The 56,400-nt window shown below is 72.0% G+C and carries 49 protein-coding genes and 1 pseudogene (2 of these 50 only partly in view); 18 read left to right on the top strand and 32 right to left on the bottom strand.

The genetic code is table 11. The features are described 5' to 3' along the window. Positions 1–642 carry the 3' portion of a glycerol kinase GlpK gene (glpK, locus tag F7R91_RS02365; protein WP_150943870.1) on the top strand. The gene continues 867 nt to the left of window position 1, outside the view, so the window shows 642 of its 1,509 coding nt (coding positions 868–1,509); its start codon lies beyond the left edge, outside the window; the stop codon is at positions 640–642. A 74-nt stretch (positions 643–716) separates the two neighbouring features. Here the strand turns inward: glpK and F7R91_RS02360 are convergent, their stop codons facing one another. From F7R91_RS02360 to F7R91_RS02340, 5 genes are read right to left on the bottom strand one after another with little or no spacing between them, the layout of a single operon-like run. Next, positions 717–1,322 carry a GTP-binding protein gene (locus tag F7R91_RS02360; protein ID WP_150943868.1) on the bottom strand — a complete coding sequence of 202 codons (606 nt, stop codon included), beginning with the start codon at positions 1,320–1,322 and terminating at the stop codon, positions 717–719. Then, positions 1,303–4,953 carry a hydantoinase B/oxoprolinase family protein gene (locus tag F7R91_RS02355; protein ID WP_150943866.1) on the bottom strand — a complete coding sequence of 1,217 codons (3,651 nt, stop codon included), beginning with the start codon at positions 4,951–4,953 and terminating at the stop codon, positions 1,303–1,305. Before F7R91_RS02355 ends, F7R91_RS02360 begins: the two co-directional genes overlap by 20 nt. A gap of 24 nt (positions 4,954–4,977) precedes the next feature. Next, complete coding sequence (locus F7R91_RS02350; protein ID WP_150943864.1) at positions 4,978–5,373, bottom strand: DUF742 domain-containing protein; 396 nt, start codon at positions 5,371–5,373, stop codon at positions 4,978–4,980. 9 nt (positions 5,374–5,382) lie between these two features. Continuing rightward, positions 5,383–5,817: a roadblock/LC7 domain-containing protein gene (locus tag F7R91_RS02345; protein ID WP_150943862.1), complete on the bottom strand. Its 435-nt coding sequence runs from the start codon at positions 5,815–5,817 to the stop codon at positions 5,383–5,385. Further along, complete coding sequence (locus tag F7R91_RS02340) at positions 5,814–8,663, bottom strand: nitrate- and nitrite sensing domain-containing protein (protein ID WP_150943860.1); 2,850 nt, start codon at positions 8,661–8,663, stop codon at positions 5,814–5,816. The genes F7R91_RS02345 and F7R91_RS02340 overlap by 4 nt, the downstream gene beginning before the upstream one ends. Positions 8,664–9,081: 418 nt before the next feature. Here F7R91_RS02340 and F7R91_RS02335 point away from each other — a divergent pair, with 418 nt between their 5' ends. Then, a complete protein-coding gene (locus tag F7R91_RS02335; protein WP_150943858.1) occupies positions 9,082–9,615 on the top strand; it encodes a hypothetical protein in 534 nt (177 codons plus the stop codon). Between the two features lie 27 nt (positions 9,616–9,642). On the opposite strand, the gene F7R91_RS02330 is transcribed toward F7R91_RS02335, so the two are convergent. From F7R91_RS02330 to F7R91_RS02315, 4 genes are all read right to left on the bottom strand, one after another. Next, positions 9,643–14,307: a hypothetical protein gene (locus F7R91_RS02330; protein ID WP_150943856.1), complete on the bottom strand. Its 4,665-nt coding sequence runs from the start codon at positions 14,305–14,307 to the stop codon at positions 9,643–9,645. A 91-nt stretch (positions 14,308–14,398) separates the two neighbouring features. Beyond that, entirely contained in the window at positions 14,399–15,280 is an 882-nt protein-coding gene (locus F7R91_RS02325; RefSeq protein ID WP_150943854.1) for a hypothetical protein, read from the bottom strand. A 109-nt stretch (positions 15,281–15,389) separates the two neighbouring features. Further along, on the bottom strand, positions 15,390–16,916 hold the full coding sequence (locus tag F7R91_RS02320; protein WP_150943852.1) for a hypothetical protein: 1,527 nt from the start codon (positions 16,914–16,916) through the stop codon (positions 15,390–15,392). A gap of 98 nt (positions 16,917–17,014) precedes the next feature. Next, positions 17,015–17,710 (bottom strand): GntR family transcriptional regulator, encoded by a 696-nt coding sequence (locus F7R91_RS02315; RefSeq protein ID WP_150943850.1) that lies wholly within the window; start codon positions 17,708–17,710, stop codon positions 17,015–17,017. A 132-nt stretch (positions 17,711–17,842) separates the two neighbouring features. Between F7R91_RS02315 and F7R91_RS02310 the strand changes: the two genes are divergently transcribed. The 5 genes from F7R91_RS02310 to F7R91_RS02290 are packed head-to-tail and all read left to right on the top strand — an operon-like array spanning position 17,843 to position 22,251. Next, a complete protein-coding gene (locus F7R91_RS02310; RefSeq protein ID WP_150943848.1) occupies positions 17,843–19,150 on the top strand; it encodes an MFS transporter in 1,308 nt (435 codons plus the stop codon). Further along, a complete protein-coding gene (locus tag F7R91_RS02305; RefSeq protein ID WP_150943846.1) occupies positions 19,147–19,992 on the top strand; it encodes a putative hydro-lyase in 846 nt (281 codons plus the stop codon). The genes F7R91_RS02310 and F7R91_RS02305 overlap by 4 nt, the downstream gene beginning before the upstream one ends. 20 nt (positions 19,993–20,012) lie before the next feature. Beyond that, entirely contained in the window at positions 20,013–20,771 is a 759-nt protein-coding gene (locus tag F7R91_RS02300) for a LamB/YcsF family protein (protein WP_150943844.1), read from the top strand. Next, positions 20,768–21,385 (top strand): 5-oxoprolinase subunit B family protein, encoded by a 618-nt coding sequence (locus F7R91_RS02295; RefSeq protein WP_150943842.1) that lies wholly within the window; start codon positions 20,768–20,770, stop codon positions 21,383–21,385. The genes F7R91_RS02300 and F7R91_RS02295 overlap by 4 nt, the downstream gene beginning before the upstream one ends. Further along, entirely contained in the window at positions 21,382–22,251 is an 870-nt protein-coding gene (locus tag F7R91_RS02290) for a 5-oxoprolinase subunit C family protein (RefSeq protein ID WP_150943840.1), read from the top strand. Before F7R91_RS02295 ends, F7R91_RS02290 begins: the two co-directional genes overlap by 4 nt. Before the next feature lie 68 nt (positions 22,252–22,319). Here the strand turns inward: F7R91_RS02290 and F7R91_RS02285 are convergent, their stop codons facing one another. From F7R91_RS02285 to F7R91_RS02265, 5 genes are all read right to left on the bottom strand, one after another. Then, complete coding sequence (locus tag F7R91_RS02285) at positions 22,320–23,171, bottom strand: SGNH/GDSL hydrolase family protein (protein ID WP_150943838.1); 852 nt, start codon at positions 23,169–23,171, stop codon at positions 22,320–22,322. Continuing rightward, complete coding sequence (locus F7R91_RS02280) at positions 23,168–24,325, bottom strand: glycosyltransferase (protein WP_150943835.1); 1,158 nt, start codon at positions 24,323–24,325, stop codon at positions 23,168–23,170. The genes F7R91_RS02285 and F7R91_RS02280 overlap by 4 nt, the downstream gene beginning before the upstream one ends. Then, a complete protein-coding gene (locus F7R91_RS02275) occupies positions 24,322–25,449 on the bottom strand; it encodes a glycosyltransferase family 4 protein (protein WP_150943833.1) in 1,128 nt (375 codons plus the stop codon). The genes F7R91_RS02280 and F7R91_RS02275 overlap by 4 nt, the downstream gene beginning before the upstream one ends. A 139-nt stretch (positions 25,450–25,588) precedes the next feature. Further along, positions 25,589–27,007, bottom strand: a complete 1,419-nt coding sequence (locus F7R91_RS02270; RefSeq protein WP_150943831.1) for a HEAT repeat domain-containing protein — start codon at positions 27,005–27,007, stop codon at positions 25,589–25,591. A 299-nt stretch (positions 27,008–27,306) separates the two neighbouring features. Next, the gene (locus F7R91_RS02265) at positions 27,307–27,699 is read right to left on the bottom strand and encodes an ankyrin repeat domain-containing protein (RefSeq protein ID WP_150943829.1); all 393 of its coding nucleotides are present in this window, start codon (positions 27,697–27,699) and stop codon (positions 27,307–27,309) included. A gap of 259 nt (positions 27,700–27,958) precedes the next feature. Between F7R91_RS02265 and F7R91_RS02260 the strand changes: the two genes are divergently transcribed. Both F7R91_RS02260 and F7R91_RS02255 read left to right on the top strand, forming a co-directional pair. Next, positions 27,959–28,153, top strand: a complete 195-nt coding sequence (locus F7R91_RS02260; protein ID WP_150943828.1) for a hypothetical protein — start codon at positions 27,959–27,961, stop codon at positions 28,151–28,153. Between the two features lie 37 nt (positions 28,154–28,190). Continuing rightward, positions 28,191–29,786: a hypothetical protein gene (locus tag F7R91_RS02255; protein ID WP_150943825.1), complete on the top strand. Its 1,596-nt coding sequence runs from the start codon at positions 28,191–28,193 to the stop codon at positions 29,784–29,786. Between the two features lie 36 nt (positions 29,787–29,822). Here F7R91_RS02255 and F7R91_RS02250 read toward each other — a convergent pair whose 3' ends face one another. Next, on the bottom strand, positions 29,823–31,331 hold the full coding sequence (locus F7R91_RS02250) for an SCO1417 family PLP biosynthesis transcription factor (protein ID WP_150943823.1): 1,509 nt from the start codon (positions 31,329–31,331) through the stop codon (positions 29,823–29,825). Positions 31,332–31,430: 99 nt separating this feature from the next. Between F7R91_RS02250 and yczE the strand changes: the two genes are divergently transcribed. The 4 genes from yczE to F7R91_RS02230 all read left to right on the top strand — a co-directional run bounded on the left by yczE (position 31,431) and on the right by F7R91_RS02230 (position 34,883). Continuing rightward, positions 31,431–32,084, top strand: coding sequence for a membrane protein YczE (gene yczE, locus F7R91_RS02245; protein WP_150943821.1), 654 nt, complete (start codon positions 31,431–31,433; stop codon positions 32,082–32,084). Then, positions 32,081–32,848 carry a glycerophosphodiester phosphodiesterase gene (locus F7R91_RS02240; RefSeq protein ID WP_150943819.1) on the top strand — a complete coding sequence of 256 codons (768 nt, stop codon included), beginning with the start codon at positions 32,081–32,083 and terminating at the stop codon, positions 32,846–32,848. Before yczE ends, F7R91_RS02240 begins: the two co-directional genes overlap by 4 nt. 52 nt (positions 32,849–32,900) lie before the next feature. Next, entirely contained in the window at positions 32,901–34,253 is a 1,353-nt protein-coding gene (locus tag F7R91_RS02235; protein WP_150943817.1) for an MFS transporter, read from the top strand. Positions 34,254–34,508: 255 nt separating this feature from the next. Beyond that, on the top strand, positions 34,509–34,883 hold the full coding sequence (locus F7R91_RS02230; RefSeq protein ID WP_150943815.1) for an RNA polymerase-binding protein RbpA: 375 nt from the start codon (positions 34,509–34,511) through the stop codon (positions 34,881–34,883). A gap of 119 nt (positions 34,884–35,002) precedes the next feature. Here the strand turns inward: F7R91_RS02230 and fxsA are convergent, their stop codons facing one another. The 4 genes from fxsA to F7R91_RS02210 all read right to left on the bottom strand — a co-directional run bounded on the left by fxsA (position 35,003) and on the right by F7R91_RS02210 (position 39,128). Continuing rightward, positions 35,003–35,563 (bottom strand): FxsA family membrane protein, encoded by a 561-nt coding sequence (gene fxsA / locus F7R91_RS02225; protein WP_150943813.1) that lies wholly within the window; start codon positions 35,561–35,563, stop codon positions 35,003–35,005. A gap of 122 nt (positions 35,564–35,685) precedes the next feature. Next, complete coding sequence (locus F7R91_RS02220; protein WP_150943811.1) at positions 35,686–36,489, bottom strand: polyprenol monophosphomannose synthase; 804 nt, start codon at positions 36,487–36,489, stop codon at positions 35,686–35,688. Positions 36,490–37,026: 537 nt separating this feature from the next. Continuing rightward, complete coding sequence (locus F7R91_RS02215; protein WP_150943810.1) at positions 37,027–38,640, bottom strand: amidohydrolase; 1,614 nt, start codon at positions 38,638–38,640, stop codon at positions 37,027–37,029. A gap of 47 nt (positions 38,641–38,687) precedes the next feature. Continuing rightward, positions 38,688–39,128 (bottom strand): Lrp/AsnC family transcriptional regulator, encoded by a 441-nt coding sequence (locus F7R91_RS02210; protein ID WP_150943808.1) that lies wholly within the window; start codon positions 39,126–39,128, stop codon positions 38,688–38,690. A gap of 268 nt (positions 39,129–39,396) precedes the next feature. Between F7R91_RS02210 and F7R91_RS02205 the strand changes: the two genes are divergently transcribed. After that, entirely contained in the window at positions 39,397–39,831 is a 435-nt protein-coding gene (locus tag F7R91_RS02205; protein WP_150943806.1) for a hypothetical protein, read from the top strand. Here the strand turns inward: F7R91_RS02205 and F7R91_RS43975 are convergent. From F7R91_RS43975 to F7R91_RS02195, 3 genes and pseudogenes are all read right to left on the bottom strand, one after another. Beyond that, on the bottom strand, positions 39,735–40,211 hold the full coding sequence (locus F7R91_RS43975) for a protein kinase family protein (protein WP_331000523.1): 477 nt from the start codon (positions 40,209–40,211) through the stop codon (positions 39,735–39,737). The two genes, F7R91_RS02205 and F7R91_RS43975, sit on opposite strands and share 97 nt — an antisense overlap. A gap of 33 nt (positions 40,212–40,244) precedes the next feature. After that, complete coding sequence (locus F7R91_RS43970; RefSeq protein ID WP_331000522.1) at positions 40,245–40,430, bottom strand: protein kinase family protein; 186 nt, start codon at positions 40,428–40,430, stop codon at positions 40,245–40,247. A 215-nt stretch (positions 40,431–40,645) separates the two neighbouring features. Then, positions 40,646–40,933, bottom strand: a pseudogene (locus F7R91_RS02195) (hypothetical protein); the annotation flags it as partial. 157 nt (positions 40,934–41,090) lie between these two features. Between F7R91_RS02195 and F7R91_RS44190 the strand changes: the two are divergent. Continuing rightward, positions 41,091–41,342: a hypothetical protein gene (locus F7R91_RS44190; protein ID WP_150943804.1), complete on the top strand. Its 252-nt coding sequence runs from the start codon at positions 41,091–41,093 to the stop codon at positions 41,340–41,342. On the opposite strand, the gene F7R91_RS02185 is transcribed toward F7R91_RS44190, so the two are convergent. Continuing rightward, positions 41,305–42,477 (bottom strand): acyl-CoA dehydrogenase family protein, encoded by a 1,173-nt coding sequence (locus F7R91_RS02185; protein WP_150943802.1) that lies wholly within the window; start codon positions 42,475–42,477, stop codon positions 41,305–41,307. The genes F7R91_RS44190 and F7R91_RS02185 overlap by 38 nt on opposite strands. Positions 42,478–42,809: 332 nt before the next feature. On the opposite strand from F7R91_RS02185, the gene F7R91_RS02180 reads away from it, so the two are divergent. Continuing rightward, positions 42,810–44,084: a glycoside hydrolase family 18 protein gene (locus F7R91_RS02180; protein WP_150943800.1), complete on the top strand. Its 1,275-nt coding sequence runs from the start codon at positions 42,810–42,812 to the stop codon at positions 44,082–44,084. Between the two features lie 100 nt (positions 44,085–44,184). On the opposite strand, the gene F7R91_RS02175 is transcribed toward F7R91_RS02180, so the two are convergent. The 5 genes from F7R91_RS02175 to F7R91_RS02155 all read right to left on the bottom strand — a co-directional run bounded on the left by F7R91_RS02175 (position 44,185) and on the right by F7R91_RS02155 (position 49,327). Further along, positions 44,185–44,844 (bottom strand): TetR/AcrR family transcriptional regulator, encoded by a 660-nt coding sequence (locus tag F7R91_RS02175; RefSeq protein ID WP_150943798.1) that lies wholly within the window; start codon positions 44,842–44,844, stop codon positions 44,185–44,187. Between the two features lie 64 nt (positions 44,845–44,908). Further along, positions 44,909–45,049, bottom strand: a complete 141-nt coding sequence (locus F7R91_RS02170; protein WP_150943796.1) for an SCO1431 family membrane protein — start codon at positions 45,047–45,049, stop codon at positions 44,909–44,911. 118 nt (positions 45,050–45,167) lie between these two features. Beyond that, positions 45,168–46,529 (bottom strand): peptidase C39 family protein, encoded by a 1,362-nt coding sequence (locus F7R91_RS02165; RefSeq protein ID WP_150943794.1) that lies wholly within the window; start codon positions 46,527–46,529, stop codon positions 45,168–45,170. A gap of 262 nt (positions 46,530–46,791) precedes the next feature. Further along, positions 46,792–48,333: an amino acid permease gene (locus F7R91_RS02160; protein WP_150943792.1), complete on the bottom strand. Its 1,542-nt coding sequence runs from the start codon at positions 48,331–48,333 to the stop codon at positions 46,792–46,794. A gap of 37 nt (positions 48,334–48,370) precedes the next feature. Then, complete coding sequence (locus tag F7R91_RS02155) at positions 48,371–49,327, bottom strand: hypothetical protein (protein ID WP_191971309.1); 957 nt, start codon at positions 49,325–49,327, stop codon at positions 48,371–48,373. Positions 49,328–49,536: 209 nt separating this feature from the next. On the opposite strand from F7R91_RS02155, the gene F7R91_RS02150 reads away from it, so the two are divergent. Together F7R91_RS02150 and F7R91_RS02145 are read left to right on the top strand one after the other, a co-directional pair. After that, a complete protein-coding gene (locus tag F7R91_RS02150; RefSeq protein ID WP_150943790.1) occupies positions 49,537–50,187 on the top strand; it encodes a uridine kinase family protein in 651 nt (216 codons plus the stop codon). Between the two features lie 432 nt (positions 50,188–50,619). Then, on the top strand, positions 50,620–52,482 hold the full coding sequence (locus F7R91_RS02145) for an AAA family ATPase (RefSeq protein WP_150943788.1): 1,863 nt from the start codon (positions 50,620–50,622) through the stop codon (positions 52,480–52,482). A gap of 32 nt (positions 52,483–52,514) precedes the next feature. Here the strand turns inward: F7R91_RS02145 and F7R91_RS02140 are convergent, their stop codons facing one another. From F7R91_RS02140 to hisG, 4 genes are all read right to left on the bottom strand, one after another. After that, complete coding sequence (locus tag F7R91_RS02140; RefSeq protein ID WP_150943786.1) at positions 52,515–53,603, bottom strand: hemolysin family protein; 1,089 nt, start codon at positions 53,601–53,603, stop codon at positions 52,515–52,517. Next, the gene (locus F7R91_RS02135; protein ID WP_150943784.1) at positions 53,600–54,925 is read right to left on the bottom strand and encodes a hemolysin family protein; all 1,326 of its coding nucleotides are present in this window, start codon (positions 54,923–54,925) and stop codon (positions 53,600–53,602) included. Before F7R91_RS02135 ends, F7R91_RS02140 begins: the two co-directional genes overlap by 4 nt. Positions 54,926–55,192: 267 nt before the next feature. Continuing rightward, a complete protein-coding gene (locus tag F7R91_RS02130; RefSeq protein WP_150943782.1) occupies positions 55,193–55,648 on the bottom strand; it encodes a PH domain-containing protein in 456 nt (151 codons plus the stop codon). A gap of 14 nt (positions 55,649–55,662) precedes the next feature. Further along, positions 55,663–56,400: the 3' portion of an ATP phosphoribosyltransferase gene (gene hisG / locus F7R91_RS02125; RefSeq protein WP_150943779.1), read on the bottom strand. 111 nt of this gene lie beyond the right edge of the window; only the last 738 of its 849 coding nucleotides appear in the window; its start codon lies off the right edge, out of view — the gene reads right to left on this strand; it ends in the stop codon at positions 55,663–55,665.

Genomic DNA, 56,400 nt, shown 5'->3' with positions numbered 1-56,400 from the left:
ATGGGCTACAAGATCGGCAGTGAGGCGCCGGTCTACTGCCTGGAGGGTGCGATCGCCATCACGGGCGCGCTGGTGCAGTGGTTCCGCGACCAGCTCGGCATCATCGGTACCGCCGACGAGATCGAGCCCCTGGCGGCGAGTGTGGAGGACAACGGCGGCGCGTACATCGTGCCCGCCTTCTCGGGTCTGTTCGCACCGTACTGGCGCTCCGACGCCCGCGGCGTGGTCACCGGACTCACCCGGTACGTCACGAAGGCCCACCTCGCGCGTGCCGTGCTCGAAGCGACCAGCTGGCAGACGCGCGAGGTCGTGGACGCCATGTACCAGGACTCCGGGGTGCACATCACCACCCTGAAGGTGGACGGCGGCATGACCAAGAACAACCTGCTCATGCAGCACCAGGCCGACGTGCTCGACGTCCCGGTGGTCCGGCCGAAGGTCTCCGAGACGACCTGCCTCGGCGCCGCCTACGCGGCGGGGCTCGCCACTGGCGTGTGGAACGACCTCGACGAGCTGAAGGCGCACTGGCAGAAGGACGTCGAGTGGACGCCCGCCATGGACTCCGCGGTGCGCGACCGCGAGTACCACAACTGGCGCAAGGCCGTGGAGCGGACGTTCGGCTGGCTGGAGGACGAGCACTAGACCGCCGCACGCGCGCGTAGTGCCCCGGGCCACGGCCCGTGCCCCGGTCGGCGGGGGTACGGGCCGTGCGCGCGTCAGGTGGTGACGGCCTGACGGCGGTTCGCCGCGTACGCCATCGCGTGCTGGACGACACCCACGAGGACTTCCTTGACGGACTCCCGGTCGCGGGCGTCGCACAGAACGAGCGGTACGTCCTGGTCGAGGTCGAGGGCCTGGCGGACGTCCTGGGCCGGGTAGTGGTCGGCTCCCTCGAAGCAGTTGACGCCGACCAGGAAGGGTATGGAGCGCCGCTCGAAGTAGTCCACGGCGGCGAAGCAGTCCTCCAGGCGCCGGGTGTCGGCGAGCACGACGGCGCCGAGCGCGCCCTCGGAGAGTTCGTCCCACATGAACCAGAACCGCTCCTGCCCGGGCGTGCCGAAGAGGTACAGCACCAGGTCCTCGCGGAGCGTGATACGGCCGAAGTCCATCGCCACGGTGGTCGTGTGCTTGGCCTCCACCCCGCTCGTGTCGTCGACCGGGCGTCCGGCCTCGGTGAGGAACTCCTCGGTGCGCAGCGGCCTGATCTCGCTGACCGCGCCGACCAGCGTGGTCTTGCCCACGCCGAAGCCGCCGGCCACCAGGATCTTGAGCGTGACGGGCTCGACCGGGGGCTTGCCGCGCTCAGAACGCCCGAAGATCATCGATCTCTTCTCCTGCTCGATGGGGGTCGGGCGACGGCGGGCCGTAGCCTCCGCCGCCGGGGGTTTCGATGACGAGTACGTCGCCGGGGCCGACGTCCGCGGAGTCGCTTCCGCCGAGTCGGGTGACCGTCCCGTCGGCGTGCTCCACACGGTTGGCGCCCAGTGCGCCGCAGTCGCCGCCGGCCATGCCGTACGGCGGGACCCTGCGGTGCTGGGACAGCGTGGAGACGGTCATGGGTTCGTGGAACCGGATCCGGCGCACGGCTCCGTCCCCGCCGCGCCACTGTCCGGCCCCGCCGCTGCCCCGCCGGACCGCGAACTCGTCGAGCTGCACGGGCAGCCGCCACTCCAGGACCTCGGGGTCGGTGAGCCGCGAGTTGGTCATGTGGGTCTGTACGACGGACGCGCCGGGGAAGCCGTCGCCCGCGCCGGATCCGGAGGCGACGGTCTCGTAGTACTGATGGCGGTCGTTGCCGAAGGTGACGTTGTTCATGGTGCCGGAGCCCTCGGCCTGGACGCCCAGCGCCGCGTAGAGGGCTCCGGTGATGGCCTGCGAGGTCTCGACGTTGCCCGCGACGACAGCCGCCGGGGGCTCGGGCGCGAGCATCGAGCCGGGCGGAACGATGATGTCGAGCGGGCGCAGACAGCCGTCGTTGAGCGGGATGTCGTCGGCGACCAGGGTGCGGAAGACGTACAGGACGGCCGCGTTGACGACCGCGAAGGGCGCGTTGAAGTTGGTGGTCAGCTGGGGTGATGTGCCCGTGAAGTCGACGGTCGCGGAGCGGTTGTCGCGGTCCACGCGCACGCGTACCCGGATGACGGCGCCCGAGTCGGTCTCATAGGCGTACGCGCCGTCGTCCAGGGCGTCGATGACCCGGCGGACCGCCTCCTCGGCGTTGTCCTGGACGTGCTTCATGTACGCCTGGACCACATCCCGGCCGAAGTTCTGGATCATGCGGGCGACTTCGTCGACGCCCTTCTGGTTGGCCGCGATCTGGGCGCGCAGATCGGCCAGGTTGGTCCTGGGGTTGCGGGAGGGGTGGGGCGCCTCGGTGAGCAGGCGGAGAGTCTCCTCCTCGCGGAAGCGGCCCTTCTCGGCGAGCAGCCAGTTGTCGAAGAGGACGCCCTCCTCCTCGATCGTGCGGCTTGAGGCGGGCATGGATCCGGGGGCGATCCCGCCGATCTCGGCGTGATGGCCCCGGGAGGCGACGTAGAAGAGGATCTCGTCGTCACCGTCCGTGCTTGGTGCGGTCCTCGTTCCGAAGACCGGGGTGATCACGGTGACGTCGGGGAGATGCGTGCCGCCGTGGTACGGATCGTTGACGGCGTAGGTGTCCCCGGGCCGCATCCCGGACCCGCGACGCCGGATCACCTCTTTGACGCTCGTGCCCATCGAGCCCAGGTGGACGGGGATGTGCGGGGCGTTCGCCACCAGGTTTCCGTCCGGGTCGAACAGGGCGCAGGAGAAGTCGAGGCGCTCCTTGATGTTGACGGACTGGGCCGTCGACTCCAGTCGGGCGCCCATCTGTTCGGCGATCGACATGAACAGGTTGTTGAAGACCTCGAGGAGAACCGGATCAGCTTTCGTGTCCAGGCCGGAACTCTCCGTAATCGCTGCGCGTTCCATGACCAGATGCCCGCCGTCGGTCGTCGCGGCCAGCCAGCCGTCGTCGACGACGGTCGTGGCGCTGGGCTCGGTGATGATCGCGGGGCCGGTCACGGTCTCGCCGGGAGGAAGGTCCTCGCGGCGATGGAGGGGGACGTCACGCCAGGTGCCGCCCGTGTGGAGCCGGACGGTCTCCGGCGCGGCAGCGCCGTTTCGGCAGGTGGGTTCGTAAGGGGCGAGAGCGGAGAGATCGGGGGGTTCGGTGATGCCGGTGGCTTCCACGGAGAGGGCTTCGACGACGATCGGACGGTCGAGGACGAAGGAGTACGTGGCGCGATGACGTTCTTCGAAGGCGTGCCTCATCGCGCCGGGCTCGGCCAGTTCGACGGTGAGGGTGGTGTCGGTGCCGTCGTAACGGAGCTGGGCGCGCCGGGTGACCCGGATGTGGTCCTCGAGGACGTCCTCGGCGAGGAGTTCGGCGCGGGCCGCTGCCTCCAGGTCGTCGGCCGTCTTGAGGACTCCGGGCAGGGAGGCGAGCCCCAGGGGCGCCTCCACGGACTGCTCGCGCATGGCGGTGGTGTCCGCGAGACCGATGCCGAGTGCGGACAGGACACCGGCCATGGGGGGCACGAGGACGGTACGGATGCCGAGCGAGTCGGCGACCATGCAGGCGTGCTGCCCGCCCGCGCCACCGAAGGTGGTGAGGGCGTAGCGGGTGACGTCATGACCCTTCTGCACCGAGATCCGCTTCACGGCGTTGGCGATGTTGGCGACGGCGATCTGCAGGTAGCCCTCGGCGACCTGCTCCGGGGTGCGGTCGTCGCCGGTCTTCTCGTGGATCTCGCGCGCGAGGGCGGTGAAGCGGTCGCGGACGAGCGTGTCGTCGAGGGGTTGGTCGCCGTCGGGTCCGAACACCGTGGGGAAGTGGGCGGGTTGGATGCGGCCGAGCATGACGTTGGCGTCGGTGACGGCGAGCGGCCCGCCGCCCCGGTAGCAGGCGGGTCCGGGCTCGGCGCCCGCCGAGTCCGGTCCGACGCGGTAGCGGGTGCCGTCGAAGTGCAGCACCGAGCCGCCGCCGGCGGCGACGGTGTGGATGTCCAGCATCGGCGCGCGCAGCCGGACGCCCGCGATCTGCGTGGTGAAGACCCGCTCGTACTCCCCCGCGAAGTGCGAGACGTCGGTGGAGGTGCCGCCCATGTCGAAGCCGATCACGCGGTCGAAGCCGGCCAGCTGCGACATCCGGGCCATGCCGACGATGCCGCCCGCGGGGCCGGACAGAATGGCGTCCTTGCCGCGGAACTGCCCGGCTTCGGCAAGGCCCCCGTTGGACTGCATGAACATCAGCCGTACGCCCGCGAGTTCATCGGCGACGTGCTGGACGTAGCGGCGCAGTACGGGCGAGAGGTAGGCGTCGACGACGGCGGTGTCCCCGCGTGGGACGAGCTTCATCAGCGGGCTGACCTCGCTGGACAGCGAGATCTGCGGAAAGCCCGTGCGGGCGGCGAGTTCCCCGACGGCCCGTTCGTGGGCGGGGTGGAGGTGGCTGTGCATGCAGACCACGGCGACGGCCCGGATGCCGTCGTCGTACGCCTCCCGGAGGGGACCGGAAAGGGCCTTCAAGTCGGGGGCGCGCAGGACTGTGCCGTCGGCGGCGATGCGCTCGTCGACCTCCAGGACCCGCTCGTACAGCAGCTCGGGGAGTTCGATGCGGCGGGCGAAGATGCGGGGGCGGTTCTGGTAGGCGATGCGCAGGGCGTCGCTGAAGCCGCGGGTGACGATCAGCAGGGTGCGCTCGCCCTTGCGTTCCAGGAGGGCGTTGGTGGCGACCGTCGTTCCCATGCGGACGGCTTCCACCGACTGCTGGGAGCCGTCCAGCAGCCGGCGTACGCCCTCGACCGCCGCGTCGGAGTAGCGCGCGGGGTTGTCCGAGAGCAGCTTGCGCGTCAGCAGCCGGCCGTCCGGGTGCCGCGCGACGATGTCCGTGAACGTGCCGCCCCGGTCGACCCAGAACTGCCAGCCTGTCACGTCAGTACCCCGCTTCCGCGCCGCTCACAGCGCCCGGAGGCCGTTGATCACGTCGCGCAGAATACTCTCGTCCGGCAGTTCGGCCGGGGGTACGGGCCGGTTCACATGGACGAATTCCCCGTGCACCAGGTCGCCGACGAGGACCCGGACCACGCCGACGGGCAGATCGAGCCCGGCGGCGAGCTCGGCGACCGACTGCGGGCTGTCACGGCACAGCTCGACGATGTCCACGTGCTCCGGTGCCAGCGAGTGGTCCGCCTCCGGATCGTCCGCGTGGGGCTCCGTGACGACGACCGCGATCAGGTCGAGGCGGTGCTGGGCCGCACTGGTCGTGCGGCCGCGCGTCATGGCGTACGGACGGACGACCGGTCCGGCTTCGTCGTCGAACCAGTGGCTTCTTCCCTGACCGTCTGCGCTCATGTCATCCCACTACCCGCCAGAAGGCAGATCGGTGCGTGGAACGGCACCCAGATGCACACCGACCCGCTTGACGAGAAGCGTCATCTCGTAGGCGACCTGGCCGACGTCCGAGTCGGCGTCCGAGAGGACGGCGAGGCAGCTGCCGTCGCCCGCGGCGGTCACGAACAGGAAGGCGTCGTCCAGCTCGACGACGGTCTGGCGGACGCTGCCCGCCTCGAAGTGGCGGCCCACCCCCTTGGCCAGGCTGTGGAACCCGGACGCGACGGCGGCCAGGTGCTCGCCGTCCTCCCGCGTCAGGTCTTTCGACACCCCGGTGGCCAGGCCGTCGCCGGAGAGTACGACGGCCTTGCGAATGCTCGCGACGCGGTCCACCAGGTCGTCGAGGAGCCAGTTGAGCTCGCCGGACCTGGTCGTGGTCTGGCCGGTCGGCTTCGGTGCGGTCATCGACCGTCCCCCTTAGTCGTTCCTTGTGCTGTGCCGCTGTGGGCGTCGTCGCCCTCGGTGTTCTCCTGGCGGCCCCGCTGCCAGCCGCGCTGGAGCGAGGCCATGCGGCTGCGTACCTCGTCGGCGTCCCGCTCCATGGGCTCCGTCGCCTGCTGCGGGGGGCTCTGCTCGGTGATGTCCTGCCTCAGCTGCGGAGCCAGGTTGGCCTGGCGTACCCGCCGGGGCAGGGGCGCAGTGCCGGAGTCGGCGGTCTGCGGCGGGGTGCCGGGAGTCCGGATGCGGTCGCCGGAGCCGCTCGACGCGATCTCGGCGCGGCGGGTGCGCCTCGGGAGCGCGGGGGGCTCGCTGCCGACGAGGTCACGCTCCGGGGATTCCGGGGAGGATGCCGTGAGCTCGTCCGTGCGGTCGGCCACGCCGGTGCCCCGGCGGAGCGGAGCCGCACCGCGCAGGCGGGACGGCAGCGGGGCCAGCGCCCGCGACCGGGCCGGGTCCGCCGACGGCTCCTCCTGCGCGTCCTCGCGTCGGGGCCTCGGCTCGGTGACGGGGCGGCCGTGGGAGCTGACCAGTTTGGGGGTCCTGTGGCGGGGCAGCGGGACCGGACCGCCGAAGGGGGCGTCCGCGTCGGCCGGATCCGGTCCGCCGTGGGTGCCGTGGACCTCGTGGAGCTGCTCGCCGGGGCGGGGCTGGTCGTCCGCGCGGGCGAGGGAGCGGCGGGGCCGGAAGAGTCCGCCGCGTTCGCTGTCCTCGTCGCCGAGCGCACCCGGGAAGTCCTCGATGGCGTCCAGATCGACGGGAGCCTCCAGCTCGACCGGCCCGTCCAGGAGCGTGGCCGGCAGGCCGGGCCGGTGTGCGGGCACCTGGGAGAGCGAGGCCAGGCGTGCCTCCTCCAGCTCCGCCTCCCTGGAGGGCGCGGGCCGGTCGAGGCGGAAGCCGATGCCGTTCGTGTCGGGCACGTCGTCGGTCAGCAGCGCGTCGGGGATGAAGACGACGGCTGTCGTACCGCCGTACGGGGAGGGCTGCAGTGAGACGCGGACGTTCTGTCGCTGGGCGAGCCGGCTCACCACGAACAGACCGAGCCGGTCGGTGTCGGACAGCTCGAACTCAGGTGTCTCGGCGAGCCGGAGATTGGCGTCCAGCAGCGCGTCGGCCGCCATGCCGAGGCCGCGGTCGTGAATCTCCAGGGTGAAGCCGTTGGCGACCCGCTCGCCGAGCACCTGGACGGCGGTGTGCGGAGGGGAGAACACGGTGGCGTTCTCCAGGAGTTCGGCCACCAGGTGGGTGACGTCGGCGACCGCCGGCCCGGTGACGGCGACCCTCGGCAGTCGGCGGACCTCGATGCGTTCGTAGTCCTCGACCTCGGCCACGGCGGCCCGGACGACGTCCATGAGCTGGACGGGCTTGCGCCACTGCCGCGAGGGCGCGGCCCCGGAGAGGATGACCAGACCCTCGGCGTGCCGGCGCATACGGGTGGTCAGGTGGTCGAGGCGGAACAGGTCGGAGAGTTCGTCGGCGTCCTCGGTCCGTCGCTCCATGGTGTCGAGCAGGGTGAGCTGCTTGTGCAGGAGGACCTGGCTGCGGCGGGCGAGGTTCACGAAGACCTCGGAGACTCCGGCGCGGAGCTCGGCCTGTTTGACGGCGGCTTCGACCGCGGCGCGCTGCAGGGTGTTGAGGGCCTGGCCGACCTCGCCCATCTCGTTCTTGTCGTACTCCAGACGCGGTACCTCGGTCTCCACGTCGACCTCTTCGCCCACGGACAGGCGGCGCATCACGCTCGGCAGCCGCACGCCCGACGCCTCGTGGGCGTCCAGGCGCAGCTGTCGCAGATCACGGATGAGGCCGCGGCCGACGCGCACGGAGAGGAAGAGCGAGAAGAGGATGGCGATCAGTCCGAGCACGCCGACGACGGCCGCCTTGACGATGACCTCCATCGCGGCGGGGCGGACCCGGTCCTGATAGCGGTCGCCCGCCTGGTCGTTGAGCGTGGCGAGCTCGTCGAGCGCGCTTCCGGCGGCGGCGTCCCAGTTCTTGGCGCTCACGGCGCCACTCGTGATGCCGGGCCGGGCGGAGATGACGATCTGTTCGGCCGACCGCAGAGGCGCGGTGGAGGCGTTCTTCCAGAAGCGCTCGTACCGTTCGCGCTCCGCAGTCGGAAGGACCGGCAGGCTGGTGTCGTACATCAGGGTGCGCTGGGCGACCAGGTCGGCGACGTCGCGGATCTCGTCACGGGAGAGTTTCCCGACCACCAGGGCGGAACCGAGCAGGGCGTCCTCGCGGGAGAGCAGTTCGCGGGCGCGGATGATGTTGACCAGTGCGCGGGCCTGCTTGTCCAGCTCCACGCTGTCGATGCCGTCGAGCGAGGCCAGCAGGGTGTAGCAGGGGTCGACGAGACGGTTGTACTGGTCGAGGGCCTCTGCCCGGCTGACCGTGCCCTCCTCGACGGTGCGACGCAGCGAGTCGATCCCCTCGAAGGCGTCGAGGACGGCGGTGAGGCGTTCGGTGTCGTCCCCGTCGAGTCCGTCACGGAGGTCGGGATTCCGCGCGTTCTCGCGGAACTCGGCGACGGCACGGTCGGTGGCGGTCCGGGTGGTGCGCAGAGCGGACAGCGCGTCCGAGGCCCGGGGATCGGCGAGGTAGACGAGGGTCTGGCGGCGTTCCTGCTGCAGTCCGCGGACGGTGTCCTCGGCGGGGTATCCGATCTCCTCCACGACCGACGACACATGGAACAGCTGGGCGACTTCCCGACCCGTGAGTACCGTGGCGAAGCCCCAGACCGCGATCAGGGACACCAGCGGCACGAGAAGCAGCGCCACGATCTTCCGGCGGATCGACTTCCCGCGAAAGCGCATGGCCTCCCCCAGCTCGACCCCCCGTGTCAGGGGGTGGTCATGTACGTCAACAAACGGCGTGAGCCTACTACCGACGCACAGTTAACTCGAAGACCCGTCCGGAAGCCGAACCTCCGCACCGGCTGAGAGAGATGAGGAGGTGTCCGCGCATTGCGGGTGATTACCTCCCTCAATCCCACGACGCCATCCGGAACGGAGCCGAACGGTCCTCATGGTCAGTTGGCCGAAATTTTTCGATTCGAGGGAATCTTGAGGACGTTTTGTTCGTCCTCTCTATGGGAGTTGGAGGCGGAATCGGCCGCATGAGCCGAATCCCGCAACCTGGCGGCGTAAAACAGCGCAAGCCGGGCAGTCACTGTGGAACCGGTCTACCTGAGACCGGGACGGGGGTCTGCCGGCGGTGGGGAGTGACACGTTGATGGGCACGGCGGAGCGGCGTGAGGCGCCCGAGGGCGGCGTGACGGCACAGTTGACCGCGCAGCGCGACCCAGAGGCGCCGGATCGCGACATTCCGCGGCACGAGGACACGGCGAAGGCACCGGACGGGGAACAGCCGCCGTCCCGGCCGCCGTTGTGGGTCGAGGAGCCCGCGCGGCACCGCCGGATGCCCGATCCGGTGCGTGCGGCGGCGGTGCGGGCGGTGCTCATCATCGCCGTGACGCTGATCCAGGCGATGGTGGCCTTCCTGTGCACCCTCGCCGGTTCATGGCTGGCCTTCCCGATGGTGCTGAGCAGCGTGGCCGGCACGGTGGTGGCCACCTGGGGGGCGCTGGACGTGTGGGTGACGCGTCAGGTCTGGAACCAGCGCAACGGCGTGGTGTCCGTGCCGAGCAGCACCGCGCGTGCCCTGCGCCGTGAGAAGCGCAGGGCACGGCGGCAGAGCCGGGCGGCCGAGCGCGCGCAGGAGCGGATACGCCGGCGGGGCGGCACGGGGCAGCTGTCGCACCCCTGACCCGGCCGACGGACCCCTCGCTGACATCTACGGGGTGATCGGCGCCGCCGGCCGCTTGAACATCCGCGTCGCCGTGATCTCGCTGTGGACGGCCTCCCCGGCGGGAGTCTCACGCGGCAGTCCGGGCCGGAGGTGTTCCTCCACGCTGATGTACTTCAGGCCGGCCCGCAGGTCGGCGTCGTTGCGCAGCCGGATGACGAGGGGGAACTCGGCGAGCGCGGTCGTGTCGAACAGGCCGGTGGTGTAAAGCAGTTGGACGCCGAGGGCGTCGGACACGGCTCGCTGGAGCTCCAGCAGATAGGTGGCGTTGGCGCGACCGATGGGGTTGTCGAGGAACAGGGTTCCTGCGTGCCGCTGCTTGTCCCGGCCCCGGTCGTTGCTTCTGAGGGCGGCCATGGTGCAGTACAGGGCGATGGCCGCGGTGAGCAGCTGGCCGCCGGAGAACACGTCGCCCATCTGCCCCACGGGGACGCGCTCGGCGCGCAGCACCGCGTCGGGCTTGAGGATCTCGACGGCGACGCCCTTGGGCTGGAGGGCCGCGCCCACCCCGCGCAGCAGCAGGGACATGCCGTCGCGCCGCAGATCGGAGTTCTTCTTCACGGCGGCCCGGGTGGCCTCGTCGATGACCTCGCCGAGCCGCTCGGTGAGCGTGGCCTGATCGGGCTCCTCGAAGCGGATGCGCAGGAACTCCTGTCCGGACCACTCACCGAGGCCCTCGGGCAGCCGGGACAGCCGCTGCGCGGACCGCAGCGTCGCCAGCGCCGACTCGACCAGGCCGCGCAGCCGGTCCACGATCGAGTCCCGGTTCCGCTCCAGCTGCGCCAGTTCATCGGTGAGCACGCGCAGTCGGGGTGCGAAGGCCTGCGCCCACTTCTGGGCGTGCTCGGGCAGCGCGGATGCCGGCAGCTCGCGGATCTGCTGGCGTGCGGGAGTGCGGACCTGCTCGTAGCGGGTGGAGTTGGCGTGCCGGACCAGGACGTCGCTCGCCTCGCGCACGGCGGCCTCGGCGGTGGACAGGTCGGCGGCACAGCCGCGCAGGGAGCGGCGGGTCTCGGCCGCGGACTGCCGGGCCTCCTCCGGGCTGCCGGGGTACGGCTCCGGCTCGTCCTGCTCCTCCTCCGCGGCGTGCTCGCGCAGCAGGTCGCGGAGCATCGCGGCGATCTCGTCGAAGCCGCCGGCCGCGTCCTGAGCGGCACGGTGGGCGTCGAGCAGTTCGGCGTGGGCCTCCCGCGCCTGGCTCAGCGCCTCCGTGCGCGAGGCGAGTTCGGCCGTCGCCGTGCGCAGCAGCGCAGTTGCGTGCTCGGCGTCGCGCGGGAGCAGTTCCTCGGGCAGCTCGGTGTGCGCCTCGCCGTCCTCGGGCGCGTGCCGCTCGGCCTCGCCGCGCAGCCGGCCGAGCTGCTCGCTGGCGCTGGACATCCGCGTCTCCAGGAGCTGCACGAGTTCCTCGGCGCGGGCGGCGGCGGCCTGCCGGGACGGTCCGTCGGAGCCGTGGGGTGACTGGAGCAGCTGCTCCGCGCGCGTGCGGACCTTGTTGCTCAGCCGGTCCAGCTCCGCGTGTGCCGCGCTCTCGTCGCTCTCCGCGCGGGCCTGCTCGGCGCGCAGATCGGCACCGACACCCACCTTCTCGTACACCTGGGAGGCGGCCCGGTAGGCCTCGCGGAGGGCGGGCAGGGACGTCCTGGGTGCGCCCGCGTCGTCCTCGGGCAGATCGTCCGGGGCGCCCGCGATCTCCGAGCGCTCGGCGCGCAGCGCACGGGCGGTGCGGCGGGCGTCGTCGGCGGCGCGCTGGGCGGCCCGCCGGTCCTCGTCAGCGGCTCTGGCGCGTTCCAGACAGCTCTGGGCGCCGGCCTCCGACTCGGCCGCCTCGTCGGCGAGTTCACGCAGTTTGACCTGCCAGCCGGCCCGCTCACGCAGCCGGAAGGCGAGCCCGGCGAGAGCGTCGGCGGCACGCCGGGCCTTCTGCGCGCCCTCCTGCCGCTCGTCGCGCACCTGGGCCGCCTCGGCTGCGGCCTCGTCGGCCTCGGCCCGCACGGTCCGCGCCTCGGCCAGCTCGGCCTCGGCCTCCTCGGTGAACGCGTGCGCGTCCCGGGCGGCCTGCGCGAGCTCGACGAGCCGCCCCGCAGGACAGCCGGTGCGCCAGGAGGCGAGCCGTGCCGCAAGCTCCCGGTCCTTGCCCAGCCGGGCCGCGAGCGATCGGATCTCCTCGTCCCGCTCGGCCGCTCGCGCGCGCAGCGCCTGCCGTTCCTCGTCGGCGGCGTGCTCGTCGTGCATGGCCGGGTTCGGCGGTACGAGGAAGATGTCCGCGTTCTGCGCTCCGGGCGCCGGCGTCGGGGCGAGCAGGGCAGCGGCGGTGCCGACCGCCACGGCGGACCGCGGCAGCAGCGCCGCGTCGTTCAGCGCGTCACGGGCACGTGCGTGGGTACCGGGATCGGTGATGATCACACCGTCGACCAGCTCCGGTCGCGCGGCCAGTACGCGTGCGTGGTCGGCGGGGTCGACGGCCTGTGCGAGATAGCGCCAGCCGGGCAGCGCGGGGATGCCGTGCTCGCCGAGGAACTCCACGGTGGCCAGCACGTCCGGGCCCGGCGGCAGCAGCCCGCCGTCGCCGAGCGCGCCGAGGATCCGGGAGTCGTCGGCGGCCGCGGTGCGCAGCTCGAAGAGCTGCCGCTCGGCGGAGGAGACGGCGTCGTCGAAGAGCTCGCGCAGTTCGTCCGCAAAGCGGTCCAGTTCCTCGGGGGTGAGGAGGCCCTCTCGGTGGCCGGTGGGTTCGGCGGACCCGCTCCCGTCGTCCGCGGCATCCGCGCCCGCGCGGGGCAGCGGCACCCCGACGCGTCCGCTGCGCGCCACACCGGGCAGGCTCAGCAGCTCGGCGAGCCGTTCCTCCGCCGCCAGACCCTCGGCGAGGCGGCGCTCGGCCTCGTAGGACCGTTCGGCGGCGACGGCCGCATCCGCCGCGCGGGCCGCCGTCAGCTCCGCACGCGACTCGGCCGATGCCGCTTCCCGGGCGTGCTCGGTCGCCCGGCGCGAGGCCTCACGGGCTGTGTCCCAGGCGGCGACGGCGCTCTTCTCGGCGTCGCTGGCGGCCAGCGCGGCCCGGGCAGGGTCGGCGTCCGGCGTGCTGTCGTCGAGCCAGCCGGCGCGCACCGCCTCGGCGGTCTCCTGCTCGACCTCGGTGAGCCGCTGCCGCAGGTGTCCGGCCTCGCTGCGGGCCCGCTGCGCCTCCGTGGCGGACGCGGTGGAGTCCCGGTACGCGGACTCGCCGGCCTCCTGCAGCGCGGCGGACCGCTCCTCCTCCTGGTTGGCGAGGGTCTCCGCGCTCTCCGCGGCCGCGTGCAGGGCCCGTACGAGATCGACCGCGGCCTTGGCGCGGGCGGCGAGCGCCGGGGCGGCGTCCCGCTCGGCCTCCTGGATCGCGGCGGCCACGCGTGCGACGCGGTCGGCCGCGGCGCGATGGCGCAGCACGGCCTCGGCGGCCTGCCAGGCGGAGTGCAGGGTGCGGGCGTCGGCGAGCTCGCGCTTCTGCGCGGCCGCGGACTTCTCGGCCGCCGCCAGAGCCAGGGAGGCGTGCCGGTAGGCGAGTTCGGCGGCAATCAGGGCGCTGCGCTCACGGCCGCCCTCGGCGTGTGTGACGGCGTACGCGGCGGCGGTGACCCGCTGGGCGAGGTCGCCGGCCCGGACGCGTTCCTGCCCGCCGCGCGCGGAGAGCCTGCGTACCAGCGTCCTTGTGCGGCGCTCGGCCGCGGTGTGGATGTCGCGCGCGCGGGAGCGTGCCTCGGCGGCCTCGACGATCCGGCCGAGCAGGTCGACCGACCCGGCGGTGAAGTCCCGTTCGGCGATCAGCTCGGCGCGACGGCCCAGCTTGTTGCCGAACCCACTGACCAGGTCGGCGAGGCCGTCGGTGTCCCGGGTGTCGGTCACGGCGCGCAGCAGCAGGTCGGTGAAGTCGGAGTCCTTCTTGACCGCGAAGAGACCCGCGGCCTCGCCCTCGTCCGCGTTCATCTCCCGCTGGTAGCGGAAGAGTTCGGGGTCGAGGCCGAGGTCGCCGAGGTGCTCGATCCACCGGTCGTGGATCTCCTCCCAGTGGACCTCCAGATGGGGATACGCCTTGCCCGCCTCGGTGATGGCGTCCCGGAAGCCCTTCATGGTGCGCCGGCGCCCCTGGGCACCCGACTGGCCCTCGACGGGCGGTCGTACGGCCGTGGACTCGGCGACCGGGAGGTTGTCCAGGCTCAGCCCTGGCCCGGGACGGAAGGAGTACCAGGCCTCGGCGAACTTCCTCGGGTCGTTGGAGACCTGGCGCCCGCGCCACTCGCTCACCTTGCCGACCACGACGCACTCACCGGTCTGCACGTGCTGCCACTCCAGGGCGACATGCCCGCAGTCGTCGGCGAGCAGGAACTTGCGCAGCACGCCGGAGCTGGCGCCGCCGAGCGTGTTGCGGTGGCCGGGCAGCATCACGGAGAAGATCAGCTTGAGCAGGACGGACTTGCCGCCGCCGTTCTCCAGGAACAGCACGCCGGCGGGTGCGGGCCTCAGCGGCGGGCCGACGGGCTCCTCCTCGAAGAACTCCGCCTGCATGGGCGCGGGGTCGGGCACGGGCTCGCCCACGCCCCGCAGGTCCAGCACGGTGTCGGCGTAGCGCGCACCGGCGGGACCGATGGAGTAGAGGCGGACCCGGGACAGCTCGTACATGGCGGACTCTCGTAAGTCTTCGTCAGATTGGGGAAGTTCGGGCGGAACTCGGGGGAGCTCGCGAAGCGCTGCGGGGGAGCTCGGGTGGAGCTCAGGAGGAGTGGAACGGCAGTCCTGCGTCGGCCACCAGCTCCAGTTCGTCTCTCTCCTCGGCCGGCAGCAGGGTCGGCGTCCCGTCAGTCACCGGGACGACGCCCAGGTCGAGGAGCTCGGCCATCGCGGCGCCGGCCGCCATGTCGCGGGCCTGGAGCTGATAACGGGCCGTCGTGCGATAGGTGCCGCCGCTGTCGTCGCCGGTGCGCTGCAGGAACCCGGAGTCGGTGAGGAACGCGACGGCCTTGCCGACGATGCCGGTCGTGGAGCCGGCGAGGCGGCGCGCGTCCTTGGTGGCGCCGGTGGCGCTGCGTCTCGCCCAGATCCGCCAGGCGGCCTCCAGGCCGGGCGCGTCGGTCACCGGGTCGGTGTTCTCGCCCTGGTCGCCGGCGCGCTCCTCCAGCCGGCGGCAGGCCTGGCGCACGAAGGCGTCGACGCCGTTGACGGTGACCCTGCCGATGTACCCGTCGTCGGCGAGGTCCTCCGGGCGGGGGAAGGCCATGGCGGCGACGGCGAGATGGGCGAGCCCGTGCAGGAACCGGTCCCCGGAGTCGGCGGACGTGCGACGCGCGTAGTCGCCCATCCGTACCGCGAACACCGAGTCCTCGGCGGCGGTCACGGCCATCCCCGCGCGCGGGGACACCTCCAGCACCACAAGACCGAGCCCGGTGGCCACGGCGTCGGCGAGCCGCGCGAACGGCGGTTCCTCGCGGTAGCGCCGCAGCAGGTCCTGGTACTCCTGGTCCCGCGCGGGCTGCAGCTTGGGCTGCAACCCGAAGGAGACGAGCCGCGCCGCATCGGCGGCGTCGGCGGGGGTGACGGCGGCGGCCGACGGTACGGCGACACCCTCCGGCTCGCTCCGGTCGACGTGCTCGCTCACGACAACAACTCCTTGATCTTGAAGACGCAGCTCAGGGCAACCCCGGCAGGGGCGCGGCGAACTGCGCGCCCAGCCCCGACGGACCCGCACCGACCCACCGGCACAAGCATCACGCCGCCTCCGCCCGATCCGCGGCCATCCCGGCCGCATCCAGCTGGGCCGTCCCCACAATGAGATCCGCCCCACCGAACTCCGGATCGTCCAGCTCCGTCCCGTCGTCCACGGCGAACAACAGCGCCTCCTCACCCTGCCGATACGCGGTCCCGACCGCCGGACTGGCCGCGTGCACGGCCAGCAGAGCCACGAGATACGGCAGATCGGGGTCCTGACGCCGAGCCTGCGCAAGCAGCCCCGACAGCCGACGCGGCGCATCCGCCGGCAGATCCAGCAGTTCCATGGCGGCAGCCAACTGCTCCTCGCTGAATCGGCTGTCGTCCGGCGTCGCGATGAGGTCCGGCTCCGGCATCTCCGCCCCGAGGTGCTCCCGCTCCACGGGCGGGGTCAGCAGGATGTCGACGAGATCGCCGACCCGGACGGACACCGGGGTGCGCAGCCCGGTCCCCTGCGCGAAGAACGCGTCCGTGACCCGGACCGCCTGCTCCAGGGGCAGCGGCAGCACGGGGGCGAGGAGATGGCCGTACAGGTCGGTTCCCGAGGTCGTCATGGGGGTGGCGAAGGCCTGCCGGTCCTGCTCGGCGCGGAACAGCGGCCCCGCCTCCAGCAGCCGGGACTGGAGCTGGGTGTGGCGCCGGATGCAGTCCTTGACGATGTCGACGAGCTCCGCCGCGCGCCGCTTCTGCTCCGGGTCCTCGGACTCGTCGCGCGCCTTGCGGATGTTGGTGAGGATCGCGTTCTCGTGGCGGTAGCGGTCGGCGACGTGGTCGAGGGCCTCGGCGATCATGTCGGGCACCGTGCTGAGCCAGTCCACTGCCCGGACGTTGCGCCGGGTGGCGTCCAGGGCCCTGCGCAGGGTTTCCGAGTACTGGACGGTGCGGTACCGGGCCTGCTCGGCGGCGAGCTGGGCGTCGGCGAGGCGCCCGCGGCTGATCAGTACCTCCAGCTTGACCTCGGCGGCGATCTGCGCGCTGGTGACATCGGTGTCGAGGGCGCCGACGAGGACGTTGACGGCCTCGTCGGTCGTCCGGAGGTAGACGGTGCCACCCGGGCCCGGCACCTCCTCGATCAGCTTGAAGTCGTAGTCACGGCGCACATAGGTGCCGTCCGCCGCGAACGTGCCGTACACGGCCCGGAAGCCGCGGTCGACGCTGCCGACGTTGATCAGGTTCTCCAGGACCCAGCGCGCCACGCGCTCGTGCTCGGCGACGGGTCGCTGCGGGGCCTGGGCGGCGATGCGGGGAATGAGCCGGGCGACTATCTGGTCGTGGTCGGCGCCCGTGTCGAAGTCCATGTTCAGCGTGACGAGGTCGATGGCGGCAAGCGCCACCTCCGCCATGCCGTACACCGAGTACTCGCCCGCGAGGTTGGCCTTGCGTGCGTCGAGGTCGTGCAGCGGCGCGGTGCAGGCGAGCGCGCGCAGCCGCCGCGCCAGCCCCTCGTCGGCGGCCGGTCCCGGTGCGGGGCGCGGCCCCGCGCTGAGCTGGGGCGGAACACTGTCCGTCGATGCAGGCGAAGTCACGGTGCACAGACTAGGTCCTCGGTCTGACAACGACCCAAACGACGCAGATGCGCCCCGGCGTCACGGTTGTCACACCGATACGGCGCGTCCCAGCCGTCCTAGCCGTCCTCGCCGACCCTCCGCCGGTACACCTCGACCACCCGCTTCAGCGAATCGTCGAGATACACGGCGAGCAGCTTCTCGGCCTCGCTCTTGTCCCCGTCCTCCAGCGCCTGAAGGATCTGCTCGTTGCGCCCGAGGTACGGCTCGTGCAGCCGGCGGGGGTCGTCCGCGACATGGAAGGCGAGCCGCAGCTCGGCGAAGACGCTGCGCATCAGCTCGTCGGTGCGGTCGCTGCCGGCGAGCGCGACCAGTTCCCGGTGGAAGTGGATATTGGCCGTACCCAGCGTTTTCCAGTCACCTTCACGCGTTGCCCGCTGCCCCTCCACCACGGCCTGGGCCAGTGCCTCCAGGGCGTACGGCGGCTCGCCGAGACCCCGTACGACCGCGCACTCGACGAGGCTTCGGGTGCGGTAGATGTCCTCGACGTCCTCGACGGTCAGGACCCGGACGAAGACGCCCCGGTTCAGTTCGTGGACGAGCAGCCGCTCGTGCGTGAGCAGCCGGAACGCCTCGCGGAGCGTGTTGCGGGAGACGCCGAGCGCGCCGCCGATGCTGTCCTCCGACAGTCGCGTTCCGGGCGGGAAGTACCCCTCGGCGATACGGCTTCTGAGGATGTCCGAGACCCGTTCGGCGGTGCTGGTGCGCCCCAGGAGGGCGCGGTCGTCGGCCAGTCCCGTCAGCTGCTCTGCCATGCCCGGAATTCAATCGCAGATACAAGGACGAAACAACATGGGTATTGAAGGATCGTTCAACGATCCTCTACCTTGCTGGGCACGGCACGGCCAGTCCTCAAGCACCCTCCGTCCTCCCACTGCGAGGTGCACATGAGCACGACCCCTCCACCGCAGGCCCTGACCAACGACCCCCACACCGGAACCACCGCGAGTGAACGCGCCGCCGACGGCGGCGCGTTCGGCTGGCTGCGCGCCCTGGGACCGCGCGGCCGTCGCGCCTTCGCCGGCGCGTTCGGCGGCTATGCCCTGGACTCGTACGACTACTTCACGCTGCCGCTGAGCATGGTCGCGCTGGCCGCGTACTTCGGCCTGGACAGCGGACAGACCGGCCTGTTCACCACCGTCACGCTCGTGGTCTCGGCGGTCGGCGGCGCCCTCGCGGGGGTGGTGGCCGACCGGTTCGGCCGGGTCAGGGCACTGATGATCACGGTGATCACCTACGCGGTGTTCACCGTCGCCTGCGGATTCGCGCCCAACTACGAGACGCTGCTGGTCTTCCGCGCCCTCCAGGGACTCGGCTTCGGCGGCGAGTGGGCCGTCGGCGCCATCCTCGTCGCCGAGTACGCGAGCGCGAAACACCGGGGCCGCACGCTCGGCGCGATCCAGAGCTCGTGGGCCGTGGGCTGGGCGCTGGCCGCGGTCATGTACACCGTGGTCTTCTCGCTGCTCGACGAGGACCTCGCCTGGCGCGTGATGTTCTGGACCGGCGCGCTGCCCGCGCTGCTCGTGGTGTGGATGCGCCGCCGGGTGCAGGACGCGCCCGAGGCGGTCGCGGTACGCGAACAGAGCTCCGAGAAGGGCTCGTTCACGGCGATCTTCAAGCCCGGCCTGCTGCGCACCACGCTCTTCGCGGGTCTGCTCTCCACCGGCGTCCAGGGCGGCTACTACACCCTTGCCACCTGGGTGCCCACATACCTCAAGACCGAGCGCGACCTGTCGGTCGTGGGCACCGGCGGCTATCTGACGTTCCTGATCTCCGGCGCCTTCCTCGGCTATCTGACCGGCGGTTACCTCACCGACCGGCTGGGCCGCCGGCGCAACATCTGGCTGTTCGCCCTGCTGTCGGCCGTGTGCATCCTGGCTTACGCGAACATCCCGAGCGGCGCCGACACCCTGCTGCTGGTGCTCGGGTTCCCGCTCGGGTTCTGCATGTCGGCGATCTTCAGCGGCTTCGGGTCCTTCCTGAGCGAGCTGTACCCGACCGCGGTGCGGGGCACGGGACAGGGCTTCACGTACAACACCGGACGCGCGGTCGGCGCCGTCTTCCCCACCACGGTCGGCTTCCTGGCCGAGAGCTGGGGCGTGGGCGGCGCGCTGGTCTTCGGCGCGATCGGCTACGGCATCGCCGCGCTGGCTCTGCTGGGGCTGCCGGAGACCCGAGGGAAGGAGCTCGCGTGAACGGGACGCCGGACCGCCCGCCGGCCGTCACCCAGGACCGCCCGCTGTCCCTCGTCGACGAGCACGCGTACGCGTGGAGCCCGAAGCACGCCCGGGCCCGCTTCCGGGCGGGTCTGGCCGGCCCCACCGCCGGGGTCGCGGCGGGTCACACCCAGGTCAACCTGATCTCGGTGCCCGCCGACTGGGCGTACGACATGCTGCTGTTCTGCCAGCGCAATCCGAAACCCTGTCCGGTCCTGGACGTCACGGACGCCGGTTCCTTCACCACCGTCCTCGCCGACGGCGCGGACCTGCGCACCGATCTGCCGCGCTACCGGGTGTGGCAGGACGGCGAGTTGGTGGACGAGCCGACCGACGTGCGTGCGCACTGGCGCGGCGACCTGGTGTCGTTCCTGATCGGCTGCAGCTTCACCTTCGAGTGGGCGCTGTCCGGGGCGGGCGTCCCGATCCGGCACATCGAGCAGGGCCGCAACGTCCCGATGTACGTCACCGGCCGCCAGTGCCGTCCGGCGGGACGGCTGCACGGCCCGCTGGTGGTGTCGATGCGCCCGGTGCCGCCGGAGCACCTGGCCGACGCGATCCGGGAGAGCAGTCTGCTCCCGGCGGTGCACGGCAGCCCCGTTCACTGCGGCGATCCGTCGGCGCTCGGCATCGACGACCTCGGCCGCCCCGACTTCGGCGATCCGGTGGCCGCCGAGCCGGACGACATCCCGGTGTTCTGGGCCTGCGGAGTGACCCCCCAGGCCGCGGTGATGGCCTCGCGCCCGCCGTTCGCCCTCACCCATGCACCGGGGCAGATGTTCCTCACCGATGCCCGCGACGAGCAGTACCGCGTGGCCTGATCAGGAGACACGAAGGATCCATGACCTCGATCGATCTCAACGCCGACCTGGGCGAAGGCTTCGGCCGCTGGCGGCTGACCGACGACGAGCGGCTGCTGTCCGTCGTCACCAGCGCCAACGTGGCCTGCGGCTTCCACGCCGGGGACGCGGCCACCATGCGGCGGGTGTGCGAGCTGGCGGCCGAGCGAGGGGTACGGATCGGTGCCCAGGTCTCCTACCGGGACCTCGCGGGGTTCGGGCGGCGCGCGATGGACGTGCCGCCCGAGGAGCTGACGGCCGAAGTGGCCTACCAGATCGGCGCCCTGGAAGTCTTCGCGCGCGCGGCGGGCACGCGCGTGTCGTACGTCAAGCCGCACGGCGCGCTCTACAACCGCGTCGTGCACGACGAGGAGCAGGCCGGCGCCGTAGTCGACGGTGTGCTCCTCGCGGACGCCACGCTGCCGGTGCTCGGCCTGCCCGGCTCGCGGCTGCTGGAGCTGGCCGGGAAGGCGGGCCTGTCGGCCGTCGAGGAGGCGTTCGCGGATCGTGCCTACACCGAGGCGGGCACGCTCGTGCCGCGCGGCGAGGACGGCTCGGTGGTCACCGACCCGGAGGCCGTGGTGGCGCGCTCGGTGAGCCTGGCCCGCCACGGCACGGTCACGGCGCACTCCGGATCGCGCATCGAGGTACGCGCGCGTTCCCTGTGCCTGCACGGGGACACGCCCGGCGCGGTGGAGCTGGCCCGCCGGGTCAGGGAGCGGCTCCAGGAGTCGGGCGTCCGGGTGGAGGCCTTCGTATGAGGGCGCTGCTCGTCGGCGAAACGGCCCTGCTCGTCGAGGTGTCCTCGGGAGAGGAGGCCCAGGCACTGCACGCGGAGCTGCTGCGCCGCCGCGCGGCGGGACTGCTCACCGTCCGCGAGATCGTCCCGGCGGCGCGGACCGTGCTGCTCGACGGTCTCGAGGACCCGGCCCTGCTGGCATCCCGGCTGACCGGCTCGGACGTGCCTGCCGCTCCCCCGCGCGAACAGGAGGTGGTGGACATTCCGGTGCGTTACGACGGCCCCGACCTCGCCGAGGTCGCCGCGCACTGGGGTGTGTCGGCCGAGGAGGCCGCTCACCTCCACGCGGGCACCGAATTCCGCGTCGCCTTCTGCGGGTTCGCGCCCGGGTTCGGCTATCTCACCGGTCTGCCGTCGCGCTACGACGTTCCGCGCCGGGCCACCCCGCGCACGGCCGTCCCGGCCGGGTCGGTGGCGCTGGCGGGCCCGTACACGGGTGTGTACCCGCGCGCGTCGCCGGGCGGCTGGCAGCTGATCGGCACCACGGACGCCGTGCTGTGGGACCACGCGCGCGTGCCGGCCGCGCTGCTGTCGCCGGGCACACGGGTGCGGTTCGTCCCGTTGGTGCCGGCATGACGGACCGCGCGCTCGCCGTCGTCCGGGCAGGAGCCCTGACGACGGTGCAGGACCGTGGGCGCCCCGGGCACGCCCATGTCGGGGTGCCCCGCTCCGGGGCACTGGACCCGCCCGCGGCCGCGCTCGTCAACCGGCTGGTGGGCAATCCGCCGGAGGCCGCCGTCCTGGAGACCACGCTCAACGGCTGTGCGGTGCGCCCTCGTTCGGCCGTCACCGCGGCGGTCGGCGGTGCACCCTGCCGGGTCACGCTGGACGGCCGCCCGGCCGCCTGGGGAGCGCCGGTCCGGGTGCCCGCCGGGGCGGTCCTGGAGATCGGGGCGGCCCTGTCCGGGGTACGCAGCTATGTGGCCGTGTCCGGCGGCATCGCCGTCGAGCCGCTCCTCGGCAGCCGCTCCACGGACCTCCTCTCGGGCCTGGGCCCCCCGCCGCTCACGGACGGCGCGGTGCTGCCCCTGGGCCACCCCGTTGACCTCCACGCGCGCGTGGACGTCGCCCCGCAGCCCCGGCCCCCGGCGGAACTCGTCCTGCGGGTGACCTTGGGGCACCGCGACGACTGGTTCACGCCGCAGGCCGTGCGGGCCTTCACCACGCGCGCGTACCGCGTGTCCTCCGCGAGCAACCGCATCGGCCTGCGCACGCAGGGCCCGGTCCTGGAACGGGCCCGGTCCGGTGAACTCCCCAGTGAGGGCATGGTGCTGGGCGCGGTCCAGGTGCCGCCCGACGGCAGGCCGGTCATCTTCCTGGCCGACCACCCGACCACCGGGGGCTACCCGGTGATCGCGGTGGTCCGCGCCGCCGACCTCCCGGCCGCCGCCCAGGCCGTGCCGGGCATCCCGGTGCGCTTCGTGGCCGTGAGCCGTCGCTGAGCCGTCCGGCCCCAGGCCGTCGCCGAATCCGTCCGGTCCCGAAGCCCGCACGGTCGGCCCGACGCGCCCTATGCGGCATCCGGCTGCTGTTCCGGCACCGACAGGGCGGCGAGTGCCGCGGACACCGCGGCACTCGCCCTCAGGTCGAGCCTGGCGCTCGTCCCGCGCGCGCGATGGCGCATTTCGTCGACGCCAAGCGTCAGCAGTTGGGGCAGCAGGTCCGTGCACCGTCGGACCACCCAGCCGGTGCCGGCGGTGGCCAGCCACAACAGGCTCGCCGACCTGGTGGGCGCCGGGAACTCGGGCTCGGGCGAGGGCGCGGTTCCGGTCGCGATGCCCCTCTGCGCCAGCAGCGCGTGGAAGCGCACCGCGAGCTGCCGGTGCCCGCGCTCGCCGGGGTGCAGCCGGTCGGAGCTCCACATCGCCCGGTCGGTCAGCCACGCGCCCTCGGCGGCGTGCAGATGCACGGCGCCGTACCGGGCGGACAGGGCGTGGACCACGGCGTTGACCGCCCGCTGCCGCCGGGCCAGCGGGCGGGCCAGGGCGCCGGGCAGGCCGAGCATCGCACCCGGGTCGGGCAGGCACGCCGTGAGCAGGACCGCGCCCTGTTCGGTGCAGGCCGCGTACACCTTGTCCAGCCGGGCGGCCACGGCGTGGATGTCGAAGGTGCAGCGCAGGGTGTCGTTGACGCCGATGACGACCGACACGACGTCCGGGCCCAGGGCGAGCGCGGCGGGCATCTGCCGTTCCAGCACGTCGCGCGTCTGGGCCCCGCTCACCGCGAGGTTTCTGAAGTCGGCACACTCCTGTCCCAGCCCCGTCGCGAGCAGCGCGGCCCAGCCGCGCCATCCGTCACCGACGGGATCGCCCACGCCCTCGGTCAGCGAGTCGCCGAGGGCGACGAAACGCATGGGTCTCATGCGATGCCCCCGGGCACAGAGGGGCGTGCGGAGGGCACCGCGTCGTGCGCGGCGAGGAACGCCTCGACCGCCGTACGCCACCCGAAGCACTCCGCACGCGCGCGTGCGGCCTCGCGCCGCTTGCGTTCCGGGCGGTCGAGCAGCATCTGCACGGCGTCCGCGAAGGCGTCCCCGTGGTCCGTGGCCGTGGCCCCGGCGGAGCCGATCACCTCCGGCAGCGCGGAGGACGTGCTCGCCACCACGGGCGTGCCGCAGGCCATCGCCTCCAGCGCGGCGAGCCCGAACGTCTCGGCGGGCCCCGGCGCCAGACACACATCGGCTGACGCCTGCAGCGCGCCGAGCAGACCGCGGTCGCCGACGTGTCCGAGGAAGGTGACCGGCAGCCCGCGCTCGAGCGCCCGTTGTTCGAGCCGCTCCCGGAGCGGTCCGTCCCCGGCGACCACCAGCACGACGCGCCGGCCGCGCCGCACCAGCGCCTCCAGGGCGTCGAGCGCCGTCCCGGGCCGCTTCTCCACCGACAGCCGGGAGCACATCACCAGGAGCGTCTGGTCCGCGCCCGCGTGCCGGGCGCGCAGCCCCGGGTCGCGCAGGGCGGGGTGCCGCTCGACCAGGTCGACGCCCAGCGGGGCCCGTACGACGTTGCGCGCCCCGATCCGCACGAACTCCCGCTCGGCGAACTCCGTGGTGCACACCACGCGCGCGTACGTGTGCGCGGTGCGGACGTTGAGGGCGTCGGCCGCCCGCCGGGACAGGTTCTCCGGCAGACCCCAGGTGCGCAGGACTCCGTCGGCGGTCTCGTGGGAGACCATCACGGCGAGGACGCGGGCCCGCCGCGCCCACTTGCCGGTCCACCTGAGGGTCGTACGGTCGGAGACCTCCAGGCGGTCGGGGGCCAGCTCCTCCAGCAGCCGGGCGACCCGCCGCTTGTCGGTGAGGACGCGGTAGCCGCCCGTGCCGGGCAGTAGCGGACCGGGCAGCGTGATCACCCGCCCCTGCTCGGTCTCGCGGTCGCCGGCCCGTTCGCCGGGCACGATGAGCACGGGCTCGTGTCCCGCCGCCTTGAAGCCCTTGCCCAGCTCGCGCAGCGCGGTGCGCAGCCCGCCGGACGCGGGCGCCACGAAGTTCGCCAGCCGGACGATCCGCAGCGAGCTCATGCCGCCACCACCGTCCGGCGGGTGGTGAGCACACCCGCGTAGTGCCCGATCAGCTGGTCGCCGACGGCCGCCCAGGTGCGTCCCTCGACGGTCGCGCGCGCGGTGGCGCCGTAGGCGGCCCGCACGGCCGGATCGGCCGCGAGGGACCACACCGCGTCCCGTACGGCGGCCGCGTCGCGCGGCGGGACCAGCAGCCCGGTGCGTCCGTGGGCGACCAGGTCCAGCGGACCGCCCGCGGCGGGCGCGACGACCGGCACGCCGCTGGCCATGGCCTCCTGCACGGTCTGGCAGAAGGTCTCGAAGGGGCCCGTGTGGGCGAAGACGTCGAGGGAGGCGAAGATCCGGGCGAGTTCGTCGCCGGTGCGGCGGCCCAGGAAGACCGCGCCGGGCAGCGCCTCGTCGAGGCTCGGCCGGCTCGGCCCGTCGCCGACGACCACGACGCGGACGCCCGGCAGACCGCACGTGCCGGCCAGGAGCTCGATGTGCTTCTCCGGGGCGAGGCGCCCCACATAGCCGACGATCAGCTCGCCGTTCGGCGCGAGTTCGCGCCGCAGCGCCTCGTCGCGGAGCTCGGGGCGGAAGCGAACGGTGTCCACGCCCCGCGGCCACAGCCGCACGCGCGGCACGCCGTGCCCTTCCAGGTCGTGCAGGGCCGAGCTGGACGGGGCGAGGGTGAGGTCCGCGGCCGAGTGGACGGAGCGGATGCGCCGCCAGGCCGCGGCCTCACCGGCGCCCATGTAGGTGCGGGCGTACCCGGCGAGGTCGGTCTGGTAGACGGCCACGGCGGGGATGCCGAGCCGGGCGGCGGCCGCCATGCCGCGGACGCCGAGGACGAAGGGGCTGGCCAGGTGGACGATGTCGGCGCGGTGCTCGATGAGCGTCGCGGCGAGGCGTCGGCTGGGGAGGGCGACGCGCACCTGGGGGTAGCCGGGGAGCGGAAGGGAGGGGACATGGACGACGGGGCACGGCGCGGATGCGTCGGGCTTGTTTCCGGGGGCGGGGGCCGGGGCGACGACGAGGGGGGCGTGACCGCGGTCGACGAGGTGTCGGGCGGTCTGGAGCGCGCAGTGGGCCACGCCGTTCACGTCGGGGGGAAAGGATTCGGTCACGATGACGACACGCATACCGGTGTTGTCGCCGTGCTGGACGTGGCCTCGTCAACGTGGATCTTTCCGGACGAGGAACGGTCCATGAGCGTTGCGCTGCACACCCGAGCAGGTCAGGCCGCGTCCACACGCGCCTGACCTGCGGGTCACCCCTTGTTCACACGGCGGGCGCGTCAGGCCCGATCCGGCTGCGTACGGCTGTCTGGACCTCGGCCTCCTCGGCCGGATCGGCGGCCAGCCTGCGCAGCCGCTCCACGACCCGGGCGTCGCCCGTCTCGGCGTGGCGGGCGGCGATCTCACGGGTGGACTCCTCGCAGTCCCACAGGCACTCGACGGCGAATCCGGTGGCGAAGGAGGGGTCGGTGGCCGCCAGCGCACGGGCCGAGCGGCCGCGCAGATGGGAGGAGGCGGTCTCGCGGTAGACGTGGCGGAGCACGGGTGCGGCGCAGGCGATGCCGAGCCGTCCGGCGCCGTCGACGAGGGTCCACAGGGTCGGCGCGTCGGGACCCTCGCCCCGTACGGCCTCGCGGAGTGCCGCGAGGACCAGTTCGCTGTCCTTGGCTCCGCCCCGGCAGGCGAGCATCCGGCCGGCTGCCGCGCCCAGCGGGTCGGGGCGCCGGGCCCAGCGGCGTGCGCGGTCGACCGCGGCGACGCTGCGCATCCGTTCGAAGGCGTCGACGGCGGCCTCCACGACGAGCGTCGATCCGGTGGTCACGGCGCCCTCGATCAGGTCGAGGGCGTCGGGATCGTTGCTGTCGGCGAGATAGCGCAAGGCCGTACAGCGGGCTCCGTCGCTGCCGTCCCCGGCGGCCGAGAGGATCTCGGGCCGGTCCTCCGGGCCGGCGACGGCCGAGAGGCAGCGGGCGGCGGGGACATGGAGCGCGGCGCCGCGTTCGACGCCCTGCTGGGCCCATTCGAAGACGGCCTGCACGCTCCATCCCGGGCGGGGTCCGGTCGGCCGCATCTGGCGTTGCCAGCGGTCGAAGCAGCCGGTCTCCTGGGCGGCACGCACGCGCGTGGCGATGGATTCGCGCGGATCCTCGGCCCACAGCCGCCAGGGCCGGGGCTCGAAGGCGTCGCGCACGGCGGCGGCCAGCTCGGCCTCGCCCTCGGCATCGGCCGCGAAACGCGCGAGGACCGGTGCCGCGAGGGCCCGCAGTCCCGCGTCGTCGTCCCGCAGGGCCAGTTCGTCCAGGGCCCAGGTCCAGTTGGCGCCGGAGGCGGCGTACCTGCGCAGCAGGGCGAGGGCGTCGCGCCTGCCGTAGGAAGCGAGGTGGCCGAGGACCGCGAGGGCGAGCCCGGTGCGTGACTCGTCGGTGTCGAAGGCGTCCTCGACGTCGAAGAGGTGCGCCTCGATCTCGTCGAGTTCGCCGTTCAGATCGAGGTAGAGACGGGCGTAGTACAGGGAGCGGTTCTCCACCTGCCAGTCGTGGCGGGGGTCGCGCAGCACACAGTGGTTCAGGGCCGCGAGCGCTTCGGCGCGCGGTGCGGTGAGCGCGTGCAGCGTGCCGTCGCCGCGGCCCCGCTGAAGCAGGCCGAGCAGCGTACCGCTGGGCGCTATGACCGGATCGAACATGGGAAACAGCCTCACATCAAGCGTCGACGCAACCGGGGACGTGCATTACCTGGCCGCGTGACAACACGTCGGGGCGCCCGCCGTTTCCTGCTTGCTGTAGACCATCTTCCTCTGCCTCTCGTCGGTGGCCCATGCGGACCTCTCACGGTCCACGCGGTGCGGCATCACCTGCCCAGCCATCGTGTCCGTGAATCACGACGTCATGATGACTCGGCAGTTCCACCTGCCGCGACCGAAATTTCGGCGGCCCTTTACCGCCTCCCCCGTTTTGTGTGTCTTCCCTGGTCAGGACAGTCGGATCAGCTGGTGCCGAACAGTTCGAGCAGATCCCTCTTGCCGAACATCCGTGCGGTGTCGACGGCCGACGGCGTACCGGCGGCCGGGTCTGCGCCGGCCTCCAGAAGAACCTTGATGACCTCCGCCTCACCCTTGAAGACCGCCCCCGCGAGCGGGCTCTGGCCTCGGTCGTTGATCCGGTCGGCCTCGGCGCCCCGGGCGAGCAGCGCGCGCACGGCATCGGCGTGGCCGTGGTAGGCGGCGAGCATCAGCAGCGAGTCGCCGCGGTCGTTGGTGAGGTTGGCCGGAACCCCCGCGTCCACGTACGCCACGAGCGTCTCCGTCTGCCCCTGTCTGGCCAGATCGAAGATCTTGGTGGCCAGCTCCACGACCTCGGGGCCGGGGGCTTCAGTCATCGGCCGGACCGCCTCTCGTTACAACCGTTCGAGTGAATCGCCAGAGTACTGGCTTCCGCTGCACATGACCGGCCATGTCCTCGGCAAAGATCACCACGGTGTCCTTCGCGGCAACGGCCCTGACCAGAGGGCCCAAGCGGTCCAGTCACCCGGGTGAAATCTATAGAAATTCACCCACTTGCACCTTTTATCGTATGGATACATCCTGTGATCCTGGAAGTACTCATGGTGACTGTCCCCGCGAACCAGGAGACCTCAAATGATCCTGTCCATCTCTGGCGTGGTCCTGCTCGGCATCATCGTCTTCCTCTTCTTCCGCAAGGACGGACTGAAGGCGTCGCACGCCACGGTCTCCGTCCTGTTCGGCTTCTACCTGGCGAGCACGGCCATCGCCCCGAGCATCAAGGCGGGCGGCGAGAGCCTGGCGAGCCTCCTCGGTGGAATCAACTTCTGACGCCCCACCCGACCGTACGCACTTCCAGGAGACAGCTGTGGCCCGGCGCCCCCTCCCCCGCATCCTGAGCAAAGGCAGCGCGCAGTTCGCCCGGAGCCGGGAGCTGGCCCGTACGGCGGCCGACAGCGCCACTGACGTGCTCCACCCGCTGATCACGGTCACCCGCGGGCTGCGCCGGCTGGCCTCGGCAGGGCGGCGCAGGTGGGCCGCCACCCCCAAGGACAAGCGCGGGCCGCTGCTCTTCCTGGTGGCCTCGGTGATCCTGGTCGTGGGGCTCGTGCCGTACGGCCCGCTGCTTGCCGTCATCACGCTGATGGCGGCGGCCGCCTGGCAGGGACGGGACCGCAAACCGCAGACCGCCGAGGGACCCGACGCCTCGCAGACCCAGCGCCTCCGGTCGCTGTACGAGGCCCTCGTCCCCTACTTCTCGGCCGCCGAGGATCCCGCCCCGCTCTACGCGCACGGCGGCGAGTGGGAGAAGGCCTTCCCCGCCTACGAGTTCGACGGCTCGGGTCGCGTCACCCGCCTCGTGATCCGCTACCCGGCCTACTTCACCGACGGCGAGGCGGCCTCCCGCGCCAGGATCGAGCAGCTGCTGCACGCCAAGTCGGGCCGTGGCCGCGAGTACCACTTCGGGTGGGAGGAGGAGGGCAACCAGCTCACCGTCACGGTCCTCGCTCCGCTGCCCACCGACATCGCCGCACAGCGCTTCGTCACGGCACCCGGGGAGACGGTCCTCGGATTCACCGACCCCAGCCAGGTCCAGCGGACGCTCCCCCTCACCCACGGCGAGGAACAGCGCGACGTCCCCCCGGTCGTCTGGCGCACGGGCATCCGCTCCACCGAACCCCATCTGCTGGTACTGGGCCAGCCCGGCAGCGGCACTTCGACGCTGCTGCGTTCGGTCGCCCTCCAGGCGCTGCAGTACGGCGACGTGGTGATCGTCGAGGGCGGCAGCACCGGCGAGTACGCCTGTCTGACCGGCCGGGACGGCGTCCTGGCCGTCGAGTGCGGGCTGGCCGGCGCGCTGGCGAGCCTGGAGTGGGCGTCGCACGAGACCGAGCGCCGGCTGATCGCGGCCAACCAGGCCCGTCAGGCGGGCCATCCGCCGCCGGACGACACCAAGCGACCTCTGTGGATCCTGCTGGACCGCCCGAGCGCCTTCGCCCACCTCGCCGCGACCGACGGGCGCCGGGACCCGCAGTCCCTGCTCCAGGTTCCGCTCCGGCACGGCCGTGCGGCGCATGTGACGGTGGTCGTGGCCGACCAGTTCGACAGCATCGACGTCCTGAGCGAGGCGGTACGGCAGCACACACGCGCGCGTGTCGTCCTCGGCCCCGCCACCGCCGAGCAGCTGGAGTCGGCCCTCGGCGCTCCGCCACCCACCACCCCCCTCGCCGAGGTGCCGCCCGGCCGCGGCTATGCCCGGCTGGGCACGGGCCCGGTCCACCGTCTCCAGGTCCCGGTGACCCCGGACCCGTACGACGACGCGACGAGCGACGCGGACCGTCAGGCGGTGCTGACGCTGCTGCCGCCGCGCACGACACCGGCGGACGCGGAGCAACTGCCGGAGCCCGTGCCCACCGAAGCCGAGCCCGTGCCCACGGAGGCCGTCGCGGCGGAGACCTCCTAGGGGCCCCCTGGGCCCCGACTGCGGGCGCGGGCCGCGTCACGCTACGAACGTACGCGGCGTCTCGCCGCCCCCTGACCTCCCGCTCTCCACCAGTCGCGCCGCCGCGGCCAGCCGTACCGCCGCCTCCTCCGCCACCGCGCCCCCCACGGTGAACGGCAGCCGCACATACCCTTCGAACGCCCCGTCCACCCCGAACCGGGGCCCGGACGGCACGCGTACGCCGACGCGCTCACCCGCCTCGGCGAGCCGCGACCCGGACAGGCCGCCCGTCCGCACCCACAGCGTGAGGCCGCCCTTCGGCACCTCGAACTCCCACTCGGGCAGCTCCCGCCGTACGGCAGCCACCAGTGCCTCCCTGTTCTCCCGGGCCTGGGTCCGCCGCACGTCCACGGCCTGCTCCCAGCCCCCCGTGCTGAACAGCCAGTTCACGGCCAGCTGCTCCAGCACGGGCGTGCCCAGATCGGCGTACGCGCGCGCGGCGACCAGACTTCGGATCACATCCGGTGCCGCCCGCACCCACCCGATGCGCATCCCCGCCCAGAACGCCTTGCTCGCCGACCCGACGGTGATGACCGTCGACCCCGCCGCGTCGAAGGAACACACCGGGCGCGGCATCGCGGCGTCCGCGATGTCCTGGTCCAGCCACAGCTCGCTCATCGTCTCGTCGGCGACGAGCACCGTCCCCGCCGACCGGGCCGCCTCCACCAGCCGGCGCCGCTGATCGTCGTCGGCGAGCGCACCGGTGGGGTTGTGGAAGTCGGCCACGACATAGGCGATCCGGGGCGCCGACTCGCGCAGCACCTGCCGCCAGCGGTCCAGCTCCCAGCCGGACAGCCCCTCGGCCATCGCGACGGGCACGAGCCGGGCGCCGGCCTCCCGCATCAGCTGGAGGATGTTGGCGTACGAGGGTGACTCGACGGCGATGCGCTCGCCCCGTCCCCCGAACAGATGACAGATGGCGTCGATGGCGCCCATCGCCCCGGTCGTCACCATGATCTGTTCGGGCATGGTCGGGATTCCGCGCGCGGTGTACCGCTCGGCGATCATCGAGCGCAGCGCGGGCAGCCCGGCCGGATAGTCGCCGTGCGTGTGGGCGTACGGCGGCAGTTCCTCCAGCGCACCCTGCACGGCACGGGTCAGCCATGGCTCGGGGGCGGGCAGGGCCGCACAGCCGAGGTCGATCATCGAGCCGAGGGCCTCGGGCGGCAGCGGCTCCAGCCCGCGTGCGGGCAGCGGATTGCCGGCCGGCACGGCGGTCCAGCTGCCCGCGCCGCGCCGCGACTCCAGGAAGCCCTCGGTCCGCAGCGCCTCGTAGGCCGCGGCGACCGTGGTGCGGCTGACGGACAGCGACAGCGCCAGCTCACGTTCGGCGGGCAGCCGGGCGGCCACCGGGACGCGCCCTTCCAGCACCAGCAGCCTGATGCCGTCGGCCAGCGCACGGTAGGCGGGCGGACGGCGCGTGCCGGGACCCGCCGGACGGTCCTGCTGGGATTTGAGCAGCCGGGCAAGCTGCGCCGCCCCCACAGCCGAGGTCCACTGCCCCATGGAAATCAGTCCACCTTCCCCGAATTGGCCATGGATGGTGTTCATCACCCAGCCACAGGGTGTCATGAACCAGGCCACTACGACCACCGGGGGCATGTCTTGTCCGAACCCAGCCGCATCGGGCGGCGGTTGATCCAGCTGTACGTCGGCCTGGCGCTCTACGGAGCGAGTTCGGCCCTGCTCGTGGACGCGGGCCTCGGTCTCGAACCCTGGAACGTGCTGCACCAGGGACTGGCCGAACTGACCGGCCTGACGATCGGCGTCGTCTCGATCATCGTGGGCGCGGCAGTGCTGCTCCTGTGGATCCCCCTGCGCCAGCGGCCGGGCCTGGGCACGGTCTCCAACGTCTTCGTGGTCGGGATCGCCATGGACGGCACCCTCGCCGCCGTCCCGGAGGCGCACACCCTGGCCGTACGGATTGCGCTTCTCCTCGCCGGCATCCTGCTCAACGGCGTGGCCACCGGCCTGTACATCGCCGCCCGCTTCGGTCCGGGCCCACGCGACGGGCTGATGACCGGACTGCACCGGCGCACCGGCCGCTCGATCCGGCTGATGCGGACCGTCGTCGAGTTCGCGGTCGTGGTCACCGGCTTCGTCCTCGGCGGCACCATCGGCGCCGGCACCCTTCTGTACGCGCTCTCGATCGGCCCGCTCGCCCAGCTCTTCCTGCGGCTGTTCGCCGTCCCGTCGGCATCCCGCGGCAGCACGGTCGTTGCCGCCGGGCCACCGGAGCGAGCGATACTTCGACGGTGACCACGCGTATACGCCACCCCTACCTCGACCATCCCGGCCCCATCCCCTTCGCCCACCGGGGCGGTGCGGCGGACGGGCTGGAGAACACCGAGCTGCAGTTCCGGCGTGCGGTCCAGGCGGGATACCGGTACATCGAGACCGACGTCCACTCGACCGCGGACGGGAAGCTGGTCGCGTTCCACGACTCGACGCTGGACCGGGTGACGGACGGGGCGGGCCGGATAGCCGACCTGCCCTGGAAGGACGTGCGGCACGCGCGCGTGGCGGGCAAGGAGCCGGTGCCCCTCTTCGAGGAGCTCCTGGAGAGCTTCCCCGAGGTGCGCTGGAACATCGACATCAAGGCGGAGCCCGCACTCCACCCCCTGCTCGACCTGATCGAGCGCACGAACGCCTGGGACCGGATCTGCGTCGGCTCGTTCTCCGAGGCGCGCGTGGTCCGCGCCCAGCATCTGGCGGGGCCGCGCCTGGCGACGTCGTACGGCACCCGGGGCGTGCTCAACCTCCGGCTGCGCTCGTGGGGCGTGCCGGCCGCGCTGCGCGGCTCCGCGGTCGCCGCCCAGGTGCCCGAGTCCCAGTCCGGTATCCAGGTGGTGGACCACCGCTTCATCCGCACCGCCCACGCGCGCGGGCTCCAGGTGCATGTGTGGACGATCAACGAACCCGAGCGCATGCACCGGCTGCTCGACCTGGGAGTCGATGGCATCATGACCGATCACATCGACACGTTGCGCAAGGTCATGGAAGAACGGGGCGTCTGGGTCTGACCCCTGAGCGAACGCCTTCGCGCGGCACCTTCACGGGGAAGCGAGGGCACGGGTGGGCACCGACACCGTGCGGGCGGGTTCGGCCGACGAGGCCGGCGAGATCGCCCAGCGGCGGCGCGAACAGCGCGGCTGGTACTTCTACGACTGGGCGTGCTCCGTCTACTCGACGAGCGTGCTCACCGTGTTCCTGGGTCCCTATCTGACCTCGGTCGCCAAGGCGGCGGACGCCGACGGGTTTGTGCATCCGCTGGGGATCCCGGTGCGCGCCGGGTCCTTCTTCGCGTACGCGGTGAGCCTGTCGGTGATCGTGGCCGTGATCGTGATGCCCCTGGTGGGCGCGGCCGCCGACCGGAGCGGGCGCAAGAAGCCCCTCCTGGCGGCCGCCGCCTATACGGGGGCCGCGGCGACCACCGGCATGTTCTTCCTCGACGGCGACCGCTATCTGCTCGGCGGCGTGCTGCTGGTCGTCGCCAACGCCGCCCAGTCCGTCGGGACGATGCTCTACAACTCCTATCTGCCGCAGATCGCCCCGCCGGAGGAGCGCGACGCGGTCTCCTCCCGGGGCTGGGCCTTCGGCTATGCGGCGGGGTCGCTGGTCCTGGTCGTGAATCTGGTCCTGTACACCGCCCACGACACCTTCGGCCTCTCGGAGGGAGAGGCGGTCCGCATCTGTCTGGCGTCGGCCGGACTGTGGTGGGGTGCCTTCACCCTGGTGCCGCTGCGCCGGCTCCGCGACCGCCGCACCGCGACGACGGAGCAGTCCGCCCCCGCGTTCCGGCAGCTCGCCGCGACCCTCCGGGACATGCGCCGCCACCCGCTGACCCTCGCCTTCCTCCTGGCCTACCTGATCTACAACGACGGCATCCAGACGGTGATCTCCCAGGCCTCCGTCTACGGTTCCGAGGAGCTGGGACTCGGGCAGTCGACCCTCATCGGCGCCGTGCTGCTGGTCCAGGTGCTCGCGGTGGCGGGGGCGCTGGGCATGGGCCGGCTGGCGAAGGTGTACGGCGCGAAGCGCACGATCCTCGGTTCGCTGATCGCCTGGACGGTGACGCTCGGGGCCGGGTACTTCCTGCCCGCCGGGGCGCCGGTCTGGTTCTTCGTCCTCGCCGCCGGGATCGGACTCGTCCTCGGCGGCAGCCAGGCCCTGTCCCGGTCCCTGTTCTCGCACCTCGTGCCGCCCGGCAAGGAGGCCGAGTACTTCTCGGCGTACGAGATGAGCGACCGCGGCATGAGCTGGCTCGGCCCACTGCTGTTCGGGGTCACCTACCAGCTGACCGGCAGTTATCGGGACGCGATCATCTCGCTGGTGGCCTTCTTCGTCATCGGGTTCGTGCTGCTCGCGCGGGTTCCGGTGCGGCGGGCGATCGGCGCCGCGGGCAATCCGGTTCCCGAAAGGATTTAGCGTTCAACACGAAAGGGCTGTAGTGTACGCGTTTGGCCTGCCAGGCGTACCGTTACTGCGCGTCAAAGATGCCGAAACGCTGGGTGACATCTGCTAGCAGATGTGACAAACCGGGCGCTGGTGGGTACAACAAGGGGCGGCTACGACGGCGACGCATGACCCGGAACGGGAATCTTTACCGCCGACCGGACGTTGACCGGATGACGACGACAGCGACACCTGTCCTGTGGGCGACAAGCCCGGGAGGCACGATTCATGAGTGAGCGAGCTCTTCGCGGCACGCGCCTCGTGGTGACCAGCTACGAGACGGACCGCGGCATCGACCTGGCCCCGCGCCAGGCCGTGGAGTACGCATGCGAGAAGGGGCACCGGTTCGAGATGCCCTTCTCGGTCGAGGCGGAGATCCCGCCGGAGTGGGAGTGCAAGGTCTGCGGGGCCACGGCACTCCTTGTGGACGGCGACGGCCCTGAAGAGAAGAAGGCCAAGCCCGCGCGTACGCATTGGGACATGCTGATGGAGCGGCGCACCCGTGAGGAACTCGAAGAGGTCCTCGAGGAGCGTCTGGCCGTTCTCCGCTCCGGTGCGATGAACATCGCGGTGCATCCGCGGGACAGCCGCAAGTCGGCTTAGTTCCTCGGCGGGTCGGGCGGAACACGACACAAGCACGAGACCGCGGGCTCCGTACGTGAGGTACGGGGCCCGCGGTCTCGTGTGTCCGGAGGCGGAGCTCGGCCGTTCGCGGGCGGAGCTCAGCGTGTCAGCGGCGGCCGAGGGTCCTGCGGGGTGTCGCCCGGCTCGTCCCTGATGACCTCGCCCTGCACCACCTTCCCGTCGGGACGGTGGATCCGGACCTGCTGGAACGCATCGCCCAGGGTGCCCGGGGCGGCCGCGCGCAGCTTGCGCTCGAAGGTGCGTTCCGCATACCGGCTCACGGCCTTCTGGACCGGGGGGACCAGGAGCAGCAGGCCCACGGCGTCCGAGACCAGGCCGGGCAGCATGAGGAGCAGACCGCCCAGCATCATCAGCCCGTTGCCGCCGCCGCGCGAGTCCGAGGGGGCCTCGCCCCGCTGCAACGCCTCGTTGAGATTCTGGAAGGCGCGTCGGCCCGCCCGCTTGATCACCACCGCGCCGAGCACGAATCCGGCGAGCAGCAGCAGGAAGACCACGAATCCGTTCGAGGCGCCCGCGACCACGGTCAGCAGCCAGATCTCCAGCACCAGCCAGGCGGCGATGCCGAGCGGCAGGAAGGTCCGCAGCCGGGAGCGCCGGGGCCGGGCGGGGTGCGTGGGGGTCGAAGCGCCAGTCGTCATGCCTCAAGTGTGCATGGGTCCGGCTCAGTGCGGGATAAGTCCGGCTCTGTGCGGGACAAGAGGGACAAGGGGCCGGTCAGCGGTGTCCCCCCGGCCGTGCCCGCACGGCTGTCAGTGCTGTGTCACCGCGGCGACGACCTGCCGCCGCGGCCGGTTATCTTGCCGAACCGCTCCCCCACGCCCCAGGTCGTGACCCGCCACAGGGCTTCCACGAGGATGTCCCGGCTCATCTTGGAGTCACCGAGCTCGCGCTCGACGAACGTGATGGGCACCTCGACGACGTGGTAGCCGGCCCTCACCGCGCGGCGGGCGAGGTCGACCTGGAAGCAGTAGCCCTGGGAGGCGACGTCGTCGAGGCCGAGCCCTTCGAGGGTCTCGCGGCGGAAGGCGCGGTAGCCGCCGGTGATGTCGCGCAGCGGCAGGTCGAGGGCGAGACGTGAGTAGAGGCTGCCGCCGCGGGAGATGAGCTCGCGGGACTTCGGCCAGTTCACGACCCGGCCCCCCGGCACCCAGCGGGAGCCGAGGACCAGGTCGGCACCCTTGAGCGCGGTCAGCAGACGGGGCAGTTCCTCGGGCTGGTGGGAGCCGTCGGCGTCCATCTCGATCAGGACGCCGTAGCCGTTGTCCATGCCCCAGCGGAAGCCCGCGAGGTAGGCGGCGCCGAGGCCCTCCTTGCCCTTGCGGTGCAGCACCTGGACCTGGTCGTCGCCGGCGGCGAGTTCGTCGGCGAGCTTGCCGGTGCCGTCGGGGCTGTTGTCGTCGGCCACGAGCACGTGCGCCTCGGGGACCGCTTTGCGCACCCGGCCGACGATCGCCTTGATGTTCTCCGCCTCGTTGTAGGTCGGGATGATCACCAACGCCGTGCCGAGCGGGCCGAACCGTCTCCCTTGGGCCTGTGCCCCGAGGGTCCCGTCACCGTCGTTCACTGCTGCCCCTTCACATCGGTCCGCAGGGGTCCACCATAGTGGCCGCTGCCTGCGCCGACATGACAGGACGTTCGTACGGTGGTGTCGTTTCCGCAAGAGCGGGGTAGGAATGCACGCTTCGACCGCGGTTCGTCCTGCGGATGGAGGCCCGGCGCCCTTCGGGCCGACCTGGGACCCGCTGGCTGCGGGTCGACCGAAAGCCGTTGTCTACTGAGCGTCCGGGCCCCACCCGGGTCACACCTCCCCGGCCGGCCGGAACGCTCCCTCGACGCGGCGCGGGCGCTGAGCCTGGCTCCCAGTGACGGTGCCCCGGTGCGGCACACCGTCCCTGACCCAGCGGCGCTGCGGCGAGTGGGCGGACGTTCCCCGGTCGGGCGTCCGGTGGTGGACTCGGCCGAACCTACCGGCCCCCTGCCGCCGCCTGTCAACAGCCGTTTGACCTGCGGATATCTATCCAAAGACCTGATCAGCGCAGAGGATGCGCAGGTCGCGCGACGGGGCGGTGACGGTGGATCCGCACCGCGCCACCCCGGGAGATCACTCGCCCGGCCGTACGAAAACCGTTCGCCCGCCCACCACGGTGCGCAGGCAGACCGGGAGGTCGCGGCCCGGGGTCAGATCGGGCAGGCCGGGGGTGCCGGAGCGGGGGTCGGTCGACCAGCGGGCGACCCGGTCGTCCGGGGCCTGGACGACCAGCTCACCGGTGTGCCACACCGCGTAGTCCGCGGGCGCGCCCGGCACCAGGATGCCCGCATCGTCCCGGCCGACGGCCCGCCAGCCGCCGCGCGTGTGGGCGGTGAACGCGGCGCGCACGGAGACGCGGTGCTCGGGGGTGCGATGGAAGGCGGCCGCGCGGATGGTGCCCCACGGGTCGAGGGGAGTGACCGGGCTGTCGGAGCCGAAGGCGAGCGGGACGCCCGCGCGCAGCAGGGCCGCGAAGGGGTTGAGCGTGCGGGCCCGCTCGCCGCCCAGGCGCTGGGCGTACATGCCCTCCTCACCGCCCCACAGCGCGTCGAAGGCGGGCTGGACGGAAGCGGTCAGACCGAGCTCCGCGAAGGCCGCGACCGTCTCGGGGGTCAGCATCTCGGCGTGCTCGACACGGTGGCGGGCGGCGCGGACCCGGGCGAGGCCGGTCTTCTCGGCGGCGGCGCGCACGCCCTCCACCACGGCCGTCACGGCGGCGTCACCGATCGCGTGGAAGCCCGCCTGGAGGCCCGCCTCGGTGCAGGCGACCACGTGGGCGGCGACGGCGGCCGCGTCCAGGTAGGCGGTGCCCGTGTGGCCGGCGTCGGCGTACGGCTGGTGCAGGCAGGCGGTGTGGGAGCCGAGGGCGCCGTCGACGAACAGGTCTCCCGCCGCGCCGGCCGCGCCGAGCTCGCGCGCCTTGTCGACACCCTTGTCGCCCTGCTCGGCCCAGTAGCCGACCACGCGCGGGCCCGGAGCCTCGCCCGCGAGCCGCAGCAGGCCGGTGAAGTCGTCCTCCGAGGAGATCTCCGGGCCGCCGCACTCGTGGACGGTGCCGATGCCGAGGGAGGCGGCCTGTGCGAGCGCCGAGCGCTGGGCCTCGGTGCGCTGTGGGGCCGTGACGGCGGCGAAGGCCGCGGCGCGTACGGCGTGGTGGGCGTCGCTGGTGAGGGGAGCGTCCGCGCGGGGCAGCTCCCCGGGGACCCTGTCGATGAGCGCCGTGGTGACGACCGCCGAGTGGACGTCGATCCGGCTGAGGTACAAGGGGCGTCCGCCGGTGGCCCGGTCGAGCTCGGCGCGCGTCGGCGGGCGCCCGCCGGGCCAGCGCGCGGCGTCCCAGCCGTGACCGAGCAGCACGCGGTCGGCGGGCCGGGCGGCGGCGAAGTCCCGGACGAGGACGAGGGCCTCCTCCAGGGAGGCGGCGCCGGACAGGTCGAGGCCGGTCAGGGCGAGACCGGTGGCGGTGGTGTGCACATGTGCGTCGGTGAACGCGGGGGTGACGAGGGCTCCGTCGAGGTCGATCACCTCGTCGACACCCTCCGCGAAGGCCTCGGCGGCGCCCTCGGAGCCGACCCAGGCGACATGTCCGCGCTCCACGACCATCGCCGTCGCGAACGGGTCGGCGGGGCTGTGGACCTCGCCACGGCGGAGCAGGACGGTCTTCGGCTCGGGGGTGCGCTCACTCATGGGGAACAGTCTCGCGCCTCGCCCGAGCCGCCCGGCACGCAGGTGGGTCAGATCCGCGGGGGTCGTGCCTCGTACGGCGTCGACAGCACCACCGTCGTGCGCGTGGAGACCCCGGCCAGCGAGCGCAGCCGGGCGAGCAGTTCCTCCAGTTCGTGCGGGGTGGCCACGCGCACCTTGAGGATGTAGTTCTCGTCGCCCGCGACGCTGTGGCAGGCCTCGATCTCGGGGACGTCGGCGAGCCGGTCCGCTATGTCGTCGGGGGCGCTCGGGTCGAACGGCTTCACCGAGATGAAGGCGGTCATGGGCAGCCCCACGGCTTCGGGGTCGACGACCGCGGCATAGCCGCGGATCACACCGCGCTGCTCCAGCCGGCGCACCCGCTGGTGCACGGCCGACGTGGACAGCCCCGTGGCCTTGCCCAGGTCTGTGTAGCTCATCCGCCCGTCCTTGACGAGCAGCTGCACGATCTGTCGGTCGAGCTCCTCCATGGCGCAAGAACCTACAGTGCGCCTGATCGCCTCGGATACCCGAGCAGCGCAGGTCATACCCGGTTCGTGATGCGGACGAGTGCGGCCTGCGAGCCGTCCGGGGGACGGCCGGGCCGCCATGAGCACCTGCGCATGGCATGTGACGAACGCCACACGCCATGGAAGGCCTGCGGGATGGTCTCGTGATTACCGTCGGGACGTGGCGGGAAGTGCTTGCTGTGGTCGAGGCCGCAGAGCCTTCACGGCCCAGCCCGAGGGGGAGAATCCCATGCAGAGTCTTAAGCGCCCTGGTCGTACCGCGCCCAAGCGGCTCCAGCCGGTCGTCGAGCCCGAGCCGGAGGGCGTCGAACCCGACGCCTTCGACGACGAACCCGACGCGTACGACACCTTCGAGATGTACCGGGTGACCTGCCCGGACTGCGCGCAGCCCATCGCCCTGCTGGCGGACGAGGACGTCCTGCCCGAGCACGCGCTGTGCGCCTCTCCGTGGAACCCGTTCGGGCTCACGGTCTGCCCCGGCACGGGCCGTGGTGCCGCCGACGCCCGCCCCGCCGACGCGTCGATGAAGCCCCAGGAGCAGGACACCGCCCTGCTGTTGACGCTCCCTCAGGGACTCGACTGGCGGATGCAGCCCTTCTCGCACGTCGGCGGCCCGGGCTCACGCCCCATCAGGGTTCCCGCCATGCGGCGCCAGGCCGCCTGAGCGGCACGCTCGCCCTTCTCCTGCGACCTGTCCCGGTCCCAGTAGCTGCCCTGCACCATGGCTCGCAGGCTGCCGTGGTGCAGGATCAGTGTGTCCGGATCCGGCGGGACGGCGGCCTCACCGAAGTGCACCTGACAGTTGGCGACGCCCTCATCGCGCGGCCAGAGTTCCTCCAGCCGCCGGAAGGCGTCCTCGATGAGCGGTGAGCGGCGAGCGGGCGAGATCGTCAACCACCCATGCGTAGTGGCACGTTGAGCCGTGACATGGCGGCGCAGCGCGTCCCCCTCACCGGGAAGCGTGAGAAACCCGGCCTCCTTCTCCGGGACTTGGTCGTGCAGCCCGGCCAACAGACCGATCGTGGCCGCCTCCACGCGTTCCATGGCGAAGAACGACGCGCCGAGTGGGCCGGGATCCTACTCCAGCCACAGCACACGCGGCACGGGCACGTCCGAGTGCTCGGCGACCAGACGCATCGTGCGGTACTGACGGGCCATGTCGTACGAAGGGGACACGGTGTACGCCGCCGGATCCGCGGCTAGCCGCAACGCGCAGGGACGGTTGGGGTGCTCGATCGCGAAGAGCAGGGTCTCGCTGGACATGCCGTTGGACGCGGGGACGGTGACGTCGACGGCTTTGGCTCCCGGGCAGCCTGGTGCCGAGCTCAGGCCGTGAGCCGACGCGTGATCTCCTTCGGATCGCGGGTGCTGGTACGCGGGCGGGGTGCCGTGGCCATGTCGCCGGCCCCCTACGGTGCGACCGAGTCGAAACCGGTGAAGCCGCTCGGGTCGTGCCGCCCGAACGAGCCGTGCTCGATGTTGAGGGAGCGGTGACCGTCGGCGCCCTCCTGGGTGATGACCATCAGGAAGCGGTCCTCGAAGCGGACCGGGCACCAGATCCAGTGGAAGCCCTCGGTCGGGTGCTCCTCGACGAACCGCCCGCCCTCCTCGCCGGGCAGGGGCCGCACCCCCCAGCTGCGGTCGCGGGTGCCGGTCCACTCGGCGGCGGTGAGCCGGGCGCCGCGGCGCTGGAGGTGGTGGGGTTCCCCGAGGGCGGGGGAGCCGGCGGTCCAGGTGAGGTCGTACGACAACAGGTGGTCGTCGCACGGGGGCGGTCATCGGGCATGGTCGGCCTCCCTGACGGCGTTCGGCTGGCGGTACGTCACACGGCCGTCGGAGGCCGGATACGGGGAGGGACATCCGGAACGCACGCCCGATTCCGCCGACCGGTGACCTGTCCGCCCTCGGGCGCGTTGCCCTGGTATGACCCCCACCTACACAGCGACCGGGCGTCAGCGGCTGGTGTTCGTGCCCGCGCCGGCAGAATCGGTTCGGCCCCCGGCGCCGCCGCAGGCCCAGGACCCGCCCATCTACAGCGCCCTGATGCGCACCTGGGCCGACCGGGGCCGCACCCTGCCGGGGCGCCACGATCCGGAGTGGGTCCGGCTGGCGGCGCCCCTGGTCACACTGGGCCAGTTCAGCGCGTCTCGGGACCAGCGAGGTGACGGGCGATGACCATCCGCTGGATCTGGTTGGTGCCCTCGACGATCTGCAGGACCTTGGCCTCGCGCATGTAGCGCTCGACCGGGAAGTCCGCGGTGTAGCCGTACCCGCCGAGGATCTGGACGGCGTCGGTGGTCACCTTCATCGCGGCGTCGGTGCAGTGCAGCTTGGCCATGGCCGCCTGCTTGGCGAAGGGCCGCCCGGCGTCCCGCAGCCGGGCCGCCGCCAGATACAGCGCCCGGCCGGACTCGATCTGGGTCGCCATGTCGGCGAGCATGAAGCGCAGCCCCTGGAAGTCGGCGATCGGCCGCCCGAACTGCCGCCGCCCGGTGGCGTAGGCGACGGCCTCGTCGAGCGCCGCCTGGGCCAGTCCGATCGCACAGGCCGCGATGCCGAGCCGTCCGGAGTCGAGCGCGGACAGGGCGATCGCGAAGCCCTGGCCTTCCTCGCCGATGCGCCGCTCGTCCGGGACCCGGACGCCGTCGAAGTGGACCTGAGCGGTGGGCGAGCCCTTCATGCCCATCTTCTTCTCGGGCACCGCACCGCCCAGGCCGGCCGCGTCACCGGGCACCAGGAAGGCGGTGATCCCGCGCGGACCCTCCTCGCCGGTACGTGCCATGACCGTGTAGAAGTCGGCGATGCCGCCGTGCGTGATCCAGGCCTTGGTCCCCGTGATCACCCAATCGTCGCCCTCCCGCACGGCCTTCGTGCGCAGGGACGCGGCATCGGAACCGGACGAGGGCTCGGAGAGGCAGTACGCGCCGAGCAGGCCGCCGCCGAGCATCGCGGGCAGATGCTCGACCTGCTGCTCCTTGGTGCCGTAGGCGGCGAGGCCGTAGGAGGCCAGGGTGTGCACGCTGACACCGAGTCCGACGGTGAGCCGGACCGCGGCGAGCTCTTCGAGCACCTGGAGGTAGACCTCGTAGGGCTGGTCGCCGCCGCCGTACTCGGAGTCGTACGGCAGGCCGAGCAGCCCCGATTCGGAGAGCAGGGTGAAGACCTCGCGCGGGAAGCGTCCGGCGTCCTCCTCCTCGGCCGCCTTCGGGGCGATCTCGCGCTGCGCGATGTCGCGGACGAGCGAGATCAGATCCCGGGCCTCGTCCGTGGGCAGTTGACGGTCCACCGGCTGCGGGGCGCGGTCGGGCATGGCGACGCTCTCCTCCCTTTTCGGGCACTGGCGGACGCGGCCCGTTGTGGGGCGGCTCCGCCGGTCGTACAGGGTGCTGGCCGATGCTCGCACTCCCGGGTCTCGGAAGCTGCTGACCAGCGGCTCTGCGCTGTGAGTATGCCCGATCGGACGCATCGAGTCACCAGTTAACGACCGCTCACTTCAGTGAATTCCCACCGTGATCGAATGCGCCGGAATTGGTCCGAACCATTGACCAAGTGGTCTAGTCCTCCTACGGTTTCGGTTCGACGCCTCCCCGCGTTCATGCCAATCGGCGTGCGATCCCTCCCTGTCCTGCGAGGAGACACCCGATGCACACCCCGCTCCGCCCCCGCCCCCGCTCCCGGTTCCGGGCGTCCGTGTCCGCCGGCTGCTGCGCCGCCCTCGGCGCCGCGCTGCTCGCCGGCGCGGGCACCGCGACCGCCACCGAGCCCGGCTCCGCCGCAGCCGGGACGCACGGCGCGCCTGGCGCGCCCGGTGCGCACGGCTCCAAGGTTGTGGGCTACTTCACCGACTGGGGCATCTACGACCGCGAGTACTACGTCAAGAACATCGAGACGTCCGGCTCCGCGGACAGGCTCACCCACATCAACTACGCCTTCGGCAATGTCACCGGCGGCAAGTGCGCCCTCGGCGACTCCTGGGCGGACACCGACAAGCCGTTCACCGCGGAGCAGTCCGTGGACGGCGCGGCCGACACCGCGGAGCAGCAGCTCAGCGGCAACTTCAACCAGCTGCGCAAGCTGAAGAAGCTGCACCCGAACCTCAAGGTCATCTGGTCGTTCGGCGGCTGGAACTGGTCGGGCGGCTTCGGCGAGGCGGCCAAGGACCCGGCGGCCTTCGCCCGGTCCTGCCACGACCTGGTCGAGAACTCCCGGTGGGCCGATGTCTTCGACGGCATCGACATCGACTGGGAGTACCCCAACGCCTGCGGGCTGACCTGCGACACCAGCGGGCGGGAGGCGTTCCGGGACGTGATGAAGGCCCTGCGCGCCACGTTCGGCAAGCGGGCGCTGGTCACCGCGGCGATCACGGCCGACGCCTCCAGCGGCGGCAGGATCGACGCGGCGGACTACGCGGGCGCGGCGCGGTACGTCAACTGGTACAACCCCATGACCTACGACTACTTCGGCGCCTGGGCCGCCACCGGCCCGACAGCCCCGCACTCCCCGCTGACCTCCTACCCGGGCATCCCGGCGGAGGGCTACAACACCGCCGCCACCATCGCCAAGCTCAGGAGCCTGGGCATCCCGTCCTCGAAGCTGCTGCTCGGCATCGGCTTCTACGGACGCGGCTGGACCGGCGTCACCCGGGCGAAGCCGGGCGGCACGGCCACCGGTCCGGCGGCGGGGACGTACGAGAACGGCTTCGAGGACTACAAGGTGCTGAAGACCAAGTGCCCGGCGAACGGCACCGTCGGGGGCACCGCGTACGCCAAGTGCGGCAGCGACTGGTGGAGTTACGACACTCCCAAGACCATCAAGGGGAAGATGAGGTTCAAGAAGGCACAGCGCCTGGGCGGCACGTTCTTCTGGGAGCTGAGCGGGGACACGGCCGATGGTGAGCTGATCAGGGCGATCAACTGACGGGACCCACGGGGGACTCGGGGCGGAGGACCACGAGCCTCCGCCCCTTGCCGTCGTGTCGTCCTGCTGCCCTGTCGTCCTGCCCCCGGTGCCGCTGCCGTCAGCCGTCCCGGCGGGCCGGCCGCGGGGCCGGGTGGGCGGGGTCCAGTTCCTCGATGGCGCGCATCGTACCGCCGAGCGTCCTGACCAGCAGCTCGCACATGGTGGCGCGGGACAGTTCGGGGCGGGCGATCCAGTCGAGGGTGGCGCCCTCGACGCTGCACACCCAGGCGAGCAGGCCGATACGGGCCAGCGGGGCGATGTCGACGCGCCCGTACGCCCCTTCGGCGATGGTCGAGACGATCGCCGCGCGCACCCCGTCCCGGACGGCGTGCACCTCGGTGTCGAAGCCGACTCCCCCGCTGACGATCGTGCGGTACGCGGCCTGGTTGTGCTCGGCGTAGCGCAGATAGCTGTCGATGGTGCGGTGGACCCGGTCCACCGGGGGCAGTTCGAGTCCGCTCGCCGCGTAGGTGACCAGGTCGGCGACGGAGTCCTGGATTATCGCCAGGTAGTAGCCGCGCTTGGACTGGAAGTAGTAGTAGATCAGCCCCTTGGCGACATGGGCCTGCCGGGCGATGTCGTCCATCGAGAGCGCGTCGTACGAAGTGTCGGCGAACAACCTCCGCCCGATGGAGATGAGTTCGGCGCGACGGGCGGCCGAACGCTCGGTGCCGCGCGCCCGGGGGCGGACAGCTGCGCGCTGCTGACTGATATTCAATTTCGACCCTGGTCTCCAACGGGCGGCGGGACACCCGCAGTATGGCAGGTCGGTATGGATCAGGTCACAGCAGGCCGAGCTGGGTCACAAGCATCGCGAACACCACGACGAGGGTCCATCCCATGACGTGCTCGAGGACCTTCGGACCGTCGCCCTCGGGCCCGCCGGTACGGGGGCGGGAGGCGGTGGCTGAGTGTGCGGTCATGGTTGTCCACCTTGCCACCGGAAGCGGCTTTTGAGGTGGAGACGTTGGTCACATGAGAAGGCCCCCGGCGCACCGGGGGCCTTCCGTTCGCCGTTCCGGGCCCACGCCCGGAGCGGGCTCAGCGCACGCCCACGGCCGCGAGCGCCTTGCGCCGGCGCGCGGTCGGGTGTGCCGGGAAGTACAGGTAGCAGACACCGCCGGTACCGGAGACCACCTTGCCGGAGGCGTTGTACCGCTTGGTTCTGAGCCAGATGTTCTCCCACTCGCGCCGGTTGTAGACGCGCCGGACGGCCACGTCGCTCGGGGAGGCCGGGTCGTTGGCGATCACATCGCCGTCCGCGGTGAAGCCGATCACCGTCATCAGATGGCCCGCGGTGCCGTAGCCCGCCCCCGTGAGCTCGTCCTTGCGGAACGACTGGGACGTTATGGCCGGGATGCCGGCCGCGATCAGCGTCTCCAGGTCGGTGAGCGAGCCGAGCCGGGTGACCACGCCCTGGAGGTCCGGGAAGGTGGCCGCGTAGGCGGCGTTGAACGGCCAGTTGCCGCAGCCGGCGTACTGGTAGTCGTAGGTGTACCGGGCCGCGTGGCACACCTGTGGGTCGGCGTAGGCCGGGTCGACCCAGGCCAGCTGTTCCGGGGTGAGCCGGCCGCCCCAGTACTCGATGATCATCTGCGAGGAGGTGGGGCTGCACCAGGCCTCGCCGCCGTTGTCGTACTCGGGGTACTGGCCGGCGTGGATCTCCTGGGAGTAGCGCGGGACGATCAGCTCCCGGGCGAGGCCCGGGGTGGAGGCCGGGACCGTGAACCGGCCGGGGATGTCGGAGCCCATCGCACCGAGCCGCCAGACGGTGGGCGTGAGCTGTGTGCCGGGCCTGCGGTAGAGGGTCAGCCGCAGACGGTACGAGGTCAGGCGCAGGCCGGTCGTGGCGTCGTCGATGGCGAAGGTGTCCGTCCAGACGGTGCTCCTGCCGTCCGTCTGGTCGTCGACGGAGGTCCGCCTGATGTCCTGGTCGCCGACCGCCCAGCGGCCCATCACGTACCAGGGCGTGTTCGTGCCGTCGGAGTACGTGCCGGTCAGCTCGACCTGGAGCCACGTGCCGGCCGGGGTGTGTGCGTTCCAGGAGGCGACCGCCTCGGTGGAGGGGACGGTGAGCCCGTGGACGGGGGACGTCCAGGTTCCGTACTCCCAGGCGGCGGTGGTGCCGGTGTGCGGGTCGGTGTAGTCGGCGGTGCCGGCCGGGGTGCCGAGGACGAGGCCGGGGCGGGCGCCCGCGACCGCTCGGGTGCCGTTTCTCGCACCGCTTAACCAGTCGGCGCAGGTGATCCAGGCACGGTTGTCGACCGGGCGGGACGGCACCTGCGCCAAGTCCACGGCGTCGGCCGCGGTGTCGGCGGCCGCCGGGGCCGCGCTGCTGGTCACCGCCGCGGCGACGGCGGCGGCAAGGACGGTTCTACGGGACGGCTGTTCGGATCTGCTCATGGGCGGAATGACCCCCAGGTGTCCGAGTCGGGGCAGGTCCAGTGCGCGTTCGTCCACCGGCTGGCGCGCGGTGGTGCGCCAACTATGGCCGCAGCGGCCATGGTCCGGCCAGCATCTCGGGCCGTGCCACGCCCATGAATATGGGTCTGGACCACTGGCATGACCTGCTGCGGGACGGTCCCGGCGCGGTCGGACACGCCGCGCCGGGACCGATGGGCCGATCGACCGATGGACCAAGAGGCCGATGGCCGATGGCCGATCGTCAGATGAGATCCATCGCGGCCACCTCGTCCGGGCGGCCGTAGCTCACCGGACCGCGGAAGCGGCGGCGGGCGGTGGCGAACCACCACACCGTGGCCACGAGCAGCACGACGCCCAGGGCGATCGGGGCGTAGTTGAAGGAGTCGGCGGTGATCGGCGAGGCCTGCGGCAGCATGAACAGGACGCTGCTGAGTAGGATCCAGGTCACCGCCACGGCCCCGACAGGCCGGCCCCAGCGGCCGAGGTGCCACGGCCCGGGCTGGAACTCGTCGCCGAGCCGCAGCCGCAGGAAGATCGGCACGGCGTAGGCGAGGAAGAGCCCGACCACGTTCACGCTGACGATGGCGGTGAACGCCGTGTGCGACCACCAGCCCGGCAGCACGAGGGCCAGCGAGCAGACGACCGCCAGCCAGACCGCCTTGACGGGGGTGCGGGTGCGCGGGGAGACCGAGTGCCACCAGCGCGAGCCGGGCATCGCCCCGTCCCGGGAGAAGGCGAAGATCTGCCGCGTGTTGCTGGTGAGATTGGCCAGGCCGCAGAAGAGCATGGCCCCGATCACGATCAGCAGCAGTGCCTTGGCGGTGCCGAGGCCGAGCCCGTCGATCAGGATCTGGACGGGAGGCGCGGACGCGCCCGCCACACGGTCGTAGTCATGAATGCTCAGGACGAGCGCGAGCACCAGGATCAGTCCGGTGATCGCCGAGTAGCCGATCGCACGAGTGATCCCCCTGGGGGCGTTCACCGTCGCCCGGACGGTTTCCTCGGACATGTGGAAGCTGCCGTCGAAGCCGGTGAAGGTCCAACTGGTGAACAGCAGGCCGAGCAGGCCGCCGTACAGCCCGCTCGTGAAACCGGTGTTGTTCACGAAATGCGTCACGAAGGACGCCGAGCGGTGCTGGTCGGGCATGACGATCAGCGTGCTCACGATGATCACGAGCCCGGTCAGCAGCCACCAGACGGAGATCCGGTTGAGGACGGCGACCAGGTGCACGGTGTACGTGTTCGCGAGGCCCTGGAGCACGATGATCAGGGCCGTGATCAGGACCGTCCGGTGGGCTGTCGGCTCGTACGAGGGCCACTGGAGGGTGATGAACGCCTGGACGAAGGTGGCGGCGGCGTAGCCCGTGGCGGCCGTGCCGCCGACCTGGCCCACGAAGTTCAGCCAGCCCGTGTACCAGGACCAGGCGCCCTTGTGCCGCCTGGCGAGTTTCCCGGCGGAGAAATACAGCGCCCCGCTCGTCGGATAGGCCGAGGCCACTTCCGCCATCGCTGCTCCCACGAAGAGCACCATGACGGAGACACCGATCCAGCCGAAGACGAGAATGCGCGGGCCGCCCGCGTTCAGACCGAATCCAAAGCCGGAGAAAATACCGGAGATGATGTTGATGATGGTGAATGAGATGGCGAAATTGTCGAACGCCTTGAAGCGGCGGGTGAGTTTTCTCGGATAACCCATCGCATGCAGGGTGGCGTCGTCGTCGAGCAGGTCCGGATCGGCTTCCCCGCGGGTTCGGGCACGCGGGACCGATATCCGTTCTGACAAGGGTCTGCCTTTCTCTCGGTGGGGGGTTGGGTGGGGCTCAGGCGGCTCCCGGCACGGGGAGGCCGCAGGCACGGCGCGCCCGCGACAGCTGGTCCGCCGGTTCACCGAAGACGCTCCAGGGCATCCGGGAGGCGTACGGACCCATCGCCGTGAACACCGCGCGGGCCTCGAACTCGCGCCCGCCCATGACCAGCGCATGCGCGAGGTATGCCAGGTCGAGCACCGGCGTGAAGCGGTAACCGGCCACCGCGGGCAGCCAGTTCTGGTAGACCGCGAGCGCGGCCGAGCGCCACTGCGGCTGCTCCCAGACCCGGTCGGCGAGCAGCTGGGTCGGGTTGTAGCTCTCCACCAGCGCGACCAGCGGGAGCAGCCGCAGCGGCGAGTCCGCGGGCGCCCGCTGGCCGAGGAACGCGGCGACGTCCCAGGCCGCGTTCACCGAGCCGCCGTACCGGGTGAAGAAGCACGCCAGGAAGCGGTGGTGGGCCTCACGGTGCCAGGGGTCGAGCGACAGGATGTGCGAGAACAGCCGCCAGGGTCCCGGCGGTGCGGTCAGCAGCCCGTGCGGCGCCGGGTCGCGCAGCCGGTGCAGCCGTGCCATGGCCAGCTTGGCCACCCAGGGGGTGGGATCGGCGGGGTGGGCCGCCGCGGCCCGGTCGCAGGCGGCCAGCGCCATCCGCTCCAGCGCCTCGGCCCGCGGATCGTGGGCGTCGGCCGCGCGCAGCGCCCGCAGCACGGCGACCCGCGCCCACATCAGGGCGGCCTCGGGAGTGGGGTCCTCGTCCAGCCAGCGCTCGGCGAGGTCGGAGTCGGCCGCCTCCGAGGCCAGGACCAGGGAGCGGTGGCCGCGCAGCCCGAAATCTCCCCGTGTCTCGGCCAGGGCTTCCTGGGCGCTGTGACTACGGCCGGCCCGTACGTCGACGCAGACGCTCGCGAGCAAACGGTCGTCGGCCGCCGGATGCCACACATACTGCCCCTCGAATAACCCCGCGGCCATCTGCTCCTGTCCATCCCCGTTACGACGTCTCGCAGTTGAACACCAGGCACCCTACTCAGCGGCACGGGCACTGGGAACGCCGATTTCGACATAACGGACGGGGTTTTCCGACGACATCGGAGAAGACAAGAGCAAGACTCAACAACTAGTTCAATGCGACACTATTTCCGGGCCCATGAGCCCCTGGCGCTAGAATGTTCCAACGAAATATGCTCGCCCCACTCCTTCGAGGAACAGCCATTCACGAGCTCGCCTCCCGGCTCCGCCGTCTGCCCCCGTCCTGCGGCCCGGTGCGGCTGATCGGCATCGACGGGCACGCCGGCTCCGGAAAGTCCACGTTCGCCGGACAGTTGGCCCGGGCCCTTGCGGGCGCACCCGTACTGCACCTCGACGACATCGCCAGCCACGACGAAATGTTCGGGTGGACCGGGCGACTGCTGGCCCAGGTGATCGAACCGCTCGGCCGCGGCGAGAGCGCGCACTACGCCACCTACGACTGGCGGGCTCGCCGCTTCGGCCCGACGCACACCCTGCCGCCCGCCCCCGTGATCCTCTTGGAGGGAGTCGGCGCCGGCCGCCGCGCCCTGCGCCCGCATCTGGCGCAGCTGCTGTGGATGGAGCTGCCGCACGAGGAGTCGTGGACCCGCGGCCGGTCACGGGACGGCGAGGAGCAGCGGGAGTTCTGGGCCGGCTGGGTCCGGGCGGAGCGCCGGCACTTCGCCGAGGACCCCTCCCGGCCCTACGCGGACCTTCTGGTACGGCAGTACAGCGAGGGATACGAGGTGCTCAGGGGGCCTGCCGGGACATGTGGACCGGACCGGCCCCTCACACACGGTGACGGACCATCCGCAATGTGCTGAACGTGTGAAGAACCCCTGCGCTGGAACTTTCCGGAGTGCTTCAACTCGGCTTGACCGGGGGCCCGTACAGGACTTACGTTCTCAATGTGCGGCTATCGGAAGTCGCCCACAGTCGCGAAGCCCCCGGTTGTTCCCCCGTGATCGGGGGCTTCGTTCTGCCCTCTCTGGGTGATCCGGGCGCCGCGGGGCCTGATGTCTTCACCCTCGGTCACCACGCTCGATGCGCCCCATCTGCTCCCACCTCGTCAAACGGCCCGTGCGGCACCCTTCGGCGGGCGAGGCCGTCGCGGGTACGATGCCCTCGGTGCGACACAGGGACGGCAGCTCTGCGCACCGTCGCAACTCCGGTCCGCGGCACGGCCGTTGGACCACAGCGCCGACGGGCGACGGCCCGTCGGTGAACCAGCGGGGGCACGGTTTGTGGGGGACGTGATGGACTTCGGCACGCAGGGCACCGAGGCCCCGGCCGACCTCGCCTGGCTGCGGGGTGTGGATGCCTACACGATGGGTGCCTATCCGCAGGCGGAGGAGGAGTTCCGGGCCGCGGTGCGCATCGATCCCGGGATGGCCGACGGCTGGCTCGGGCTGCACGCGCTGCGCGTCGACACGACGACCGCGTTACTGCGCATGTTCCGGCACCGGGAACGCTTCGGCGAACAGCGCGCCCGGCACCGTCGCACCCTGAACTCCTGGTACTGGCTGGGCTGGTGGGTGCAACCCGTCCTGGAGAGCCCCCGCGATCTGCTGCTCGCGCACGCCTCCCACTGGCTGGACGGCCGGCACGTCCCGGAGCTGGACCGGGCCCTCGCCGGACTGCCGCCGGTCGACGCCGACCACCAGGTCCGCTTCCTGCACGCCTGCCGCGCCTATCTGGTCAAGGACTGGGAGCAGCTGGTCCGGCACACCGACCCGCTGCTCGACGACCCCATGCTCGGCATCGAGGCCGGTCTGTTCGGCGGCATGGCCCGCGTCCGCCTGGAGATGTACGGGCAGGCCGAACCCCTCCTGTCGGCCGCTCTGATGCGCTGCCGCAGCGAACAGCCCCAGCGCAAGGAGCTGCGCTACTGGCTGGCGCGGGCGCACGAGGGCACGGGCCGCAGCGCGGCCGCCCTCCCCCTGTACCGGGCCGTGCACCGCGTCGACCCGGCGTTCATGGACACCTCGGCCCGCCTCGCGGCGATCGCCGAGGGTGACGGCTACGACGACCCCGCCGACCTCGCGGCGATCACGCTCACCGGCCTCGGGCAGGACGCCCTGGAGGGGCCGGACTGCCTCGACCCGCTGTTCGGCACCGAAGGACGGGACCTGAGGCTGACGGAGCCCGAGCCGTCGCCGGCCGGCCCGCTGCCGTCGGTGACCGGACCGGCCGTGCGCGAGAAGAACGCACCGGTGCCGCCGCTGCCCGCGGGACCCACCGATCCCGTGCTGCTGGAGGAGGCGCTCGCCGAGCTGGAGCGCATGGTGGGCCTGGAACCCGTGAAACGCCAGGTGAAGGCGCTCTCCGCCCAACTGAACATGGCCCGGCTGCGCGCCGGTCAGGGCCTGCCGGTCCAGCCGCCCAAGCGGCACTTCGTCTTCTCCGGTCCCTCCGGCACCGGCAAGACCACGGTGGCCCGCATACTGGGCCGCGTCTTCTACGCCCTGGGGCTGCTCGGCGGCGACCATCTGGTCGAGGCCCAGCGGGCCGACCTGGTCGGCGAGTATCTCGGCCAGACCGCGGTGAAGGCGAACGAGCTCATCGACTCGGCGCTCGGCGGAGTCCTCTTCGTCGACGAGGCCTACTCCCTGTCCAACTCCGGCTACGGCAAGGGCGACGCATACGGCGACGAGGCCCTTCAGGTGCTGCTGAAACGGGCCGAGGACAACCGCGATCACCTGGTGGTCATACTCGCCGGCTACCCGGAGGGCATGGACCGCCTTCTCGCCGCCAATCCCGGGCTGTCCTCCCGCTTCACCACCCGCGTCGACTTCCCGTCGTACCGCCCCCTCGAACTGACCTCGATCGGCGAGGTGCTGGCCGCGGAGAACGGGGACGTGTGGGACGAGGAGGCGCTCGACGAGCTGCGCTCCATCGCCGGGCACGTGGTCGACCAGGGATGGATCGACGAGCTGGGCAACGGGCGGTTCCTGCGGACCCTGTACGAGAAGAGCTGTGCCTACCGGGACCTGCGGCTGTCGATGTATCCGGGCACGCTGTCCCGGGACGACCTGTCCACGCTCCGGCTGCCGGATCTGATGCAGGCGTACGGCGAGGTGCTGTCGGGCCGGGGCCCGCAGGATCCGTCGGCGATGTGACGGACCCCGCGGACCGGCCGGCGGTCGTCACGTCAGCCCGCCAGCGCCCCCTCGGGCTCGCCGCTCGCCCGCGGCTCCGCCACCCTGATCGTGTGCGGCGTCTTCCGGTGCGCGGGATCCGTCACCTCGCCGACCAGCAGCTCCAGCACGTCCTCCAGCGCGACCAGCCCCAGCACCTTCCCGGACGCGTCCGCCACCTGCGCCAGGTGGGTCGCGGCGCGGCGCATCACCGTCAGGGCGTCGTCCAGGGGCAGTTCGGACCTGAGGGTCGTCATGGGACGCCACAGCTGCTGCGGTACGGCCCGTTCGGAGTCCTCCAGGTCCAGTACGTCCTTCACATGCAGATAGCCCATGAAAGCGCCCGTCTCGGCGGCCACCGGGAAACGGGAGTACCCGGTGCGGGCGGTGAGCCCGACGATCTGCCCCGGGGTGACCGCCGGGCTGACCGTCACCAGGGACTCGCGCCGCAGCAGCACGTCCGTCACCGGGCGGGAGCCCAGCTCCAGGGCGTCCTCCAGGCGTTCCTGCTCCTCGGGGGCGAGCAGACCGGCCTGCCCGGAGTCCTCCACCAGCCGGTTGAGCTGTTCGCTGGTGAAGACCGCCTCGACCTCGTCCTTGGGCTCGACGCGGAAGAGCCGCAGGATGCCCTGGGCGCAGGCGCCGAGCGCCACGGTGATGGGCCGGCACAGGCGGGCGAAGGCGACCAGGCCGGGGCTGAGCCACAGCGCGGCCTTCTCGGGGGCCGCCATGGCGAGGTTCTTCGGGACCATCTCGCCGATGACGAGATGGAAGAAGACCACGGCGGCGAGCGCGATCACATAGCCGAGGGGGTGGATCATCCCGTGCGGCAGATGGATCCACTCGAAGACCGGCTCCAGCAGGTGCGCGACCGTCGGCTCGGCGACCGCGCCCAGGGTCAGCGAGCACACGGTGATGCCGAACTGGGCGGCCGCCATCATCTGCGGCAGCCGCTGAAGGCCGTACAGGACCTGCCGGGACCGCGCGGTGCCGAGCGGCTCGATCTGGCTGCGGCGCACGGAGACGAGCGCGAACTCGGCGCCGACGAAGAAGCCGTTGGCGAGCACCAGCAGCGCGGCGAAGAGGAGTTGGAGCATGCTCATCGGGCGGCCTCCACGACGGTCCCCGTTCTGACCAGGCGGACCCGCTCGGCGCGGTAGTGGCCGACCCGGCGCACGGACAGCCGCCAGCCGGGCAGTTCGGCCCGGTCGCCGACGGCCGGGATCCGGCCGAGCAGATCGGCGACCAGACCGGCGACGGTCTCGTACGGTCCCTCGGGCACATCGAGGCCTATGCGCTGCAGCACGTCCACACGGCAGCTGCCGTCGGCGTCCCAGGCGGGCCTGCCGTCCTCCGGCAGGGCGGCGGCCAGTTCGGGCAGGTCCTGTCCGTCGTGCTCGTCGCGGACCTCACCGACGATCTCCTCGACGATGTCCTCCAGCGTGACCACACCGGCCGTGCCGCCGTACTCGTCGACGACGACCGCGATGGGCTGTTCGCTGCGCAGCTGGGCCAGCAGCGGCTGCACGGGCAGGGTCTCGGGCACCAGCAGCGCCGGGCGGGCGATACGTCCCACCGGGGTGCGCAGCCGGTCCTGCGAGGGGACCGCGAGGGCGTCCTTGAGGTGGACCATGCCGACGATCTCGTCGATCTTCTCCCGGTAGACGGGAAAGCGGGACAGACCGGTCGCGCGGGTCAGGTTGACCACGTCCTCCGCGGTCGCCGACGACTGCAGCGCGCTGACCTTCACACGCGGGGTCATCACGTGCTGCGCGGTCAGCTCGCCGAGCGACAGCGTCCGGACGAAGAGGTCGGCGGTGTCCTGCTCCAGGGCACCGGCCTGCGCGGAGTGCCGGGCCAGGGAGACGAGTTCGCCGGGGGTGCGGGCGGAGGCCAGCTCCTCGGCCGGCTCGACGCCCATCGCGCGGACCAGGCGGTTGGCGACGGCGTTGAGGCCGGCGATCACCGGCCGGAACAGCCGCGCGAAGGCGTGCTGCGGGCCGGCGACGAACCGCGCGACCTGCATGGGCCGGGACACCGCCCAGTTCTTGGGCACGAGTTCGCCGATCACCATCTGCACCGCGGAGGCGAGGAGCATGCCGACGGCCACGGCGACACCGGACACGGCTCCCTCGGGGATGCCGACCGCGGCGAACGGGCCGTGCAGCAGCGCGGCCAGCGCGGGTTCGGCGAGCATGCCGACGACGAGGGAGGTGATGGTGATGCCGAGCTGGGTGCCGGAGAGCTGGAAGGACAGCTCCTTGAGCGAGTCGGCGACCTTACGGGCCCGTCGGTCGCCGTCGGCGGCGGCCCGTTCCGCGTCCGTGGCCTCGACGGTGACCAGGCCGAACTCGGCCGCGACGAAGAAGCCGTTGGCGAGAATCAGCACGAAGGCTGCCGCGAGCAGCAGCAACGGGGTGGTCATGATGCCGCCGCCGGCGCGTACGCGCGGACCGGGTCCGCGGTATGTCGGCAGGGGGCGGCGCAGGTACTACAGGACGATCCGTCCATCGCCGGAGGGTGTCACTCCTCGGGTAGCAGGAACCCCTGGGCGCCGGGCGGCACACAGGGGCGGAGACGCAGCGAAACGCGCCTCCGCCAACAGATTAATCAAGACACGGGGCTGTGCGGCAGGGTCGGCGGCCGTGAGTCAGTCTTCATGGTGCGTGGGGCGGCCTTGAAGTGGCGCGAGTCACCCGTGCTGCGGCCCGGGATCCTTGATGGACCGGGCCTCGGCCAGCGCCCGCAGGGTGCGCGCGTCGTCGATGGCCCGCTGCTTGGCGATCCCCGGCTGGATGCCGAGCGCGGGCAGGCTGGTGCCGTCGCTGAGGTCGAGGAACACCCACGGGTCGCCGGGCCGCAGGTTCACCCGGAGGATTTCGGCCCAGTCGAGACGGCGCCTGCCGGCGATGTTGACGACGGTGACGCCGGACTCGTCGGCGACGACCTTCGGCCGGGACAGCACGAGCAGCACGCCGAAGAGCATCGCCCCGGTGAGGACGAAGCTGAGGCGCTCCCCCGCGCTGAGCTTCTCCAGCAGCATCGCGATCGTCGTGATGACGGCGAAGATGGCGCTTCCGGCGGTCAGCAGGACCGCGCGGGTGCGGCCCGGCCGGAAGGTGACGGGAAGGGTGGGCAGGTCGGACATCTCTCCGCGACCCCTCAGAGCCGGCACGCGTGGATGGCGGTGGTCAGGATGGCCCGTGCGCCGATGTCGTACAGGTCGTCCATGATCCGCTGCGCTTCCTTGGCGGGGACCATCGCACGGACGGCGACCCAGCCCTCGTTGTGCAGCGGCGAGACGGTGGGCGATTCCAGGCCCGGGGTGAGCGCGACGGCCTTCTCGAGCTGCTCGACGCGGCAGTCGTAGTCCATCATCACGTACGTCCGGGCCACCAGGACACCCTGGAGGCGGCGCAGGAACTGCTGCACCTTGGGGTCCTCGGCGTCGGCGCCGCTGCGCCGGACGACGACGGCCTCCGACTTCATGATCGGCTCGCCGATGATCTCCAGGCCGGCGTTGCGCAGCGAGGTGCCGGTCTCGACGACGTCCGCGATGACCTCGGCGACACCGAGCTCGATGGCGGTCTCCACGGCGCCGTCGAGGTGGACGACGGAGGCGTCGATGCCGTGCTCGGCGAGGTGTCCGGCGACGATGCCCTCGTACGAGGTGGCCACCGTCATGCCGCCCAGGTCCTCGACACCGGTCGCCGTGCCCGGCTTGGTGGCGTAGCGGAAGGTGGAGCGGGCGAAGCCGAGCGGCAGGATCTCCTCGGCCTTCGCACCGGAGTCGATCAGCAGATCGCGCCCGGTGATGCCGATGTCGAGGCGGCCGGAGGAGACGTAGATCGCGATGTCGCGGGGGCGGAGGTAGAAGAACTCGACCTCGTTCTCCGGGTC

This window comes from Streptomyces luteolifulvus (assembly GCF_008806595.1).
Taxonomy (GTDB): domain Bacteria; phylum Actinomycetota; class Actinomycetes; order Streptomycetales; family Streptomycetaceae; genus Streptomyces; species Streptomyces luteolifulvus.
The sequence above is the reverse complement of the archived record's forward strand: the minus strand, read 5'-3'. Positions and strand labels throughout refer to the sequence as shown.

Excerpts from the sequence above, each read along its gene's own strand:
- F7R91_RS02145 (WP_150943788.1), top strand. The coding sequence starts at position 50,620 with ATGGACTTCGGCACGCAGGGCACCGAGGCCCCGGCCGACCTCGCCTGG.
- F7R91_RS02290 (WP_150943840.1), top strand. The coding sequence starts at position 21,382 with ATGACGGACCGCGCGCTCGCCGTCGTCCGGGCAGGAGCCCTGACGACG.
- F7R91_RS02295 (WP_150943842.1), top strand. The coding sequence starts at position 20,768 with ATGAGGGCGCTGCTCGTCGGCGAAACGGCCCTGCTCGTCGAGGTGTCC.
- F7R91_RS02205 (WP_150943806.1), top strand. The coding sequence starts at position 39,397 with ATGCAGAGTCTTAAGCGCCCTGGTCGTACCGCGCCCAAGCGGCTCCAG.
- F7R91_RS02280 (WP_150943835.1), bottom strand. The coding sequence starts at position 24,325 with ATGAGCTCGCTGCGGATCGTCCGGCTGGCGAACTTCGTGGCGCCCGCG.
- F7R91_RS02130 (WP_150943782.1), bottom strand. The coding sequence starts at position 55,648 with ATGTCCGACCTGCCCACCCTTCCCGTCACCTTCCGGCCGGGCCGCACC.
- F7R91_RS02260 (WP_150943828.1), top strand. The coding sequence starts at position 27,959 with ATGATCCTGTCCATCTCTGGCGTGGTCCTGCTCGGCATCATCGTCTTC.
- F7R91_RS02215 (WP_150943810.1), bottom strand. The coding sequence starts at position 38,640 with ATGAGTGAGCGCACCCCCGAGCCGAAGACCGTCCTGCTCCGCCGTGGC.
- F7R91_RS02270 (WP_150943831.1), bottom strand. The coding sequence starts at position 27,007 with ATGTTCGATCCGGTCATAGCGCCCAGCGGTACGCTGCTCGGCCTGCTT.
- F7R91_RS44190 (WP_150943804.1), top strand. The coding sequence starts at position 41,091 with ATGACCCCCACCTACACAGCGACCGGGCGTCAGCGGCTGGTGTTCGTG.
- F7R91_RS02300 (WP_150943844.1), top strand. The coding sequence starts at position 20,013 with ATGACCTCGATCGATCTCAACGCCGACCTGGGCGAAGGCTTCGGCCGC.
- F7R91_RS02180 (WP_150943800.1), top strand. The coding sequence starts at position 42,810 with ATGCACACCCCGCTCCGCCCCCGCCCCCGCTCCCGGTTCCGGGCGTCC.
- F7R91_RS02340 (WP_150943860.1), bottom strand. The coding sequence starts at position 8,663 with ATGCGCTTTCGCGGGAAGTCGATCCGCCGGAAGATCGTGGCGCTGCTT.
- F7R91_RS02230 (WP_150943815.1), top strand. The coding sequence starts at position 34,509 with ATGAGTGAGCGAGCTCTTCGCGGCACGCGCCTCGTGGTGACCAGCTAC.
- F7R91_RS02335 (WP_150943858.1), top strand. The coding sequence starts at position 9,082 with ATGGGCACGGCGGAGCGGCGTGAGGCGCCCGAGGGCGGCGTGACGGCA.
- F7R91_RS02285 (WP_150943838.1), bottom strand. The coding sequence starts at position 23,171 with ATGAGACCCATGCGTTTCGTCGCCCTCGGCGACTCGCTGACCGAGGGC.
- fxsA (WP_150943813.1), bottom strand. The coding sequence starts at position 35,563 with ATGACGACTGGCGCTTCGACCCCCACGCACCCCGCCCGGCCCCGGCGC.
- F7R91_RS43970 (WP_331000522.1), bottom strand. The coding sequence starts at position 40,430 with ATGTCCAGCGAGACCCTGCTCTTCGCGATCGAGCACCCCAACCGTCCC.
- F7R91_RS02265 (WP_150943829.1), bottom strand. The coding sequence starts at position 27,699 with ATGACTGAAGCCCCCGGCCCCGAGGTCGTGGAGCTGGCCACCAAGATC.
- F7R91_RS43975 (WP_331000523.1), bottom strand. The coding sequence starts at position 40,211 with ATGGAACGCGTGGAGGCGGCCACGATCGGTCTGTTGGCCGGGCTGCAC.
- F7R91_RS02140 (WP_150943786.1), bottom strand. The coding sequence starts at position 53,603 with ATGAGCATGCTCCAACTCCTCTTCGCCGCGCTGCTGGTGCTCGCCAAC.
- F7R91_RS02310 (WP_150943848.1), top strand. The coding sequence starts at position 17,843 with ATGAGCACGACCCCTCCACCGCAGGCCCTGACCAACGACCCCCACACC.
- F7R91_RS02275 (WP_150943833.1), bottom strand. The coding sequence starts at position 25,449 with ATGCGTGTCGTCATCGTGACCGAATCCTTTCCCCCCGACGTGAACGGC.
- F7R91_RS02345 (WP_150943862.1), bottom strand. The coding sequence starts at position 5,817 with ATGACCGCACCGAAGCCGACCGGCCAGACCACGACCAGGTCCGGCGAG.
- F7R91_RS02135 (WP_150943784.1), bottom strand. The coding sequence starts at position 54,925 with ATGACCACCCCGTTGCTGCTGCTCGCGGCAGCCTTCGTGCTGATTCTC.
- F7R91_RS02210 (WP_150943808.1), bottom strand. The coding sequence starts at position 39,128 with ATGGAGGAGCTCGACCGACAGATCGTGCAGCTGCTCGTCAAGGACGGG.
- F7R91_RS02155 (WP_191971309.1), bottom strand. The coding sequence starts at position 49,327 with ATGGCCGCGGGGTTATTCGAGGGGCAGTATGTGTGGCATCCGGCGGCC.
- F7R91_RS02165 (WP_150943794.1), bottom strand. The coding sequence starts at position 46,529 with ATGAGCAGATCCGAACAGCCGTCCCGTAGAACCGTCCTTGCCGCCGCC.
- F7R91_RS02170 (WP_150943796.1), bottom strand. The coding sequence starts at position 45,049 with ATGACCGCACACTCAGCCACCGCCTCCCGCCCCCGTACCGGCGGGCCC.
- F7R91_RS02250 (WP_150943823.1), bottom strand. The coding sequence starts at position 31,331 with ATGGGGCAGTGGACCTCGGCTGTGGGGGCGGCGCAGCTTGCCCGGCTG.
- F7R91_RS02150 (WP_150943790.1), top strand. The coding sequence starts at position 49,537 with ATGCTCGCCCCACTCCTTCGAGGAACAGCCATTCACGAGCTCGCCTCC.
- F7R91_RS02350 (WP_150943864.1), bottom strand. The coding sequence starts at position 5,373 with ATGAGCGCAGACGGTCAGGGAAGAAGCCACTGGTTCGACGACGAAGCC.
- F7R91_RS02360 (WP_150943868.1), bottom strand. The coding sequence starts at position 1,322 with ATGATCTTCGGGCGTTCTGAGCGCGGCAAGCCCCCGGTCGAGCCCGTC.
- F7R91_RS02185 (WP_150943802.1), bottom strand. The coding sequence starts at position 42,477 with ATGCCCGACCGCGCCCCGCAGCCGGTGGACCGTCAACTGCCCACGGAC.
- F7R91_RS02330 (WP_150943856.1), bottom strand. The coding sequence starts at position 14,307 with ATGTACGAGCTGTCCCGGGTCCGCCTCTACTCCATCGGTCCCGCCGGT.
- F7R91_RS02315 (WP_150943850.1), bottom strand. The coding sequence starts at position 17,710 with ATGGCAGAGCAGCTGACGGGACTGGCCGACGACCGCGCCCTCCTGGGG.